This is a genomic window from Emticicia sp. SJ17W-69 (assembly GCF_051209875.1).
In the GTDB taxonomy this organism is placed as follows: domain Bacteria; phylum Bacteroidota; class Bacteroidia; order Cytophagales; family Spirosomataceae; genus Emticicia.
In genome coordinates, this window is record NZ_JBNTQY010000001.1 from 4,920,514 (window position 1) to 4,978,184 (window position 57,671).

Annotated in this window: 47 protein-coding genes and 1 tRNA gene (2 of these 48 only partly in view); 14 read left to right on the forward strand and 34 right to left on the reverse strand. The window is 34.5% G+C overall.

Annotated elements, in window-relative coordinates:
- The 3 genes from gldM to ACQUQZ_RS20160 form a co-directional block, all read left to right on the forward strand.
- On the forward strand, positions 1–1,359 hold the 3' portion of the coding sequence (gene gldM / locus ACQUQZ_RS20150; RefSeq protein ID WP_435356887.1) for a gliding motility protein GldM. It extends 234 nt beyond the left edge of the window; 1,359 of the gene's 1,593 nt are visible here — the last part of the coding sequence; its start codon lies beyond the left edge, outside the window; it ends in the stop codon at positions 1,357–1,359.
- Between the two features lie 23 nt (positions 1,360–1,382).
- A complete protein-coding gene (gldN, locus tag ACQUQZ_RS20155; RefSeq protein ID WP_435356888.1) occupies positions 1,383–2,261 on the forward strand; it encodes a gliding motility protein GldN in 879 nt (292 codons plus the stop codon).
- 441 nt (positions 2,262–2,702) lie between these two features.
- Complete coding sequence (locus ACQUQZ_RS20160; protein ID WP_435356889.1) at positions 2,703–3,062, forward strand: hypothetical protein; 360 nt, start codon at positions 2,703–2,705, stop codon at positions 3,060–3,062.
- Positions 3,063–3,214: 152 nt separating this feature from the next.
- Here ACQUQZ_RS20160 and glyA read toward each other — a convergent pair whose 3' ends face one another.
- The 6 genes from glyA to ACQUQZ_RS20190 form a co-directional block, all read right to left on the reverse strand.
- Positions 3,215–4,507, reverse strand: coding sequence for a serine hydroxymethyltransferase (gene glyA, locus ACQUQZ_RS20165; protein ID WP_435356890.1), 1,293 nt, complete (start codon positions 4,505–4,507; stop codon positions 3,215–3,217).
- Between the two features lie 171 nt (positions 4,508–4,678).
- A complete protein-coding gene (locus tag ACQUQZ_RS20170; protein WP_435356891.1) occupies positions 4,679–5,968 on the reverse strand; it encodes a hypothetical protein in 1,290 nt (429 codons plus the stop codon).
- A 185-nt stretch (positions 5,969–6,153) separates the two neighbouring features.
- The gene (locus ACQUQZ_RS20175) at positions 6,154–6,654 is read right to left on the reverse strand and encodes a hypothetical protein (RefSeq protein WP_435356892.1); all 501 of its coding nucleotides are present in this window, start codon (positions 6,652–6,654) and stop codon (positions 6,154–6,156) included.
- Between the two features lie 36 nt (positions 6,655–6,690).
- A complete protein-coding gene (locus ACQUQZ_RS20180; protein ID WP_435356893.1) occupies positions 6,691–7,437 on the reverse strand; it encodes a CDP-alcohol phosphatidyltransferase family protein in 747 nt (248 codons plus the stop codon).
- An 80-nt stretch (positions 7,438–7,517) separates the two neighbouring features.
- Positions 7,518–8,153 (reverse strand): MBL fold metallo-hydrolase, encoded by a 636-nt coding sequence (locus tag ACQUQZ_RS20185; RefSeq protein ID WP_435356894.1) that lies wholly within the window; start codon positions 8,151–8,153, stop codon positions 7,518–7,520.
- A gap of 85 nt (positions 8,154–8,238) precedes the next feature.
- Positions 8,239–8,928 (reverse strand): SAM-dependent methyltransferase, encoded by a 690-nt coding sequence (locus ACQUQZ_RS20190; RefSeq protein ID WP_435356895.1) that lies wholly within the window; start codon positions 8,926–8,928, stop codon positions 8,239–8,241.
- 170 nt (positions 8,929–9,098) lie between these two features.
- Here ACQUQZ_RS20190 and selD point away from each other — a divergent pair, with 170 nt between their 5' ends.
- Both selD and ACQUQZ_RS20200 read left to right on the forward strand, forming a co-directional pair.
- Positions 9,099–10,130, forward strand: a complete 1,032-nt coding sequence (gene selD / locus ACQUQZ_RS20195; RefSeq protein WP_435356896.1) for a selenide, water dikinase SelD — start codon at positions 9,099–9,101, stop codon at positions 10,128–10,130.
- Positions 10,131–10,386: 256 nt separating this feature from the next.
- Entirely contained in the window at positions 10,387–11,667 is a 1,281-nt protein-coding gene (locus ACQUQZ_RS20200; RefSeq protein ID WP_435356897.1) for a DoxX family protein, read from the forward strand.
- Between the two features lie 7 nt (positions 11,668–11,674).
- Here ACQUQZ_RS20200 and ACQUQZ_RS20205 read toward each other — a convergent pair whose 3' ends face one another.
- Positions 11,675–12,037, reverse strand: a complete 363-nt coding sequence (locus ACQUQZ_RS20205; protein ID WP_435356898.1) for a DUF779 domain-containing protein — start codon at positions 12,035–12,037, stop codon at positions 11,675–11,677.
- A gap of 101 nt (positions 12,038–12,138) precedes the next feature.
- Positions 12,139–13,662 (reverse strand): acetaldehyde dehydrogenase ExaC, encoded by a 1,524-nt coding sequence (gene exaC / locus ACQUQZ_RS20210; RefSeq protein ID WP_435356899.1) that lies wholly within the window; start codon positions 13,660–13,662, stop codon positions 12,139–12,141.
- A gap of 282 nt (positions 13,663–13,944) precedes the next feature.
- On the opposite strand from exaC, the gene ACQUQZ_RS20215 reads away from it, so the two are divergent.
- Positions 13,945–14,880: an AraC family transcriptional regulator gene (locus ACQUQZ_RS20215; RefSeq protein WP_435356900.1), complete on the forward strand. Its 936-nt coding sequence runs from the start codon at positions 13,945–13,947 to the stop codon at positions 14,878–14,880.
- A gap of 273 nt (positions 14,881–15,153) precedes the next feature.
- Here the strand turns inward: ACQUQZ_RS20215 and ACQUQZ_RS20220 are convergent, their stop codons facing one another.
- Complete coding sequence (locus ACQUQZ_RS20220) at positions 15,154–15,636, reverse strand: hypothetical protein (RefSeq protein ID WP_435356901.1); 483 nt, start codon at positions 15,634–15,636, stop codon at positions 15,154–15,156.
- 336 nt (positions 15,637–15,972) lie between these two features.
- Here ACQUQZ_RS20220 and ACQUQZ_RS20225 point away from each other — a divergent pair, with 336 nt between their 5' ends.
- Entirely contained in the window at positions 15,973–16,950 is a 978-nt protein-coding gene (locus ACQUQZ_RS20225) for a DUF4382 domain-containing protein (protein WP_435356902.1), read from the forward strand.
- Between the two features lie 117 nt (positions 16,951–17,067).
- On the opposite strand, the gene ACQUQZ_RS20230 is transcribed toward ACQUQZ_RS20225, so the two are convergent.
- From ACQUQZ_RS20230 to ACQUQZ_RS20240, 3 genes are all read right to left on the reverse strand, one after another.
- A complete protein-coding gene (locus tag ACQUQZ_RS20230; RefSeq protein WP_435356904.1) occupies positions 17,068–18,609 on the reverse strand; it encodes an alpha/beta hydrolase family protein in 1,542 nt (513 codons plus the stop codon).
- 141 nt (positions 18,610–18,750) lie between these two features.
- Positions 18,751–19,104: a zinc ribbon domain-containing protein YjdM gene (locus ACQUQZ_RS20235; protein ID WP_435356905.1), complete on the reverse strand. Its 354-nt coding sequence runs from the start codon at positions 19,102–19,104 to the stop codon at positions 18,751–18,753.
- 147 nt (positions 19,105–19,251) lie between these two features.
- On the reverse strand, positions 19,252–20,214 hold the full coding sequence (locus tag ACQUQZ_RS20240; RefSeq protein ID WP_435356906.1) for an alpha/beta hydrolase: 963 nt from the start codon (positions 20,212–20,214) through the stop codon (positions 19,252–19,254).
- 305 nt (positions 20,215–20,519) lie between these two features.
- Between ACQUQZ_RS20240 and ACQUQZ_RS20245 the strand changes: the two genes are divergently transcribed.
- The gene (locus ACQUQZ_RS20245; protein WP_435356907.1) at positions 20,520–20,984 is read left to right on the forward strand and encodes a hypothetical protein; all 465 of its coding nucleotides are present in this window, start codon (positions 20,520–20,522) and stop codon (positions 20,982–20,984) included.
- Between the two features lie 83 nt (positions 20,985–21,067).
- Here the strand turns inward: ACQUQZ_RS20245 and ACQUQZ_RS20250 are convergent, their stop codons facing one another.
- From ACQUQZ_RS20250 to ACQUQZ_RS20315, 14 genes are all read right to left on the reverse strand, one after another.
- A complete protein-coding gene (locus ACQUQZ_RS20250; RefSeq protein ID WP_435356908.1) occupies positions 21,068–22,216 on the reverse strand; it encodes an endo-1,4-beta-xylanase in 1,149 nt (382 codons plus the stop codon).
- Positions 22,217–22,393: 177 nt separating this feature from the next.
- Positions 22,394–22,924 carry a VOC family protein gene (locus tag ACQUQZ_RS20255; RefSeq protein ID WP_435356909.1) on the reverse strand — a complete coding sequence of 177 codons (531 nt, stop codon included), beginning with the start codon at positions 22,922–22,924 and terminating at the stop codon, positions 22,394–22,396.
- Between the two features lie 883 nt (positions 22,925–23,807).
- Positions 23,808–24,356, reverse strand: a complete 549-nt coding sequence (locus tag ACQUQZ_RS20260; RefSeq protein WP_435356910.1) for a hypothetical protein — start codon at positions 24,354–24,356, stop codon at positions 23,808–23,810.
- A 5-nt stretch (positions 24,357–24,361) separates the two neighbouring features.
- The gene (locus ACQUQZ_RS20265) at positions 24,362–25,708 is read right to left on the reverse strand and encodes a SprB repeat-containing protein (RefSeq protein ID WP_435356911.1); all 1,347 of its coding nucleotides are present in this window, start codon (positions 25,706–25,708) and stop codon (positions 24,362–24,364) included.
- 424 nt (positions 25,709–26,132) lie between these two features.
- Complete coding sequence (locus tag ACQUQZ_RS20270) at positions 26,133–27,578, reverse strand: hypothetical protein (protein WP_435356912.1); 1,446 nt, start codon at positions 27,576–27,578, stop codon at positions 26,133–26,135.
- A gap of 734 nt (positions 27,579–28,312) precedes the next feature.
- A complete protein-coding gene (locus ACQUQZ_RS20275) occupies positions 28,313–28,714 on the reverse strand; it encodes a hypothetical protein (RefSeq protein ID WP_435356913.1) in 402 nt (133 codons plus the stop codon).
- Between the two features lie 216 nt (positions 28,715–28,930).
- On the reverse strand, positions 28,931–29,629 hold the full coding sequence (locus ACQUQZ_RS20280; RefSeq protein WP_435356914.1) for a hypothetical protein: 699 nt from the start codon (positions 29,627–29,629) through the stop codon (positions 28,931–28,933).
- A 5-nt stretch (positions 29,630–29,634) separates the two neighbouring features.
- Positions 29,635–30,384 carry a hypothetical protein gene (locus ACQUQZ_RS20285; protein WP_435356915.1) on the reverse strand — a complete coding sequence of 250 codons (750 nt, stop codon included), beginning with the start codon at positions 30,382–30,384 and terminating at the stop codon, positions 29,635–29,637.
- 169 nt (positions 30,385–30,553) lie between these two features.
- Positions 30,554–30,985, reverse strand: a complete 432-nt coding sequence (locus tag ACQUQZ_RS20290; RefSeq protein ID WP_435356916.1) for a hypothetical protein — start codon at positions 30,983–30,985, stop codon at positions 30,554–30,556.
- Positions 30,985–38,190, reverse strand: coding sequence for a fibronectin type III domain-containing protein (locus ACQUQZ_RS20295; protein ID WP_435356917.1), 7,206 nt, complete (start codon positions 38,188–38,190; stop codon positions 30,985–30,987). The genes ACQUQZ_RS20290 and ACQUQZ_RS20295 overlap by 1 nt, the downstream gene beginning before the upstream one ends.
- Before the next feature lie 269 nt (positions 38,191–38,459).
- Positions 38,460–41,837 carry an efflux RND transporter permease subunit gene (locus ACQUQZ_RS20300; RefSeq protein WP_435357668.1) on the reverse strand — a complete coding sequence of 1,126 codons (3,378 nt, stop codon included), beginning with the start codon at positions 41,835–41,837 and terminating at the stop codon, positions 38,460–38,462.
- 166 nt (positions 41,838–42,003) lie between these two features.
- Positions 42,004–43,134, reverse strand: a complete 1,131-nt coding sequence (locus ACQUQZ_RS20305; RefSeq protein WP_435356918.1) for an efflux RND transporter periplasmic adaptor subunit — start codon at positions 43,132–43,134, stop codon at positions 42,004–42,006.
- A gap of 110 nt (positions 43,135–43,244) precedes the next feature.
- Complete coding sequence (locus tag ACQUQZ_RS20310) at positions 43,245–44,585, reverse strand: TolC family protein (protein WP_435356919.1); 1,341 nt, start codon at positions 44,583–44,585, stop codon at positions 43,245–43,247.
- A gap of 53 nt (positions 44,586–44,638) precedes the next feature.
- Complete coding sequence (locus ACQUQZ_RS20315; RefSeq protein WP_435356920.1) at positions 44,639–45,250, reverse strand: TetR/AcrR family transcriptional regulator; 612 nt, start codon at positions 45,248–45,250, stop codon at positions 44,639–44,641.
- A 462-nt stretch (positions 45,251–45,712) separates the two neighbouring features.
- Here ACQUQZ_RS20315 and ACQUQZ_RS20320 point away from each other — a divergent pair, with 462 nt between their 5' ends.
- Positions 45,713–46,765, forward strand: coding sequence for a quinone-dependent dihydroorotate dehydrogenase (locus tag ACQUQZ_RS20320; protein WP_435356921.1), 1,053 nt, complete (start codon positions 45,713–45,715; stop codon positions 46,763–46,765).
- Between the two features lie 163 nt (positions 46,766–46,928).
- A complete protein-coding gene (locus tag ACQUQZ_RS20325) occupies positions 46,929–47,459 on the forward strand; it encodes a YceI family protein (RefSeq protein WP_435356922.1) in 531 nt (176 codons plus the stop codon).
- 70 nt (positions 47,460–47,529) lie between these two features.
- Here ACQUQZ_RS20325 and ACQUQZ_RS20330 read toward each other — a convergent pair whose 3' ends face one another.
- Positions 47,530–48,318 (reverse strand): SDR family oxidoreductase, encoded by a 789-nt coding sequence (locus tag ACQUQZ_RS20330; RefSeq protein ID WP_435356923.1) that lies wholly within the window; start codon positions 48,316–48,318, stop codon positions 47,530–47,532.
- A 115-nt stretch (positions 48,319–48,433) separates the two neighbouring features.
- On the opposite strand from ACQUQZ_RS20330, the gene ACQUQZ_RS20335 reads away from it, so the two are divergent.
- Entirely contained in the window at positions 48,434–49,354 is a 921-nt protein-coding gene (locus tag ACQUQZ_RS20335) for a glycosyltransferase family 2 protein (RefSeq protein WP_435356924.1), read from the forward strand.
- Positions 49,354–50,055, forward strand: coding sequence for a GNAT family N-acetyltransferase (locus ACQUQZ_RS20340; RefSeq protein ID WP_435356925.1), 702 nt, complete (start codon positions 49,354–49,356; stop codon positions 50,053–50,055). Before ACQUQZ_RS20335 ends, ACQUQZ_RS20340 begins: the two co-directional genes overlap by 1 nt.
- Before the next feature lie 54 nt (positions 50,056–50,109).
- On the opposite strand, the gene nusG is transcribed toward ACQUQZ_RS20340, so the two are convergent.
- From nusG to ACQUQZ_RS20375, 7 genes are all read right to left on the reverse strand, one after another.
- Positions 50,110–50,664, reverse strand: coding sequence for a transcription termination/antitermination protein NusG (gene nusG / locus ACQUQZ_RS20345; RefSeq protein WP_435356926.1), 555 nt, complete (start codon positions 50,662–50,664; stop codon positions 50,110–50,112).
- 19 nt (positions 50,665–50,683) lie between these two features.
- Positions 50,684–50,866 (reverse strand): preprotein translocase subunit SecE, encoded by a 183-nt coding sequence (gene secE, locus ACQUQZ_RS20350; RefSeq protein ID WP_188765738.1) that lies wholly within the window; start codon positions 50,864–50,866, stop codon positions 50,684–50,686.
- 21 nt (positions 50,867–50,887) lie between these two features.
- Positions 50,888–50,958 (reverse strand) — tRNA-Trp (locus tag ACQUQZ_RS20355).
- 204 nt (positions 50,959–51,162) lie between these two features.
- Complete coding sequence (gene tyrS, locus ACQUQZ_RS20360; RefSeq protein WP_435356927.1) at positions 51,163–52,482, reverse strand: tyrosine--tRNA ligase; 1,320 nt, start codon at positions 52,480–52,482, stop codon at positions 51,163–51,165.
- A 149-nt stretch (positions 52,483–52,631) separates the two neighbouring features.
- Positions 52,632–53,297 carry a porin family protein gene (locus tag ACQUQZ_RS20365; protein WP_435356928.1) on the reverse strand — a complete coding sequence of 222 codons (666 nt, stop codon included), beginning with the start codon at positions 53,295–53,297 and terminating at the stop codon, positions 52,632–52,634.
- A 111-nt stretch (positions 53,298–53,408) separates the two neighbouring features.
- On the reverse strand, positions 53,409–54,620 hold the full coding sequence (locus tag ACQUQZ_RS20370; RefSeq protein WP_435356930.1) for an S-adenosylmethionine:tRNA ribosyltransferase-isomerase: 1,212 nt from the start codon (positions 54,618–54,620) through the stop codon (positions 53,409–53,411).
- Between the two features lie 36 nt (positions 54,621–54,656).
- Positions 54,657–55,166 carry a hypothetical protein gene (locus tag ACQUQZ_RS20375; protein ID WP_435356931.1) on the reverse strand — a complete coding sequence of 170 codons (510 nt, stop codon included), beginning with the start codon at positions 55,164–55,166 and terminating at the stop codon, positions 54,657–54,659.
- Positions 55,167–55,400: 234 nt separating this feature from the next.
- Here ACQUQZ_RS20375 and ACQUQZ_RS20380 point away from each other — a divergent pair, with 234 nt between their 5' ends.
- Positions 55,401–56,579: a hypothetical protein gene (locus tag ACQUQZ_RS20380; RefSeq protein WP_435356932.1), complete on the forward strand. Its 1,179-nt coding sequence runs from the start codon at positions 55,401–55,403 to the stop codon at positions 56,577–56,579.
- Positions 56,563–57,671, forward strand: the 5' portion of a protein-coding gene (locus tag ACQUQZ_RS20385) for a hypothetical protein (protein ID WP_435356933.1). It continues 1,333 nt past the right edge of the window; the window shows 1,109 of its 2,442 coding nt (coding positions 1–1,109); the start codon lies at positions 56,563–56,565; the stop codon falls past the right edge of the window. Before ACQUQZ_RS20380 ends, ACQUQZ_RS20385 begins: the two co-directional genes overlap by 17 nt.

Sequence of the window (57,671 nt, forward strand, 5' to 3'; positions counted from 1 at the left end):
CAAGCGGCTGAAGTAAGAAAAATTACTGCTGAAATGGATAATTATATTGCTGGTTTGAAGCAAGAAATTGTCAATGCGGGTGGTGGACTTGATGCTGAAACTGGTGGCGTAAAAAACCCATCTGAAGAAGAAAAAGTTGCAGTATTGATGGTAGGCTCGGCCAATAATGGCAAAGGCTATGAATTGAAGAAAAAATTAAATGATTTTGCCGTTCAATTACAGAAATTTGCTGCTCCAAATACCAAATTCCCAGAATTAGCTGTTGACGCATCTCAAGATCCTGCATTGGCAAAAACTGATGATATTACACGTAATAAAGACTTCTCGGAGTTATATTTTGCACAAACACCAGTCCCTGCCGCACTGGCAGTTTTAAGTCAAAAACAATCAGAAGTGCGTCGTTTAGAGGGTGATGTTTTAGATTATTTAGCAAGCCAAGTAGGTATCAAAGAAATTAAATTTGATGAGATTTTTGCTGTTGTTATTCCTGACTCACGCTCAGTTGTAGCTGGACAAAAATACCATGCAGAAGTAGCCATTGGAGCCTACTCAAAATCTATTACTCCTCGAATCAGCATCAACGGTTCTGCTTTACCAGTAAAAGATGGTAAAGGAATTTACGAAATTACTGCTTCGGGTGGTGAATTTGACAAAAATGGCCAATTGAAGCGTTCATACAAAGCGGTAGTTGCTTACCCTTCTCCTGATGGAAGTATGAAATCAGTTGAAAAAGAAGAAGTTTATACTGTCTTGAAGCCTTCAGTACAAATTGAAACAGCTTCAATGCCAGCTTTATACTTTAAATGTGCCAACCGTTTGGTAACTTATTCACCTGGTTTGGGTGGTTTGTATAGCCCATCATTTAGTGGTACAGGTGCTGAATTTATTCCTGGGGGAAGCGGAAAAGTAACGATTGTACCAAATTCAGCCAAAGCATCAATGAACGTTGTAAATGCAGGAATTACTTTACAAACATTCAATTTCCCAGTTCGTCGTGTACCTAAACCAACCATCAAAATGTTTGGAAATGGCTCTCCAATTGATGAAAGAAGAGGTGCTTCTGCGAATGGTTTAAGAACATTAAGAGCTGGTGCAATCGCTGATGAATCATTTAAGGCTACAAACCCTGAAGATGCTCAATTCCGTGTAGCTGAGTTTGAAGTAAACTTGGCTCGTGGTTCAAGAAAAGTAGGTGGTGGAAGCTATAATGGCGATGCAAATATTTCAAACCTCGCACAACAAGCACAAGCGGGCGACCGTTATGTAATTATAATAAAAAGAGTAGAACGTAAGAACTTTAAGGGAGAAGTAGAATCAGTTGATGTTGGTGATTTGATTTTTACAATTCCGTTGAATTAATACTTTAAATAATTGTCAGAATTATGAAGAAATTACAAGGCATGGCTTTTGGTATCTCATTGATAATCAGCCAGTTTGCAGTAGGTCAAGAGAAATCAAATAACTATTTGAATCCGCTATCGCTTCGCCCAATACATGAAGAAAATGTCATGTATAAAACAACACTATGGCGAAGAATTGACTTGAAAGAAAAGCAAAATCAACCGCTTTTTGCCAAAGGGGCTGAAATCACAAAGCATTTGATTGACGCTGTAAAAGCTGGCTTAATTGTAGCCTATGCTAATGACTCCTTGACACAACAGTTGACTTTAGACCAATTCAATGAACGCCTTTTGATGAAAATGGAAGGTGGTGGATTATCACAAGAAGAAAAAGCTGCAGGCTTTTCGACTGGTGGTGATGATGGTTGGGGAGGTGATAATGGTGGTGCAAAAACTACCGCTGGAACTGCTGCACCAACCGCTACTGAAACAATGGCTGCTGATGGTGTCGAGATATTTGCTTCACAACTGACAACTTTAGAGTTGAAAGAAGACTGGGTTTTTGATAAACAACGTTCACGTCAATATTTTGATATTTTGACAATGACATTAATTGTGCCAGCTGACCAAACACAACTTGGTTTTGACCGTCCAATTGCTACATTTAAGTACAAAGAATTAGAGCGTTATTTCCGTAGCAACCCTAAGTGTATTTGGTATAATGCTGCTAACGTAGCTCAACATAAAAACTTAGCTGACGCTTTCGAGTTACGTCTATTCCACGGAAAAATTATCAAGAAATCGAATGCTTTAGACAAATTCTTGGATGATATTTACAAATCGCCACGTGAAGGTATGTTGAAGTCTGAACAATTAGAGCATGAATTGATGGAGTTTGAACACAACTTGTGGGAGTATTAAGATATGAATAATTGATACGGGGTAGCCCGAGCGATGTAAAATTGATAATTGAATTTTACTTTTATCTAAAAATAAGAAAGAGAAGTCGTAAGGCTTCTCTTTTTTTGTTTTCAAATTCTCTAAAAGTCGGCAAATTTTCTTGAAGTGAGAAATAATGAATAGCTTAATTTCAGTTCATCCATTAAAAATGGCACTTCACTCCAGTATTAACACACTTTAACTTTTTTTAACTGAAAATATCTGACAGAAAGTGCAACTTTGTATCATCATTTTGCATCTTATTAGTAATACAATTTATTTCAACCGCTTATCACAATTATTTGCCATTTATCCAAATATTTAAAAATAAAAGGTACTATGTATTGCATAATACTAAAGAAAACACATATCTTTGTATTGTCAATCAGAAAAATGATTAACACACCGCAAAACAACGACATCATGAAAAAGCTATTATTACTTCTTACAATTACATTGTTTAGCCTAAGTTCAATGGCAATGGGTTTTCCACAAAGCACCTATAGTCAGCAACGTGCTTTGAATAAAAGCTCGAAAAAAATTGAAATCAAAACATCACTACAAAAACTAGAAGTAGGTATCAAAGATACATTAGCAAACTTAAAAGAGGAAGAAGAAAGTACACAAAAATCATTCGTTGAAATGGTTGTAAATTATGTTGTACATTTTTTCGCAGAAAAAGTATTTGAACAAAAAACTGTTAGCTTTAAATGCTTTGAAAAGCACGAATTAGCTTCTTTAGCTATAAAAAAAGATTTTGAGTATTATTATTTAGTTGGATAAAAAAGAGTCGGAAACGACAAAGTTTTATAAATTTATATACGGTTTAGTTAGGGTTTAGACAAAAGGCGTGGTTCGATGAACCACGCCTTTCTTATTTTGAAGTGTGGCACGACTTGATTAAATCACTAGTCGTGCCACCTTTATTTTAAAACTTACAATTGAAACAAAGGATATTGCTTCATCCAAGAGTTAATTTCTGTTTTCACATTTGCGATAGTTGTAGCATTATCATAGTTCATCAACACATCATCAATCAAATCAACAATTCTAACCATATCCGCTTCAACCAAACCACGAGTGGTCATGGCAGCAGTTCCAACACGCATACCTGAGGTAGTCATGGCCGATTTATCATCGAAAGGAACCATATTCTTATTTACTGTAATATCTGCCTGAATCAATGAATTTTCAGCGATTTTACCAGTTAAGTTTTTAGGACGTAAATCAATCAACATCAAGTGATTATCAGTTCCTCCAGAAATAACTTTATAGCCACGATTCATGAATTCTTGAGCCATTACTTTGGCATTTTTCTGAACCTGCACTTGATAATTATAAAAATTATCAGTTAAAGCTTCTCCAAAAGCAATTGCCTTTGCAGCAATGATATGCTCCAACGGGCCACCCTGTGTTCCTGGGAAAACTCCAGAATCAAGCAAAGAAGACATCATTCTTACTTCGCCTTTAGGAGTAGTGATACCGAAAGGATTTGGAAAATCATTACGAAGCATAATTACACCACCACGAGTTCCACGGAGCGTTTTATGGGTAGTTGTAGTAACGATGTGGCAATGATCAAATGGATCATTTAAAAGCCCTTTTGCTACCAAACCTGCTGGGTGAGAAATATCAGCTAAAAGCAATGCCCCAATTGAGTCAGCAATTTGACGAAGGCGAGCATAATCCCAATCACGAGAATAAGCAGATGCTCCACAAATAATCAATTTTGGACGCTCTTTGTGAGCAGTTTCTTCAACTTTATTCCAATCAATTAAACCAGTTTCTTGCTCAACACCATAGAAGAATGGTTGGAAGTATTTTCCAGAAATATTTACAGGAGAACCATGCGAAAGGTGTCCACCATGCGAAAGATTAAATCCTAAAATTTTATCACCAGGCTGAAGGCAAGCCAAAAATACAGCCATATTTGCCTGAGCTCCTGAGTGTGGCTGTACGTTTGCCCAAGAAAGATTGAACAAAGTCTTTAGGCGGTCGATAGCGATTTGCTCAATTTGGTCAACAACTTCACAACCGCCATAATAACGTTTGCCAGGAAGACCTTCGGCGTATTTATTTGTCAAAACACTACCTGCCGCTTCCATCACCTGAGGTGATACGAAGTTTTCAGAGGCAATCAATTCGATGCCGTGTAATTGGCGATTGTTTTCTTTCGTGATTAAATCAAAAATTTGAGTGTCACGAATGATGGAAGTTTCTACAGACATTTTCAGTTATCAGTTATCAGTAAACAGTTATCATTGTTTTACTTAGCTGTTTACTTTATCAATTAGAAATAAAAAACAAAATTAACTGATAATTAGTAGAAGATGAATTTTTAGCAGAATAATATTTGGTTGACTTCGAATGATTAGCTATTTTCTTGATAAATTACTATTTTATCTAATTATTACACTTTCTTTTAACATTTTTTCAAGAACATCGCAGCTTGAAATATAGGATAATTCTTTTTGATATGTACCACCATTGATCATAAATGGCGTGGGATAAGCTTTGAAAAACGCTTTTTTGTAAGCATCTGCCAGTTTTTCTAAACCGATGTCTTGTCGTTTATTATTAATTTCAGCTTCGCTGTAATCGGTGAGTTTTTCTTTTTTCCAGAATTTTTTATTTTGAATTCCTTCTGCTTTAGCACAATTTAGATTTGAATCTAACTGAAGTTGTAAAACTTGTACTTTCCCCATTGTATAAGCGATTGGAAATGTTTCAAAAGATTTCGTAATATTATTGAATCTTGAAAAAGCGACATTAGAGATTTGTTGGGGGGCTAATTTCCCATCTCTTATTGCTTGAATCATATTAGATAAAAAGTCTTTGTTATTACTAAACGACGGGTTTTCCAAAAGGCTAATCATGAGGCTTTTATTGAACATCAAATCATTGAAACTCTGTGAAGCAATACTAAATCTGCCAAATCTTGGTGAAATGACTTTATATTCATATCCAGATAAGCCAATCATATTTTCGTCAGGGAAATTATAATTGTCTATTAATTTACTAAGGTTTTGTGAAACTAAATTTAGAGCATCCGTATATTTTTTATCATTCATTTTTCTTAGACTATCTTGCTGTATTTTTAAGTTTTGAGGCAAGTTTCCAAAAAAATATAAACTATCTCCTACATTGGTTTCTCTGATAATCGTATCTTTTTTACTAATAATGATTTCCTTCGCTTTTACATTTTTACGAAAATAGTCTCTTAATTCTTCGGTGAGAGGAGTACGAAAATTTTTCATTGAAAGGGCATATAATTTATTCAAACTATCTCTCAACTCCCAATTAATATTCGGTTTTACCAACCTCATTTGTTTCTCAAATTCAGGCCATCGCTTACAAGTATCAGCCACATAATGAAAAAAAACATCTTTCCGTAAACTATCAGAAGGATAGCCCTTTTCAACAATCTTTTCCAAATACTCGAATGTTAAAGGCAATTTTCCAATCATTGACGCACAAATTGCAGCATTATAATAATCTTTTGCAAAAGGTTTTTTCACATTGGCAAACGCTTCTTTGTAATAATCAAGTGCATCATAGTAATTGGTATCAACAATTGCCAATTCAGCTTCATTAATAATTGGATGATAAATACGAGTAAAGTCACCTTGAGCAAAGCCCCCTACCCTCCACAAAAAAGATAAGATAAGAAAAAGGATTAGTTTTTTCATAATTTAATTGATGTGGGGCGAACATTCTGTTCGCCGTTAAAGAGAAGTAACAACGCAAATAGGGGCAATAAAGATAATTTAACAAACAACGCTTCACTCTCCTCAGATATTTTACTAAAAATAGAAAAACCCACTCAATGATAAGCAGGTTTTAACTAATATTAACAAAGCTTTAACAAGTCGTGTTATGAAAGAAATTTGAGATTGGCAGCGTAAAGTCCCGTAAAAATAGCAGAGGCAATAAATGACATGATACCAACTGACCAACCGATTTGCCCACCAAAAATAATAATTGGTGCTAAAATTCCAACAGCATTACCTGCAATATAGACCCAAAAACCTTTTTTACGAAGTCCCCACATCCAAATTGCTCCTAAAATCAATAGAAGACTTGAAATGAGGCTCATTCCTCCCGAAACCACAAGATTACGCTCTTCAAAAAGTTTGGCTGTTTCTGCTTGAGACTCTTCTATCTTTTCAAGGTCTTTCTCAGACATATACTTAGAAAACATATCTGTGATCATTTCGTTGGCCTGTTCTTTGTTTGCAATTACTTTTTCAGGCGTAAAGGTATTTGGAATAGCACCGTAAAATTTATAGGCATTCCAAACCAAAGTAAGAATACATAAAATCGTTAAGAAGGTAGGACGAACCGAACCTTGATTTTCTTCAAATGGGTTTTGCATTGTTTTATTATTTTTTGTCGAATGCTACTTCAGTTATTATGATTTTTTTGTTTGAAAATTACTAATTATTGATAAAATGATATACAAAAATATGATTAACGGTATAGCAACAAATTGTATAAACACCAGTAAAATTACGGAAAGAATTAGAAATATGTATTTGATCTTATTGTCTGACCAAGAAAAATTCTTGAATTTTAGTGCAAACAAGGGAATTTCAGAAATAAGTAAATAGCTCATCACGAGCGTATATGCAATTAAGACTGTAGAATTAAGAATCAAGAATTTATATTCAGGATTAAATTCTAAAATCAAAGGAAAAGCAGCCACTACAAACGCATTGGCTGGCGTAGGAACGCCAATAAATGAATCAGATTGTCGAGTATCAATATTAAATTTAGCTAATCGCAAACATGAGAATAATGCTAAAGCAAAAGCTGAATAGGCCAAAAGTGGTAAATCAGCGTGCGAAAGTAGGTTTGAAGGTATCAAATCAGATAAAATGCTATCTTTCATTGTCGAAATTTGAATCAATTTAGCCAGTATAAAGGAAGGTAAAACACCAAAAGTTACCATATCAGCAAGCGAATCAAGTTGTTTCCCAATTTCAGAATGTTGTTTGAGTAATCTTGCAACAAATCCATCTAAAAAATCAAGAATTCCAGCAATAAAAATCAGATAGGATGCCCAAAGTAGGTTTCCTTGAAACACAAAAACGATTGCCAAACACCCACAAAGTAGGTTGGCGAGGGTCATTATATTAGGGATAGTAAATAGTTTCATTTTCCGTTTAAAAATTGGTTAATAACTTGTGTAGAGAAGTATGAAAGTACAAAATCTTCAGAACAATTTAGACAATTGCTCTACAAAAATGGGTTTGTTTTTCGTTCATATCCAATTGTTGTTGGGTCACCATGTCCCGCATATACTTTATACTCATCAGCAAGCGTTAAAAATTGTGTTTCAATGCTATGAATCAATGCTTCATGGCTACAAAATGGAAAATCTGTTCGCCCGACGCTACCTTTGAAAAGCACATCGCCTCCAATAACAAATTTTTGAGCATGATTCACAAAAGCCAAATGCCCAGGAGCATGACCTGGCACAAATCTAATTTCGAGTTCTGAATTCCCAAAAAATATTTTGTCATTTTCGTCAATAAATTCATCCGCTTCTACAGGCTCGTATCCTTTTATTCCCCAAAGCATACAACGTTTTTCGACATCAGCTAAAATCGGAATCTCATTTTTGTGCATCAACATTTTTACCCCAAATTTCCGTTTCACAAAAGCACAACCAAAAACATGGTCAAGATGAGCGTGTGTTTGCAATAAATACTTGACTACTAATCTATTATCTAAAATAAAGTCAGCTAATTCTTCTTTTTCGTATTGTGCCAAACAGCCTGGGTCGATAATAACAGCTTCGTGGGTTTCGTCCCACAAAATATAGGTATTTTCGGCAATTGGCGAGAATGTAAAGGAATGTATGTTTATCATTTTTATTAGTCGATAGTCCACAGACAGCGGTCGATAGATTTTAAGAAGTTTAATTTTACTATCCTCTTTCATCAATTGACACATTTCACAAAAGTAAGAAAATAGTGGGTTTTTTATGTAAATCTGGCTTAGATTTTCGCCATTCTTTAATTGGCAATGTTTTGATAAATTCATCTTCGGCCGTTACATTACAGGCAACACAAAGCAAAGTGTCTGAATTCAAATTTTGTAAGACATCGTCTAATAATTGATTATTACGAAAAGGCGTTTCCATAAAAATCTGTGTTTGATGCTTCTTCTTTGCAATTTGCTCTAAACTTTGTAAAGATTTGATTCTCAGTTGTTTATCTATTGGCAAATAGCCATTAAAGGTAAAACTTTGACCGTTAAAACCCGAAGCCATCAAGGCCATCAAAATAGAACTAGGGCCAACCAATGGTACAACTTTCAGACCTAATTGATGAGCAAATCCAACGGCAATCGCTCCTGGGTCTGCAATTCCTGGACAACCCGCTTCGCTAATGATTCCTGCATCAGTTTTAAGTTTTTTGAGTTGAGAGAGCGTTTGTTCGGGTGGTGTATCTTTGTTTAATTCATAAAAAGTAATTTCGTCAATTACTTTATTGAGTTTCAGGCTACTAATAAAACGGCGAGCTGTGCGGAGTTCCTCCACAAAAAACACATTTAGATTGCCCACAACATCTTTAATTTGTGGTGACAAAACAGTTTCTTGTGTATCAGGAGCGAGTATCGTAGGTATTAGAAAAATAGTCATATTGTATTTTATTCAATTCTAAAGAACAAGATGTTCCGTTTTTATGGCTTGATTATTTAAAATTTACTAAAAACGGAATGATAAATTCATATCATTTAAAAAGTAGTTTTCTCAAAACCATTCTACAATATTATGTAATTTTACAGCGGTTTAAAAATCATTATCAAGATATGTCAGAAATAAAGCTTACGCAATTTAGTCACGGGTCAGGATGTGGATGCAAGATTTCACCCAAAGTTTTAGACCAAATTCTTCACACAAATGTCGTGCAAAGTGCATTCCCTAACCTCTTGGTTGGAAACAAAGACAAAGACGATGCAGCAGTTTTTGACTTAGGTAATGGTGAAGCCATTATCAGCACAACTGATTTTTTCATGCCGATTGTTGATGATGCCTTTGATTTTGGACGAATTGCTTCGACCAATGCTCTCAGCGATATTTATGCGATGGGCGGCGAACCAATGATGGCAATTGCAATTTTGGGTTGGCCAATTGATACCATTCCTGCGGAAATTGCTCAACAAGTCTTAGATGGAAGTAGAGCTACCTGTGCAGCAGCTAATATTCCATTGGCAGGTGGGCATAGCATTGATAGCCCAGAACCATTTTTTGGGTTGGCTGTTACAGGTAAGGTAAAAATTGAGCATTTGAAACAAAACTCTACGGCTACTGAAGGATGTTTATTATATCTCACAAAACCGCTTGGCGTAGGTCTGTTAGCGACTGCTCAAAAAATGGGAATATCGAATCCAGAATATTTACAAGTGGCTATCAAGCAGATGGCTACATTAAATAAAGTCGGGGCTGAATTAGGAAAAATGCCAACCGTAAAAGCGATAACTGACGTAACAGGTTTTGGACTTTTAGGTCATTTGATTGAAATGTGCGAAGGGAGCCATTTAAGTGCTGAAATTACCTACGAACAAGTACCAAAAATGCCCGAAGCAAATGATTATCTCTACCCGTTTTGTGCTCCAAAAGGGTGTAATACAAACTGGGAAAGTTATGGACATAAGGTTTCTCCAATTACCGCCACGCAAAGGATTTTATTAGCTGACCCACAAACAAGCGGTGGCTTACTGATTGCGGTTGAACCAGCAGGAAAAGAAGCATTGGAAGCGATTTTAGCCGAACATGATATTATTGCTGAATCTTTTGGAAAAATGATTTTGAAAGATGAGAAAATGGTTTTTGTAAAATAAAAAATCAAGAAAGTTAATCTCTTATCAAGTCTCGAACTACTCCATTTTTTGCAGAAAGCAATTTACCCTCTGGCTCAACAGTCAAATGAAATTGATAAAAAATATTATCATTGACCAAACATAAAGCTATTGATAAAACCAAAGGAGGTAAGCATACAGATTGAGCAGATTATTAATGATTTCCTTGAAATATTTCCCGAAAAACACTATTTTCGGGAAATATTGTTTTGAATCAACTTTCAATCATCAAACTTTTATGCAAAGTAATATCAAATGGTCATCCTCGCACAAAATCATTTTTTATTTTTGTTTCTTGTTTTTTGGACTCAATATCTTCCCATTTCCTCTTACTTTCTTGCCCTTTTTTAATTTTATTTATAATCTACTTGACGAATGGTTCTGGAATCCAATCATTCAATTTTTTGGACGTACTATTTTTGATATAAAAGAAATAACCTCACGTCCAAATGGTAGCGGAGATACTACGTGGAATTGGGTGCAACAATTTGCAATTTTGATTATTTCGTTTCTTGGGTCAATTATTTGGTTTATTGTTGCGAAAACTCGAAATAATCATGCAAAACTAAGTTATTGGTTTCTCGTCCTTTTACGTTATTATTTAGGATATACGATGCTAATTTATGGCGTAGTAAAGGTTTTTCCTACCCAATTTGGAAATTTAACTACGTATCGGCTGTATGAAAGGCTGGGAGAAATGAGCCCAATGGGGCTTTTATGGACGTTTATGGCTTATTCGGAAGGTTATCAATTTTTTGGTGGTATGTGCGAAATTATTGCGGGTTCCTTATTATTTTTCCGAAGAACAACTACATTAGGAGCTTTAATCAGCATTGGTGTCTTAGCAAATATTTTTGCCTTAAATGTATTTTATGATGTACCAGTAAAAATTTACTCATTTTGGCTCATGCTCATTGGCATTTATTTAGCTTCTGACGACTTCAAGCGAATATGGAATTTCTTTGTGATGAATAAACCAACGCAAGCAAAAGACATTTCAGCTTTTTCGGAGAAAAAATGGTATAAAATAAGTACCATTTCATTGAAGGTATTAATTCTTGCTGGTACTTTCGGGGCAATGTTTTATGATGAATGGCAAAATTCTAAATACATAGATGCACCTAAAACTGCCATTTACGGGCCGTATAAAGTTGATACATTTGAAAGAAATAACATTAATTCTGAAAGTGACACATTACGATGGCAAGAGGTTTTTATAGATAGAAGGGGTACTTATGACATGGTTTCGGTATCTAATGAATCGGGATTGCGAAAAAGGTTAAATTTTAGGAATGACAAGAAAAATAAAATATTGTTCTTGACTGATTATACCGCCGACCCTACCGATACAACCAAATATGCTTTCACTTATATACAACCCGATTCCTCTTCATTATTTTTGAAAGGCAAATTTAAAAAGGATTCGGTGAAAGTTTCAATGAAGAAAATGAATCGAAAAGATTTTCTGTTAAATTCACGAGGCTTTCATTGGATCAATGAATTTCCTTTTAATAAGTAAAAAACCATCAAATATCACCTAATTGCTCCGATTCTTCTTTCGTAAAAAGTCTTGATTTGATAACAAATCTTACACCAAGAGGTATTTCGAGTGAAAAACTTGCTCCTCTACCCTTGACCACATCTAAGGTAAGGTGCGTATGTTTCCAATATTCAAATTGGTCTCTCGACATATAAAAATCGCAGTCGTGGATCCTGCCGAGCTTTACATCCATTTCGTTGAGCATCAATTCACCTTCCTGAAAACACATAGGTGATGAGCCATCACAACAACCACCACTTTGATGAAAAAACAAAGTACCGTTTTCTCCTCTCAATTGGTCAATAATTTGCTCCGCTTCGGGCGTTACTGAAACACGTTGAACTTCCATGATAAATTTTTAAATTGGTTAACAAAAAACATGAGAGAGTCCATAAAACTCTCTCATTTGTTGATAAAACGTAGCTTGAAAACACTTAACACTTAGTTTTCTCAGAAGAAACCTAATTTATTTTTATCATAAGAAATCAACATATTTTTCGTTTGGCGGTAGTGACCCAACATCATTTTGTGGTTTTCACGGCCAATACCCGATTTTTTATATCCTCCAAACGGTGCGTGTGCAGGATAATCGTGGTAGCAATTGACCCAAACTCTACCTGCTTGTATCGCTCTTGCTGCTTTATATGCTTGGTGCATATCACGGGTCCAAACACCAGCTCCTAAGCCATAAAGTGTGTCGTTTGCAATTGCTATTGCCTCAGCTTCATCTTTGAAAGTTGTTACACAAACCACAGGCCCAAAAATTTCCTCTTGGAAAATACGCATTTTATTATTTCCCTTGAAAATTGTTGGTTTGATATAATATCCACCCTCCAAACCTTCGTTGTAAGCTGCTCCCCCACCTGTCAATACTTCTGCACCTTCTTCTTTTCCAATTTCAATATAATTCAAAATTTTCTCATATTGGTCGTTTGATGCTTGGGCTCCCATCATGGTGGTTGGGTCAAGTGGATGGCCTAATTTAATAGCTTCTACACGCTCAACTACACGCTCAATGAAAGCATCATAAATAGATTCATCAACTAAAATTCTTGATGGACAAGTACAAACTTCACCTTGATTAAGGGCAAACATAGTAGCTCCTTCGAGAGCTTTGTCAAAAAACTCATCATCAGCATCCATGATACTTTTAAAGAAAATATTTGGTGATTTTCCACCAAGCTCAAGCGTTACTGGAATGATATTTTTAGAAGCATATTGCATAATGAGCTGACCAGTAGTGGTTTCGCCTGTAAATGCAATTTTATTAATACGTGGACTCGAAGCCAAAGGCTTTCCTGCCTCAATCCCAAAACCATTCACAATATTCAAAACACCATTTGGCAATAAATCTTGAATCAATTCGGCCAAAACTAATATACCCACAGGCGTTTGTTCGGCAGGCTTTAGCACAATACAGTTTCCTGCTGCTAAAGCTGGAGCAATTTTCCAAGCAGCCATCAAAATTGGGAAATTCCAAGGAATGATTTGCCCAACAACACCCAATGGTTCATGAATCACCAACGAAAGTGTATTGGCATTATGCTCAGAAGCAGATCCCTCTTCGGCACGAATAACACCAGCAAAATAACGGAAATGGTCAACTGCTAAAGGCATATCAGCAGCCATTGTTTCACGAATTGCCTTGCCATTATCCCAAGTTTCGACACGTGCTAATAAACTCAAATTTTGCTCTAAACGATCAGCAATTTTCAATAATATATTGCTACGCTCAGTTGCCGACGAATTATTCCATGCTGGAGCTGCCGCCCAAGCTGCATCTAAGGCCAATTCTATATCTTCTTCGGTTGAACGAGCAACTTTTGTAAAAACTTGACCATCAACTGGAGAAACGGTTTCAAAATATTTTCCTCTTACTGGAGCAACCCATTGGCCGCCAATAAAATTATCGTAATGTGCTTTAAAGCTTGGTTGTTCAACCAGATTGCTGACTTTGGTGATAACAGATGACATAGTAGATAGATATTTTTAGGTTGTAAAATTATAGTACAAATAAATCTTACAATAATTATATTCAATGTCATTATTCTACTGTCCTATTTCATTTTTCTGCTTTGTAATTGTACTTTCCTACTCGTAATTGTACTTTTCTATCATTTTTATTAAAAAAATAGATTTATATAGTACAATTTTTTGAGGAAATAATAATATTAGGTAGGTTTGTTAAGTAGTCCACGGTCGATAGTCAGCAGTCCACAGCAAAATTATAAATCACCATCTTAAATCTTGGTAGATATGATTAACCTTAATCCTTCTCATAGCGAAAATAGGAAGTTGGTAAGTTTGGTAGAGAATCGAACAATTCATACTTTAAACAATGCCGAACTTAATATTTTTGAGACGCATCAACAAGCCTCTCAGGTTTTGTTACGATTCAGTGAGCCTGTTTTGGCAAGTATGATAAAAGGTAAAAAAGTAATGCACTTAGAAAATACTCGTTCGTTTGGCTTTTTACCTGGCGAATCGGTGATTTTACCTTCCAACGAATTGATGTGCATTGATTTTCCCGAAGCGACAGAACTTACTCCTACACAATGTCTAGCTTTAGCTTTTTCTGAGGCAAAATTGAGTGAAACCGTTGAAATGCTCAATAACAGAGGCACCAAGCAAAATGGCAAAGAGTGGAGCATGACCGACTATAATTATCATTTCACTAATGATGTTGCCATCAATCAGATTCTCCAAAGGCTGATTTTTATTTTTGCAGAAAAACATCCATCAAAAGATATTTTTGCTGATTTATTGATTCAAGAATTAATCATTCGTATTCTGCAAACTGAGTCGAAGAGCCTTTATTTGAAAAAAGCCTTGAATGACTCGAATAATGATCGAATTTCGTTTGTCATTAAATACATTCAAGATAATATTACCGAAGATTTGTCGATTGAACTTTTAAGTGAAAAAGCTTACATGAGTGAATCTAATTTTTATCGAACTTTCAAACATGAATTAGGTTCATCACCCAACGATTTCATCATCGAAGAGCGTTTGAAAGTTGCCGAAAGTTTGCTCAGAAATCCAAAAATAAGCATCAAAGAAGCTTATTTGGCGTCAGGATTCAACAGTTTTTCATATTTCTGTCGTATTTTCAAAAAGAAAAAGAACCTTTCTCCAACTGAATTTAAAGAAAAATCAAGTTTCCTGAATTTGGAAAAAAGAGGTGGTAAATAATAATTGCTCGACCAAGTCGAGCAATTGAGGTAGCCTGATTGCTATATAATTGACTTTACAAAACCTTCTGGCTTTGCAATATATTCATCCTTTTTTTGGATTGAATTATGCCATTTTTACATGAATTTTTGATGTTTTTTTGGAATTAGTCTAAAGCTTAATTTTAGTTATACCATTACGAAAACACTTACATCATATCTTTATAAATAAATATTCTTCCAAAAAATCAAAAACAAATTTTCACATGCCCTAGGTATGTAAATCATAAAAAAACTACTTAATCGCCAAGCGAGCTGTTAGAGCGATATCGTCGAGCCAAAGCCCTGTGTAGCCTATAATATTAAAAGCAGGTTTCCAATCTATGCTTAAATTTAGTGGGATTTCTTTGAAGGTATGTTCAAGACCTAAGATGCCATCAGCACCAAGTATAGTATTGTTATTATTGTTATCAAACCAAGGATTGCCGTAGCGGTTGCCATTGCCCCAATAGCCTACGTGTCCGCCTACACCATAGTACCAACGCCAAGTATTGACTTTAAAAGCCGTTTGATGAACTTCATATAAACCTGTAAGATTGATACCTCGCCAACGAGAATATAGAATACCCTCAAATGCTTTCGAGCGGCTCATGTTATACTTTATACTAAGCCCATAGCCATAGTTGAGGCGAAGACCAACGCCTAATTTGTATTGAGCTTGAGCAGAACCAATCGCAAGAAAAATGATAATTGTAATGAAGATTGTTGTTTTTTTCATGGTATTTTTTAGTTTGTGAATAATTATTAAATCTTAGAAAAATCTAATTAAATGAATATAATCATTAATTTTTCTTGAATTTGTGCAAAATAGTTGTTTTGCACAAATTCAAGAAAAAAAGCTACAATCAAATAATCGGTTCAGTAGTGCCGTTTTATAGATATATGTTTTCACACAAAAACGATATTCCAATAGAGATATTGTAAGCTTTTATTCCAAATTTTTCATATTTATATGAAATAAATGCTAACAATTTTTTGTTGAAAAATCAAAACTTACAAATATTTCATGGGGTAGTTTTTTGTGAAATTTATTAAACTAAAAAACAAAAAAACCATGAAAAACTTAAAATTAGCTTTGGCTACAACAATGCTTTTTGCAGGAATTAGCTGCGGAAAGCTCAACGACTCAGTAACACCTGCTTCTCAGCAAGACCCAAATGCTCCAAAAGGAGATGTCCGTATTGGTATTACAGATGCTCCCATTGATGACAGTAATGTGAGTGCTGCCTTTGTAACTATTACAGAAGTAAGATTAGATGGAAAAATCTATGATGCTTTTAAAGGGCCGAAAACGGTCAATTTGCTTCAACTACAAAATGGGAACTCCCTCACGCTCGGCGAAGGTAAATTTCAAACTGGCTCTTTCAGTAAACTAACATTGGTTTTAGATTATGAAAAAGACCAAAACAGCAATGCTCCAGGCTGTTATGTACAGAAAACTGATGGTTCAAAAGAAGCTTTGGTGATTTCGGGAAATGCCAGACAAGAAATCGAGATTACAGCCAAAAAATTTGATGTAACGCAAAGTGGTGTCACAGATTTGATGATTGATTTTGATTTACGGAAAGCAATTAAAGAGAAAAATGACAATAACAAAAAAAGCTTTGCATTTGTAACTTATGGAGAACTGCAATCGTCTATTCGTTTAGTCAATAAAAACGCTACTGGCGAAATCGTAGGTAAAATAGATAATTATAATGCAGCAACCAATGGCCAAGTGATTGTGTATATTTATAAAAAAGGCGATTTTAATCAAAGCAGTGAAGTGAAAGGGCAAGGCGACAGTAATGTAACATTCAAAAATGCCGTAACGAGTGCCAAAGTCGATGCTGGAGGTAATTTTAAAGTAGCGTTTTTGGAAGAAGGTGATTATGAAGTACACTGTGCCTCAAATAAAAATGCAAGTGGAGCAATCATTGATTTTAGTAGTTTGCTGAGTTTGAATAGCAATCTTAATTTGGGAAGTATCGCTGTAAAATCTAATGCACAAGTCAATCTTTCACTCACAATCAAAGGTTTAATAGGTTTATAAAACTCCTGTGACATTCAGTAAAAAGCTGTCTTGTAGCGAGACAGCTTTTTTTATTTCATTTTCAAAGAACAAACACAAGCCTTTAAACTCGTATTTGTTCTTTTATCACTGAATAATTTACTGTTTTTTATACTCTAAAACTCTATTTGCCCAAGGAATAAAATGTTTGAAATTGGGTGCGTCAGTATGTCCACCATCGTGCTGTCTCCAAGCCAAATGTCCATCAAGCATTTCAGTATTGACAGGTGGCATTTTTTCGGTCATATAATCATTACTTACACCAATATCTTTTACTCCCAAGAGTTTAAAAACACTCCCTGCTGCTACGGTTGCCATATAACTACCTTGTTGGTCAAGCCATTTGGCATCACCTTTTTCTGGGATTCCATAACTAATAAAGGTTGGTCTTGGAGCACATAAAGCAATTAAATCATGCGAATCAACAGGTAAATCGCAGCCAGTCTTTTTGCCAAAACTTGCTTCAGAAGCTCCATATTTCATATAATTGCCTGCCATCCAATAATATTCTCCACCCGTTAGGCTCTCAACTGCCTCTCCAAATATTCTACGATGAAGAGTTGTACCACCTTTACCTGATGAGCCAATCAAACCAGTCGCAAATCGTGGTTCGAGAGCAAGTGTCACCAAAGCAGCTTTGCCATAGCGAGAAACACCCTCGATACCTACCTTTTTGGCATCAATAGTAGGGTCGGTTTCCAAGTAATCAAGACCACGAGCTGCTCCCCAAGCCCATGCACGTAATGCTCCCCAATCATCTGACTTACGAGGCTGTCCTTTATTCACTAAGCCAATGATTCCTCTCGTAATTCCAGCTCCATTATCGGCTTGGATACTTGCAGGGTCGATGGTGGCATAGCCCCAGCCTGCAGCCAATAATTGTTCGGTAGGTGGAAGGTCGCCTGCGGGTGGTGGAGCGAAAAAGTTAAATCCGGGTAAACGAGTAATAGGTTGGTAAGCAGGATATTGGTCGAAAATAGCTTTCAATGATGGGTCATTTTTTATCATCATTTCTTTGAAAGCATTGTTGATTTTTTCCATGTGTTCGGGCGAAGGCTGAGCAGGCGATGGAAACGAAGGACGGCCAAACATCATCAGTACTGGCACAGGCCCTTTTACATTGCTTGGCACCACCACCATCATATTGATATCGACATTTATCAAAGGATATTCACTATTATCAACATGCCCGATTACTTGCTTTGCAATCACAGGGATACGTCCCACAAATTCTTTGTCCGTAATCTTTACTGTCCATTTGACACTCGGAATATTTTTAGGTAAGCGTCCGTACACTTCCCTTTCGATGTCTTCAATCAATTCGAGGCGACGTTTACTCAGCCAAGCCTCTGGAGTTGTTACTTTTGTGCCGTTTTTTAGTGTAAGTAAGTCAGGTAATTGAGGGCATGGATTGGCTAATGACTCATCATAATTGGCATGATCAGGGGCTGATTCATTGCCACTGGGGCCAGGTCTCAGGGTTTTTATTCCTAAAACTTGCATCATGTGGTCATGGTCTTGTTGGTCAGTGAAAGTGACCAATTTAGGGTATTTACTACTGTCTATTTTTACGGTTTGGCCTATTACTATGCCAACTGTACTTAGAAAAAAGCAAAGTGCAAGCGTATTTTTTAGTTTCATTTTTTAAGGTTGAATAGAATATAAAGATAGTATATTTTTATGAGTTGATTGTTGTGGATTTGTTTTTTTGGAGAGAAAATAAAAAAGCTCGATAGTTGACTATTTCTATCGAGCTTTTCCAATAATTTTGGGGTAAATAGTTTAGGCTTTTCTTACGAATTCTGACTTCAAACCCATTGAGCCAAAACCATCAATTTTACAATCAATATTATGCCCATCATTCCCGTCTGTTAATCGAATATTTTTTACTTTCGTACCTGATTTGATAGATTTTGGAGCTCCTTTCACAGGCAAATCTTTGATTACAACTACGGTATCGCCATCTTTTAGTTCATTCCCATTAGAATCCAATACTTTTGAGCCAGTATCACTGCTATCTTCTGCTTCTACCTCTTCAGGATTCCATTCATAAAAACATTCTGGACAAATCAATAAACCATCACTCGGATAAGTATATTCACATTTACATTTTGGACACGGAGGAAATTCAGACATTTTAATTTTAATTTTATTTACGTTTGACGATTTTTGATTATGGCAAGAGATACCTTCTTATACTTTGTCGCAAAAGTAAACAAAACATTTTAGAAAATAGGAAATCTACAGATACAAGTTCGGAGAATACATATATTGTTAAGTATGTCAATGATATGTTTTATCTAACCAAACAACTACTTGTTGCCAACTTTCAAGAGGGATTTTAGCGTGCGTTGTATTTTTCATTATCAAAAACTCCTTTTTATTGCCAGGAATTAAGTTATAGAAATCCTTTACTTTATCTATTTCAAATAATTCATCTTTATCTCCAATACCCACCAACACAGGGATATTTAGGCTTGCTGGAAGTCTGAGTTTTTTAACATCCAACATGGTTAAAAATCGAAGTGTATATCTAAAATTGAATAAAGGGTCTTTCGTGACAGTCATGCCTTCTCTATAATATTCAACAGCTTGAAAAGAAGGACGGAAAACAGAACTTGCAAAAATTTTAGCTGTTTGAAAAAATGTTGGGGGTTTTGATAAGCCTTTTCTTCCTTCATAAGCACCTGAGAGTAGTACTAATCCTGCAATTTCATCAGGAACGGCATTTGCTGCACATATCGCAGAAGCAACGCCCAAGCTATGCCCTAAAACAACCACTTTTGTAAAACCAAGGCCTTTGATATATTTGACTGATTCGGCTAAATCTTCAATCCATCTTTCTTTGCCTGGACTATCGCCACGATTTCCTCCCGATAAGCCATGCCCTCGATAATCTATGCCAAAAGTGGTATATCCACCTGCTGATATTGGCTTCCCCGCCATGTCATAAGGGCCACTATAAGCAGTAATGCCATGAAAAATCAAAACGGCAATGTCTTTTTTTGCTGGATTAATGCTGTCAGGATTCCATCTTCGTAGAAAAAGTGTTTCGCCATCACTTGTAGTAATGAGGTGATGAGGTGCTGTATATTTTTGTCTCAAATTAGCTGCTTCTTCTGGCGAAACACCCACATGGTGTGTTCTTGATTCGGTTGGAAGGTACGCTAAAATCAATCCTACAATAGAAATTATCGCAACGAAGGCTATAATAACGTACAAGATTTTTTTTAATATTTTCTTCATAGTTAGGTTTTTTTATGCAATATCATTACAATCTCAACTTAAACCAAACAATCAAAAATATATTTATCATTCGACAATATTCGCAATTATTAAACTCAAATCGTGCATGACAAAAGCTATTGATATCATATAAATTACTGATATACAACAAGATACAAGCTTTATAGAGAGCAAAGGTTTAGCTAATTTGTACATGAGTAAAGGAATCATTTATCTGTGTTTTTTTTGCATTCTTAAAAAGCATTAGTCTCATGTGATTGTGATGACTGACCTATTATTCAACCTAACAAAGCTCCACCCCTCATTTGAACCATTACCTTCTTCAAATCACTTCTGTCACTCATGTAATTGCCTCTGTCACTCATGGAATTGCTTCTGTCACCCATGTAATTGCCTCTGTCACTCATGGAATCGCTTCTGTCACTCGTGGAATTACCTCTGTCACTCGTGGAATTACCTCTGTCACTCGTGGAATTGCTTCCGTCACTCGTGGAATTGCTTCTGTCACTCGTGGAATTGCTTCCGTCACTCGTGGAATTACCTCTGTCACTCGTGGAATCGCTTCTGTCACTCGTGGAATTGCTTCTGTCACTCGTGGAATTGCTTCCGTCACTCGTGGAATTACCTCTGTCACTCGTGGAATTACCTCTGTCACTCGTGGAATTACTTCTGTCACTCGTGGAATTACTTCCGTCACTTGTGAAATTACTTCCGTCACTTGTGAAATTACCTCTGTCATTCGTGGAATCGCATGTCTTGTCCTAAAATAACTTTACAAAAAAATCCCCAAACTTATGAAAGAATGGGGATTTTTTAATTTTCGCCAATGCTAAAGCAGCAGTAATCTAAATTTTCATGGCTTCTTCAATTTCTCTGGCAAACTCAACACAGCATCAAAGGCGGGTTTAGGTTGCTTGTTTCTATCCCAAAGCAAAGGGTAATTGGTTCGATTAGGTATCGGATAACCATTTTTCCAAGACATACCATCATGGATTCCCCACATGGTTACTCTGTCTATTTTATCACGTTTTTTATAAAAAATCTCGAATAATTGAGCGTATCTATTGGCCAATTGGTTTTGAATTTCAGTGGGTAAACCTTTGCTATACGGGTCAAGAAACTCCTTAAACTCTTCATTTTGAAATTGTTTTTCACTCATCCCTTGTCCAATTACTTGTCCTTCTTTAGTCAACGGTAGCACGTCAACATCCAGTTCTGTAATCATCACTTTTACACCCAGAGCGGCATAGGCTTCTATTGCAGCTTCGATATACTCAGTTTTTGGATAGTTCAGTCCCCAATGCCCTTGTATTCCGATTCCATCAATTTTAATACCTTCTTTTTGGAGCATTTTTACCATTCTCACGATTCCATCTCGTTTGGTTGGTCGCCAAGCATTAAAATCATTGTAATATAGTTCGGTATTAGGAGAAAATTCGGCAGCATATTTAAAAGCTAACTTTACCAATTCATCACCACTACCAACGCCTTTCACCCACGTTGTTGGTCGATAATTTCCGTCATCATCAATCACTTCATTGACCACATCCCAAGCATTGACTTTGCCATCGTATCTTCCTGCAATGGTTTTGATATGCTCACGCAAACGTTCAACAACTTCTTCTTTGTTTTTGGGCTTGCCGTCTTCATTCTGAAAAAACCATGCGGGTGTTTGATTGTGCCAAACAAGCGTATGAGCAATGATAAACATATTATTTTTTTTACCAAACTCAACAAACGCATCGGCTGGTGCGTAATTGAACACATTAGGCTTAGGATTAATGCGTTCGGCTTTCATTGAGTTTTCAATCGTAATAGAATTGAACTGTTTCACGACAATCTCTTGCGAGGCTTTGTCTTGACCCGAAACGATGCCATCATTTACCGCAACTCCCATTTTGAAAGCATCTTTGTAGGCTTCTTTGAGTGTTGTTTGTGAAAAACAATAATTCGATAATAGCACTAAAAAAGAATAGCGAAGTGTTTGAGAGATAGTAATCATTTGTTTAAGGTTGAATTTTAGTTTAAATAAACAAAAAAATCCCCAAACTCTTACGAGAATGGGGATTTTTTGTAGAGAAAAAAACTTTATGCGATAGCCTCAGCCTCTATTTTTGGATGAATATTTCGTTCCCTCAGCACGGGACTCTGAGGGAACGAAAATTTTATAAACACACTGTTAGCGGTTCGTGCTATTGTTTGCAGGCATTGCTTCTATAACGTGTATTTCGTTTCCATCAGGGTCTTTTATCTCGATAGTTTTCGCACCGTAGGGCATTCTTTCAATAATCGGCTGCTTGTATTTGCCTGATTTGTAATCGCTGCTCACTTCCATAAGCCTCTTCAAAAAAGCATCCATAGAAATTACCATAAAACCTAAGTGTACAAAACCTACATGTCCTGGTTCTGAAGGTACGTCACTGATAACTTTAGTGGTGTCGTTGACCCACTGTGATAAATGGAGTTCAATACCCTCACCAACTCTCAACCATTTTACAATGTATTGAGGGCTTGGAGGAAAGGGATACGGTATGGTGTCTAACTGAAAGACTTTGGTGTAAAAAGCTACACTACTTTCCAAGTTCTGCACATCCAATAGAGTATGGTTATACCAGGAAGCATGTTTTTGTGCAAATCCAGAAAATGTCGTTAAGAAAAGAAGTAGAAAGGTAATGTGTTTTATCATTGATTTACGTTTTAATTGTTCCATGAACGAAGCGAGGGAATTGCATGACCGCTAACTCTCAAATATACGAAAGTTTTGTCGTACTTTTTGTGTTGTTTATCACTTATCGAATACAAAATTGTATTTTATAGGTCGTGCTTTTTATATTGTTAATAAAACCACCGTTTTCTTTACTCAAAAAAAGCTCATCGAAATTGAGCCTTTTTTGGTGCTTTTTAAGTAAATAAACTTGGTAAATAAATCATCCGTTCCCTCAGAGTCTCCGTTTTTCACTGGACTTTGAGGGCATTGGTCTGTCCAACTCAGACATCTTGACAATGGGTTAAAACTACCTGCTATTTCTCTTCATTCAAATAATCAAATCTTGCTGATGTTGGTCTTGCATTAATCGAGCAGTGTTCCGCTTATCGACTGTTGTTCTTTAATTTTTTTCTTCTATTTACTGCTTTGGTTTGCCAAGTCCCTTGCCCTCAGAGTCCCCTACGTGCCTTCGGGAGACTCTGAGGGAACTTTGACAACTGAAGATACACTTGAATTAACATCTGTAATTTCCATATAAAGATGTACTCCTTTTATATTAGCATTGTTTGCGGAAGTATAAGCATCATTTATATAACCAATCATATTGCCATACTATTCGTTCCCTCAGAGTCTCCGTTTTTCACGGGACTCTGAGGCATTGGTCTATATTTTTGGATGAATATTTTAATCTCCTTTTTCGCATAAACCCTCGCCGTCCCCTACGTGCCTTCGGGAGACTCTGAGGGAACTAGAAAGAAGTACCTTCAATATCTTTTACCAAACCATCAATGGCAGTTTTACATTTGCCTTTATCTGTTGCAATCTCCAAAATCATGGCATCGGAAATTGGTGACAAATATTCTCTTGCAAATACTTATCACCCACTTTACTTTCTTGAACGATGGTCTAATAACATTAAAGAATTTAAGCGAACAGTATAAGTAACATAGTTTGCATCTTTATATTTCTCATCATCGAAGCATTTCACATCTGGTATAAAACTCAATTCATTTTTTAGGCGTTTTTCTAACTCTTCTAATTCTTCTATTTTGACGATAGATTTTAATGATAGCATGAATTTTATTTCTATAATTTTACCACGAGGAAGAAAATAAAAATTAATAAAAATGTTATCATTTATTTTGCTCATTTCTTTTACCCTATTTTCTGATAAAACCTCATTTCCGATTTTTACTATTTTCTCTTTATTAATCAAATAATTAGGTAATGACGATGGTATTTCATTAATATTACCAATAAAATATTTTTGTTTTTCTTTATAAAGATTGTTATTTATATTCCAAATAAATTTTGTGGAAGCTAATGTTTTAACAAAATATCTATTAGTTTTCCCTTTAACTTCTATAAAAGTTGTATCTTGGGAATACAAGCAAAAATCACTTAATAGTAGAAAAACAAGAAATTTAATTTTCATTTTTTTTATTGTTTACAGGTTGATGACTTAATAAGACTAAAATAAGCATTTGGCAACAAGTTCTCATCAGTTGGATAATTATATGCAGGAATAGATTTCTTAAAATCTTCTAAAAAATAGAAGTATTTGTCTTTTATTTTATCCCAAGAATTAGGATGATTATCATTATCAGTTAAATTTAACATCCAATTGAAATATTTGTCCATTTCTTCTTGTGAATTTCTAATCACCAGTTGACCTCCTCCTCCATTCATTGCTAAAATATCAAGCATGAAAAAAGTTTCAAATTCAATATTAGAGCGTCCTTTTCCTCCATTTTTTCTATATTGGTCAATACCACCTACATAAAAAGAATTTTGATACGCATGAAATAATTCATGTATTAAAGTTGTTTCTTCAAGTGCATCAACACTTTGAAAACTTAAATCATTACTCGTAGGGTCATAACCCCCTGATGCTTTTGTACCAGCAATATTATTAGATATTTTAAAATTAAGTTTAACTCCCTTTGTTATTAAACCTCGATATAAAGCATTACCAAAACAAGTTTCTAATATATTACTGAATCGATGTTCTAATTTTTCCTTCTCTTCACAATTTAATGAAATAGTATTAGTGATTTCCTTTAATTTAAGACTTAAATCATTCTTCTCATTGGCAAGTATATTAACATTTTTAGCACTATTACACCCTTGATTATCCTCAACTTCAAAGATATTTGTACCATATAAATTTATAAAAGTATTAGAAGATTGTTCGCTTCCTTTATTTACAGAATATTTGTATGGTGGTGTACCTCCTGATACGCTAACTATGATTGTATTTGTTGGCTGTTTGCTACAATTAGAAATAGAAACATTAACATTTATAGTAATTGTAAGATTTTGTATTATTGTAATTACAGTTTTACCACTATTTCCTTGTTTGTCTTTTACTAATACAGTATATGTTTCTGGTTTTAAATTCTTGAAAACATTAGAAACTTGCCAAGTTGTACTTGTACTAAGTTTATACTCATAAGTTCCTGCTCCCCCTGTGGCACTAACGCTTATCTCTCCATCATTATTTTTGCAAGTAGGTTGCTTTGTGTTCGCCGTTACTGCTAAATTAGTAATGTTATCAATCAAATTAGGGTCAGTAGCCAAAGTATTAAAATCTTCCTTCAAAGAAGTACCTTCAATATCTTTTACCAAACCATCAATGGCAGTTTTACATTGCGAACCACCTGTGGAAATCTCCAAAATAATTTCATCGGAAATTGATGGTAGGCTTATACCTTCAAAAATAGGGTTTTGAAGAATTGTGTTTTTTATAATTTCTACTTTTTCATTGGTTATTGGGGCTTTAATCACCAATTTACCATTATCATAAGTCAGGATTCATAGTTTTTGTGTCTTAATCGTTTTACAAAAGGTATTTGATATAAAACAATAAAAACTATCAAAATTAGAGAAGTAGTGATTACCACTAAAAGTGTGTGTTTAAAAAAATAAGTTAAATATACCCTCCTATATGGAATAATGTAGAAACAAATAGAATAGATGGCAATTGAAAAGAAATGGGTTTTAGCTTTTTTAATGAATACCAAATTTGATATAAAATAAATTATGAATAATAGTATCCAAAGTAAAACAGCAAGTACATCTTGATAAACCCCAAGAAACATTTCTTTTCCCCAAGAAAATACATTTTCTAATAAAATTTTTTCTACCGTTAAAAACATTAAAGGTATTGATAGTGTTTCAAGAACCACTATCATTATCAAAGCTATTCTTTTCATTTAAATATAATAAAATATGATTTCCCGACTTTTTTTGGTCTGACACAAATATCTTTTTGATAATATGTTTTTGCATACGAAATAGCTAAGTCAGTAGCAATTTTTGTTTCAGCCTCATAATCATAATTCCTAAATATCATTGCCGCAACTGGATGCATTATTGATGTATGAAAAATTGGTATTTCAACATAGTTATGATTATTGAATCTTGCTATTTCAAAATCTATGATTCCTTTCATAGATTTTTTATTTTTTACAGCAAAATCTGTCATTTGTTTAAATACAGGCAAGTCCAGTTCTCCCTTTAAGTTAAATTTTATCTTTAGCAAAGTTGCCAAATTTTGGACATACGTAAGATACCATTCTGGCCTTAAAAAAATTTGGTCAGGCCATAAACCATCAACAGTACCATGTTCAGATGTTTCAATTAAGAGGTTTCTCTCTCCATACATCCTAAATTTACCCTCAGGTGTAAAATTTTGTCCATACAAATACTTTAAAAGTTGAGGATAAGTCATTGGTTGTTTATTTTCATTTGCAATTATCCTCTCTTGAAGAACTGGGTTATAAAAAAAACTATTGCCATAAACTCTTACACACATATTAATATATCTTATCCAAGGTTCAATTTTATTCTTAATTAGTTGTCCACCTTGATTCTTCCACATTAGAATAACCTTACTAATCTCCTCTGCATTTGGGTCTTTAATGTCTAACAATTCTATATCTTTCAGTTGGGAAGGGTTAATTGACAGTTGGGAAGGGTTAATTGATGAAAGTTTTGTATGTGCATAGGTATCTCCAAATCTATGCAATTTTTCTCCTAATTCTTTTATATTATTATTCTCGGTTGTCATAAAATCGACAGCCGTAATCATTTCTTCAACACCATGAAACCCGCCTGTTAATGAGTGAATATTTACTTGGTCTAATGGGTTTTTCCAAGTATCATCTACTATAAATTCATAATTTTTTTTGTTTATATCTGTGTCTGGGTCTTCCGCAGCTATTGCTAATTGCATCGCTTTGTCTTTTTCCATTCCCAATTGTAAAGCTACCAAATAAACAGTAGAAAAGTGTCCATCTGTTTCCCAGATTGGTTGTATTTTTACTTCTTTACAAGCATCTATATTCTCCACAACCTCATCAATCAAATTAGGGTCAGTGGCCAAAGTATTAAAATCCTCCTTCAAAGAAGTACCTTCTATATCTTTTATCAAACCATCAATGGCTGCTGAGCATGATTTTTTATCACTTGATGTGATTTTGATTATTATTTCATCGGTAATTGATGGTAAGCTTATTCCTTCAAATATTGGTTGTTGTAAAATGCTATTTTTGATTATTTCTACCTTTTCAGCATTTATAGGTTCTTCAATAATCCACTTATTATCACAAATCAAGTTTTTGAGAATATCGCCTACGGCTTTTTGGGTGGTCATAAAGCCACTGTTTGAAAACAAATCTTAATTTTGAGTGTTTTTGGCTTGAATTTTATCTATTTCTTTGAAAAAAGTATTTCTCGAAAATTAATAGTAAAAAAACAATCATCATTAATATCAACCATAAAAAAACAAAATAGAAGAAATAAGAAGGTGAATACCGTATTTTTACAAACAATATGAAAATAATCATTGCATAAATAAATGTACATATTCGATTATATCGAAGTTTATCAAATATTGTATTTTTAAGAATTAAAAATAAGAGAGTTAAACTCATTAGAATTTTTAATGAGTTATAATCATAGCCTGTACCTTTAAACGTAAGCCCTAACGCATTACTTAATGCATTAATGGTAATTGAAGAAAAAAATAGTGTAAAAACTGCTTCAATTATGGTTATTATCAAATATAAAAGTCTTCTATAAATAATGTTCATAAGTTTTAGTCAATTAAAATTAAATATGATTTACTTGTTTTTACTTCCTTTTTAGGTAATTTATCATAAAATTCAAAAGCATAGGCTTCAGCCCAATCTTTAGCACTTAAAGCAACTGCTTCGTAGTCTGTATTATCTAAATCTAATAAAATTCTATCATGAGGTCTTTGAAATATAGGAATTTCTAAAACAGGTTGATTTAATTTTCTCTTTATTTCGTACGCTATTCGTTCCCTCAGAGTCTCCGTTTTTCACGGGACTCTGAGGCATTGGTCTATATTTTTGGATGAATATTTTAATCTCCTTTTTCGCATAAACCCTCGCCGTCCCCTACGTGCCTTCGGGAGACTCTGAGGGAACTAAATTCTTTAATGCCCAGTTCTGTTAGATATTTATCTTTTTGTAAAATACCCTTAAAAGCGTTTATACAGCCTACATAATGTTTTGCAATACTTTTTTTATTGATATGTTGCACTAATTTTTCTATTTGTTTGGCAAGTTCAACATTATCATTTTTTATACATGCTTGTATTGCTTTGGCAAATGAAGAACCGAATGTTTCCAAAAAATTATCTTCAAATTTTGAGTAATCTTTAATTAATATACTACTGTCACTTAAAGTAGCATAGCAAAATCCATAATGCGTTGTGAAAATATGAGAAGAAGTATAATTTCCTTTCTCATACTTATAATGCACATAACTTAATATACTTGCACTGTTACGTATCTAACATTTTTCCAAGTATTTAACAAGCTCACATCGTCCTCAAAAGCCGTTTTTAAAATATTATTTCCCGCTAAATCTGCTTCTAAAGAAGGCAATAAATCATCTGCTAAATTATCAACTTCACCAAGTACATGCGTTGCAAGTTTTTGTATATTTGGATAATTGGCATAATGAGAGGCTGTTTTTCTATCCTAAATTCTTTTTAACAATCACCTCCTTTGATGTGTATTTTTCCAGCTCCAAATCAAAACCATATAGTTGATAGTCAATTTTTAATTCTTTATAATCAGGGTTGCTTTCATAGAAATCTATAATTGCTTTTCTTACAATTGCTATGTTTTCTTCTTTGTATTTGTTGTAAAACCATTCGGCTCCAAAATTCCAATCGAAAGAAATGAATAGTTGAGATTTTCCACTTCTATTATCTATAAAAAGTAATAAATCTGATGCCCGATATTCATTTTCTATAATTTCTCCATCAATACCTTGATAAATTAAACTAATTCCGATTGAAAAAATTTCTTCTACTTCATACTCACTCAGGTTAAAAATCAATGATAATTTTGTTTCATCATATCTCTTTAATAAGGTATATACTGCTTCAATACCAATCTCTTTTGTTCTATTAAAACTTTCCCCATCAAATAATGGAGGACAAATCATCTCTAATTCATGAAATCTAATAAACTTAAATGATGATGCAAATTGTTCAAAAGCACTTTTTAAGTCTTCAAAAAACGAATTTTGAGGACTATACTCTTCGTATTCAGCAACAAGTACTTGAAAACTGAACAAATAATATTGTTTGGTAAATGGATACCATTTGGTATCAAATTCTCTTTGAGAATTAAATATGTTTTCTATAAATCTTCCCTCTCTTATCATTTTTTTTATTTTATTAATGTTAAATCTAAATCTACCCAACCTGTATTTGTTTTTACTGTTATCGTTGAGATTGTGCCATTATTTATTATTTTCACATTAGATGAAGGAGCTGACGTTCTCCATTTAGATACAACTGAAGATACACTTGAATTAACATCTGTAATTTCCATATAAAGATGTACTCCTTTTATATTAGCATTGTTTGCGGAAGTATAAGCATCATTTATATAACCAATCATATTGCCATACGAATTCGTTTTCAATTGAACAAATTCATTATTGAAAGCTAAAACTCCATCAATTGCCGCTTGTTTAGTGCTTACAGGTGTGTAGGCTTTAGTATTGTTTCTATTACAAATTTCTTCTAAAAAAGCCAATTCATTTGGAGAGCCTTTAATAATGTCTTCTGCCGTAACAGATGGGTCAGCATAAATAAGTTTACTTCCATAATAAATACCATCGGCATTTTTTAGAAAATCAATTGTTTTAAAATCTGAATAACCTATTTTTTGTAACTGATTTTTTAATATTGTTAAATTTGCAAGCGTCGTCTGTTTACTTGTTTGCCATAAATATAGTAAATCTAAATCTCCTTCAAGTGCTTGTTTTAAAGTTGATTTGCCTAAATCCGCTTCTAAACTACTTAAAATTGCATCATCCCATAATAATCCATCTAACTCATCTAAAACATGGGTAGCTAACTTTTGTATGTTTGGATATTTAGCATAACGAGAAGCAGTAGTTGTTGCCTTCAACCATTTGTCGCCATTGGTATCTTCAACAAATTCGATGGTACCCGTTTTGAAACTACTTCCTTTATCAATAAAATGAACATTGGTTACCTCATCAACCTTTGTTATTGCCCCTGTTCCTGTAAACCAACGCTCAAAATACTAATCCCCAAATTTGGAATACTGTCCAACCTTAAGGATTCATAATTTCTTTTAAACTCTTTAAAACACCTATATAATATTTTTCATAAGTTTCATTTTCTTCCATCCAGTTTTCATCATAAAAAGATTCGGGCTTTAAGTCACACCAAGAACCTTTTAAACTTTCTCTTATATATTCAATAAACTTTCTTTTGTTAATACTTTCCATCTTTTTTAATGTTAAATCAATCATTTTTATCGCATAATCCAACCTGCTATTTTCTTTATCAATTAATTCTTCATCGAAAAAAAATTTTCCATGAGCTATATGGAAATTACTATTTAAATCATCTAATGCTTCATAAAACCATTCTGGGTGTTTATATTCCTTCAAATACAATTCCATGAATTTCTGTACCTTAGATACAATTTGGTTATTTTCTATGTAATATTTTTTATTAAAAAAAACTGGTTCTGCTCCCATTATTTTGTAATATTTATAAGTTTGTTTGTTCCAAATTTATTTGTAATATAATCAATCGTTTCAGCATATAAAGTAGGTTCTAATCGTTTCATATTAGTAAGATTTAAAACAACATAATCAGGCTTTAAAAAATGTATATCTAACGATTCAAAGAATTTTCTTTTTTGTGAAGGTTTTCTTGCAAATTCACTAATAGCCATTTCAGCAATTCCACCACCCGTTTCATCAAAAGTTTTTCCTCTGTATTGTCCACTTAAAGAAATCCAATCACCTTTTGTTGTATTGTCTATGGCTTTATATCGTTCAAAGTATCCATATCGTTCTTCTATTTCAAAACCTGCTTCCCCTTCTATTATAGACTCTTCTCCTTTATCAAGGTCTTTACCAAGTTGTTTTATTCTTTCTATTGGATTTGTTTTTCTTGTATTAATTATTTTTCCAACTTTTTTAACTAATTCAGCATTAGGTTCTTTAATAAGTTTCCAAATATCTACTAAATCAACATCACTTTCAAAAGCTATTTTCAATGCACTATTACCTGTTAAATCAGCTTCTAAAGTAGGCAATAAATCATCTGCTAAATTATCAACTTCATCTAATACATGAGTTGCAAGTTTTTGTATATTTGGGTAATTAGCATATCTTGAAATAACACCCGAAGGTTTAAACCATTTCTTACCACTTGCATCTTCAATTACATCAATAGTACCCGTTTGAAAACTTCCAACTTTATTGATATAATGAACATTGCTTAGTTCATCAACTTTTGTAGTTATGCCTCCAACACTTGTAAACCAACGATTTGTTGTATAAACACCTTCTTTATTAACAATAAATAAATCTGTTGCTTCGCCTTCAGCAATTACTTTAATCTCTGTTGATGTTTGCTCAATTATTCGTAAAGGTATATTTTTTGGCAGTTTGGGTAAGTTTCTTAGGGTATTTACCCCAACCTCAGCAGCATTTGCTCCTCCTGCGGTGGCAAAAATACTCCCTACTTCAAACAATCTTTTGCCAATGGCATAGTTTTGTAAATCGTTTAAAGTGCCAACATTATCCAAATCTTTGGCAAACGTTTCTACATATTTGTCAATGTTATCGGGCAGGTTTTCAAAAGTCTTAGCCCAAGTGTCCCAATTTAATACAATGTCTGCAAATTGGGGTAGCTTTTGTTTAAAATTTACATATTCATCGCACGCCGCAATATCTTCGGCTAATGTTTCTATTTGTTCATTTTTCCATTGCTCTACAACAAAATTGATTATATCTGCATCATAATTCAGTTTTCTTATTTCATTTTCGAGTTTGTCTATTTTTTTAATGTTACCCCAAAGTTCATCTTCACAAGTAATACCCAAAAGGTATTCTCTTAATAAATCATCTATATTATTGAATGGTTTTGTGAATTTACCAAAGCCTACACCTGTTCGATAAGTTTCATCAATTAACCCTGCCAATTGTGCAAAATTAGGATTTCCTACTCCATGCCAGAAGCATTCGGGTACAATGCCTTCTTCATAAGCCTTAAATTCTGTATCAGTACATTTATGCAAAGCCTTCCAATAAGTAGCAAAAGGCTCTAAAAAATCAGATTGTAAGGTAGGTATTGTAGTTTCAACAAGAGTTTGATAGGATTCAACTTTATAGGTAGTCGCACTTGGCAATAACCAAGCACCTTTACTATCAAGCACACCTTTAGGATATTCTCCTTTTTCATTTGGCGTAATAGTTGCCAAAATATCTTTGTCATAAAAACCAATAAATCCTTTTGAGCCTGCATAATATAATGGTGCATATTGCTTGCCATTTATTTGGTAATAATCACCTACTTTTTCAACATCAATATAAAAAGTAACAGAATATTGACCGATTTTATAAGTTTTAGCAGTGGTATTGATGTCAGGGTTTGATAAAGAAATGGCAAAATTATTTTGAATATTCTCAACAACCTCATCAATCAAATTAGGGTCAATAGCCAAAGTATTAAAATCCTCCTTCAAAGAATTACCTTCTATATCTTTTATCAAACCATCAATAGCTGTTTTGCATTTATCTTTATCTGATGCGATTTCCAAAATCATGGCATCAGAAATTGGTGGTAGGCTTATACCTTTTTCTTGAAAAATAGGATTTTCAAGAATTGTATTTTTTATAATTTCTACTTTTTCGTTGGTTATTGGGGCTTCCATTACCAATTTGTTATTATCACAAATCAGGTTTTTGAGAATATCACCTACGGCTTTTTGGGTGGTCATAAAGCCACAGTTGGCATTTTCTGAGGCTTCATTTACTATGTTATCTTGTTGGGTATTACTTAGTTCAGTGGTTTGGAGGGTTGATACTCTGTCATTTTTTAGAATTTTATTCAATTCTATGATATATTCTAAATTAAAAGTAATGGAGACTTTAGTAGTACATTTCAAGGGTTTTCCATTGTTTGTTGTCATGCTACATTCCGAAGTATAAGTAGCTGGCGATTTGCTCGGAAAGGCAATCGTTATCATACTTTTATCCCCAATCTTTTTTCCTTCACTATCATACCAAGTCACTATATTACTTGGGCAATTACTTGAAGCTAATCTCACTTGAACTTCATTGCTACTTGTAAGTATTCCTGCAAAAAGTGCTTTTTCTTTGGGTGTATAGGTCGGTTCTGAACCAGTTACACCAGAGGCAACTGATAGCTTATAAGTATATGTATCTTCTTTAAAAAAATCTGAACACTTGGTCTCATCTGTTATGATAGGTTTTGTTTCTGGTCGGTAAATGATTACTTCTTTATCGCAAAATGGCTGGGTTGATACATTTCCATTCAAATGACAAGTGATTTGATAAGCAACGCTTCCTGAGTTGTTATCCTCTATTTTCATGGTCGAAATATTAATATCGCCATGCCCACCCTTTGAATTTTTCCACGAAAGTGTGCCTAAATCACAACCACTTATCTTGATGCTTGCCAATCCATCTTGTACATTGGGAGGGTTATTATGTCCATCATCAACCAAAGCATTAAAGTCACAAGGATTAGGCACATAAATCTCAAACTTTTTGGTACTTGCTTCTGCACCACTGATTAAACATTTAGCTTTGAAATCAATACTTCGATAAGTACCATTAATCAAAATTGTATTATTTGTTACTTTATTAAAACCCAAAGCTTGACCATTGAGTGAGTAATATTGATAATAATACTCAACAGTACCACTTTGACAGTTGTCATTATAACAACCCCATGATTGTAAACTTACCGTTTTTCCAGCAAGGATATTATTAAAAAAAAGTTCATTATAGGATTTATCAGATAAACCAACAAATAATTTTGGCGGATTACGCCTAAGTGTTACCTCACTTGTGACAGTATGACCATCAAACTGACAAGTGGCTTTATAAGTTATTTCTTTGACTGTTGGCGTAACAATTCCAGTTAGAGGAATCTCTGGTTCCCACGTAACAATTCCTGTATTTGTCTCGGTTACTCCACACCATTTACTACTTAATTGTATTTTATCATCACAATCAAAATTAGTTTTACTGGCTGTTGCGACGAAAGGTGTGCAAATTACTTCTGGAATGATGTTATCTTGTACCTCTTTAATAACTGGATTATAGGGAATATTGAATGGGCATTCTCTCCTATTGTTATCTCCACTGCCATAAACAAATGCAATACCTTCAAAAACAGCAGGTTTTGAAGGTATTGAAAAATACTTTATATGATTTACTCCGCTATTAGAATTGCTTAGTGTTCCATCAGACCATTTAATACTTGAACAATTTGCATTGGCTTCATTATTATACCATTTTGAAACAATTTTAATCTTACCATCTTCTATTGATAAAGTGTGTGGATTGCTGCCCGCATATTCCCCACAAAGAACGTTAGGTCTTGTTATTGTCAACTCTTCCGTTTCACATTTTTGCCCAAATCTTGTGCATGACGCTTTAATTTTTGCCTCTCTACTCCGCTTGATGTTTGAGATAAGAAATTGATTTGGTTTTATCTCTTTGCCATTTATTTGACCTTCTTTAGAAAAATCCCAATCTACAATTCCATTTTCACAACCCAACAGCGTTATCATTTTTGAACCCGATGGAGTTCCCCAAACATTTTCATCTGCATCATTGTCATTTTCAAGCAGTTTTATTTGACAATTAATATTAATAGTAGGTAGTTGAAAAGCACACGTATTGCCTTCTGTATTTTTACAATAAACCGAATAAGTTTGTGGTTTTGAGGGAACATTTAACCAAATTTTATTGGTATTTACCGTAGTCAATTTTTCATCTTTCCAAATAACATCACTGCTACAACCTTTTACAATTAATCCTACTTCTTCGCTCTGTGTAATGTCATAAGTGGTAGCTCTTGCCACAACATCAGAACATTTTTTTTCAACTGTTATTTTTACTTTATCATTACAAACTTTTGTTTCTCCATTCTTAAATTCTACAGTACAACTTAACTCATAAGTAGTTGTTTCATTGGGTGTTACATTGATGCTTCTTTGGTTAGTTAAAGTCACATTTCCCCAACTAATATTATCAATACATGAGGAAGATGCAGAAAGCGTTATGGTTGAACCTTCGATAATTCTTGTAGTTGTGATTTCAATCAATCCATGACATAAGCTACTTGTAAAATCTCCTTTGGCTGGGTCGCTTTCAGTATTATTACCCACAGCAACAATGCTATACTCGTAATTTTCATCAGGCACTAAATCCTTTAAGGTTACGGTATTAGATTTAGGAAAAACAATGCTTATAATACCTTTTTTATCTTTATAAACTACCTTATAGCTATCATGTAATTTGTTTTTATCCCACGTTAAAGTCAAAGTATTGTCATTTACTTTTACTTGCTTTACATTTTCGGGTATTGGTAGCTTATTTTGTAAAGTTGTGAATGTCCCGTTGTTATAATTGTCCACCAGCTTCTCGTCTACATACCCTTCAATCTTAAATCTATATACACTATTTTCTTGTAGATTTTTAAGTAATAAACGATTTGAATTAGTTGTTTCTATCAACTCACCACCATCGGCAGTTTTGTAGCTTATTACATATTTCGTAAAATGAGGGTCGCCTTGCCAGGTGATAGTGGCATCATTATAACTAATATTCGATGCTAAAACATTTTGTATTTTTGGTAGTTTAGGCTTTTGTTCTTCCTGCAATACTTTGATTTTCTCAATAATAGCATCTATCTTTTCCTTCAAATTAGGGATGATTGGGTAGCCATTCCCATTTTCAATAGTTTGCTTGTCGGCATTCAATTGAGTGATAATAGCTTTGATATCGTCCATTATTTCCGATATTTTTGGATTACTTTCTTCAGCAAATGTTTCGGCAAATTTCTCTTTCCAAGTGTTGATAGCTACTTCAATTCCTTTGGTATAAGTCAATAAATCTTGCTTTTCTTGTGGTGTAGCTGTTCCATTTATAGCTATTTCTTCGCCTTTTTGTTTGTATTTGAGCAAAGTAGCTTCCAAATCTCCATGAAATATTGTAGGGTCGGTCAACTTGATGATGTCGGCAATGGTTTTGATTTGTTCGTTTTGCAGTTCACCTTGACTAATATTTCGATTACGGAAATAACCAGCATCAGGAACTTCATAAACACAACCACCATGCGTACCTTCTTCTCCCTTTTTAATCTTTACTCCTGAAAACTCAACTGCCATAAAAGCTCCATCCAGGAAAGGAAGTTTCACTAAGCCTTTACCCGAAAAAGCATTTCCACCACCCACTTCTGTCACCAAAACAGCATAATCATAAATGCCCAATACATCACCAATAGCTAAAGAAGTCAAATCCTCACCTGTTGGAATTGGGATTTTTGGATGGTCAATGCTACATTCTTCATAAGAGCTGGTGTTATTAGCACATTTAGGTTTAATTATTTTTTCAAATATATCTGCTACACTCTTGGGTTTAATTGAAGTTCCATCGCTCAATAATTCAACTTTGATGCTATATGGGTCAAGAATAGCAGGGTGGAATGCCACCCAGTCTACTTCTTCAATTTTTTCATCAAAAATGGAATCGTCAATGATAAACTCAATTCTCTCAGAACTTGGTTCACCAATGACTGGATTGCTATTATCTAAAGCACCAAAGGCCTTGGTATTTGCTCCACAATTAGAGCTAGCTTTAAATTCATAAGTAGTTTTGTCTTTCAAGTTTGAAACAACAGTGCTTTTTCCTTCAACAGTTAAATTATTCCAAACATTACTTCGACTTTGTTTGTACCAAACTGTTGTTGATGTTTCATCATTTTGCTCCCAAGTAAGTTCCACTCTTCCTTTCTCAATTGGATTGATAATCAAACCTTCGGGAGCTAAACAAGGCTGTCCAAAACTAAAATTCACTACTTGACTTTTGCCTTCATTTTCATAATCATCAAAACCGTTAATATCTTCTTCTTGCACTTGAACTGCATATCTTTTACCTTTTTCTAATGGAATATTAGCTGCTCCATAATTGAAATATGGGGTAGTGGTAGTTATTTCAATGGGTTGAATGCCACTATTAGCTACCATATTTGGGTCTTCTCCAGTATTTAATGGATAAATACGGAGTTTAAAAGTTTTCCCTTGAGCTGCATTGAGTGAAGCGGTGCTTCGACTTGTCCAAGAAAATAAGATATTTTGAGGATTTGTAACAGGAAGAATAGCTCCATCTTGTGGAATATTGATGATGGGCGGATAATTTTTGAAAACATTCATCAAAGCCATTCCTGTATTGGAGACTTGTCGATCTCTATCAATTTCATAGGCTTCCACAGTCCAAGTATAAAGTCCTTCGGGTAATCTTCCACCTGCATAGAGGGTACTAATGTCAATGCCATCTACCGCCAAATTTGAAATATTAAAATATTCGGCCAAGTCTGCCGAAGTAAGCAAGGTTGCACTACCTGGATTCAAGTGTATGGTTTGACTTGGAATAAACCCATCAACGGTACGAATATCCACACCAACACCTGACAAACGGATTTTGAGATAAACATCGACCGAAGGCTTGGTCAAATCTTTGAGCAATAAATGCACCTTAAACATCTCGGTACTGGTACTAATTTCTGACCATTTCAAAGAGAAACTTGGCTTAACGATGGGTGTACACGTAACGGGATAGTTTTGGGCAAAAAGGAAATTGGATATTAGTAAAAATACCAATAGTAGCAAATGGTGTGAGATTCGTGTGTGCATAGTCTTGGGACTATTCTATTATTTCTATCGTTTTCAATAGAAATTCTTGTGTGTGATTAGCTGAAATTTATTTTTCTGCAACAAGATAAAAAAAAGTCCTTTTCCTTTAATAAAAAGGGGGATGAACAACGCACATTGTATGCAAATGACTTTTTTTGAGTATTGACCAAAATTTATTTTAGAAGTGTAAAATTTATGATTGTAATTATTATATATACAAAAAGCCCCAATCTTTAAAAGAATGGGGCTTTTTGTAAAGAGAAAATTGTTTATTCAACCACCTCAGCTTCTTCAACTACTTCAACAGTTTTGTTCTTGCGAAACCATTTGTCTCTTACACGCTCATTGATGTAGTACAAGCATGGTACAATCACCAATGTAAGCACTGTTGAGAAACTCAGACCAAAGATGATTGTCCAAGCCAAAATTCCCCAGAAAACTGCACTTTCTCCTCCGAAAAATAAGTGTGGATTCAGTTCTGTAAACAAGGTAACGAAATCTAAACTTACACCAAGAGCCAAAGGAACTAGTCCAAGAATGGCTGCTGATGCTGTCAATAAAACGGGCGTTAAACGCACCCCTCCTGCTTCAACAATGGCAGCTTTAAGTTCATAACCTCTACTACGTAATTCGTCAGTGAATTCAATTAACAAAATACCATTTTTCACCACAATACCTGCCAAAGCGATGATTCCAACACCTGACATCAAGATTGAGAATGTCATTCCGAAAGCCATAAAGCCTAAGAAAACACCGATAAATGATAATAAGATTGTAACAAAAATGATTACTGGCTTGATAACCGAGTTAAATTGCGTTGCCAAAATCAAATAAATTAATAAAACCGCTGCTACTAACGCTCCTGCCAAGAATGTTCCTGTTTCTTGCTGTGCTTCTTGCTCTCCTCCCATTTTCACAGTATAACCACTCGGTACATCCATTTGGTCAATTACTTTACTTTGTATTTCTGCCACAATTTCGTTGGCATTATAGCCATTCAAAACTTCAGAACCAAGTGTAATAATACGTTGTAGGTTTGTACGATTAATTTGGCTAAAAGTGGTTGAATAACTCACACTTGCCACCGAATTTAATGGTACTTGACGTAAAACACCACCCATATTCATATCACGATAAGTTATATTCAAACTTAACAGTTTTTCTATTTGATTTCTATCATCAGCCTTCAATCGTAATTGAATCGGGTATTCGTCTTTATCATCTCTAAACTTCGAGATTTCAGCACCAAATAAGGCTGTACGAATCGCCAAGGCAATTTGTGAAGTACTTATACCTTCACGTTGAGCTTTCACTTTATCAACATCAACAATGATTTCAGGTTTGTTTGTAATCAAATCTGACTTCAATTCTTCAATACCTTCAATTCGTGCTGCTGTAATTCTTTTGCGAACTTCTTTTTCGATGCTAATGAGTTGGTCAAAATCATCTCCTGCAATTTCAACCGAAATAGGTTTTCCAGTTGGCGGGCCGTTGTTTTCTCTTTGAACCGATATTTCACTACCTGGAATTCCTTGCAATTCTTTACGAACTTCTTCCAAAAGCTTGACAGAAGATATATCTCCACGCTCTTCTGCTTTCACAAAAGCAACGGTAATTTTAGATTTTTGAGGCGTTGCCGAACGGTCAGGATTGAAAGGATCTCCTGCATTTTTACCAACATTTGAGATCACAGAATTAATTGCTTTCTCTGCTTTATTTCGTTTAATTACTGCAAAAACCTTCTTTTCAAGCACTTTTGTTACAGAGTCTGTTAGACGTGCATCTGTACCTACTGGCATCACATTATAGACATAAATAAAGTCAGGGTCACCACTTGGGAAGAAAATAACTTTTGGTTTTACGATACCCAACAATACAAATGTCATGATTAATACACCAAACATACTCAAAACAGCATACACTGGGCGATAACCTACGATTACCCAAGAAATAAGATTACGATACGCTTGTTTGAAACGTGGTAAAGCACCATCTTGGAATGGCATAATGATTTTTGGTGTCAATACAAAATGATTGAATACATAGAGAATTGCCATCAAAACAATGAAATTACCTACACCAACATTAATAAAGTATGCTGGTACTGCAATAATCGCCATGATAATCAATGGTCGCTGAATACCACGGAAACTTGTATCTATGTCTTGCTCTTCATGACGTTTCATAAACGTAATCGCAAAAACTGGATTCATCACATAAGCCACAATCAATGAAGCAAAAAGTGTATAAATCAAAGTAATTGGCAAATACTTCATAAATTCTCCAACGATTCCAGGCCAAAATAATAGTGGAAAGAATGGAGCGATGGTTGTCAAAGTTCCTGACAATACAGGCAAGAATACTTCTGACGCAGCCAAAGCAACGGCTTCTTTTACACTCAAATTCTTGAATCTATTAAACAATCGGTGAGCATTTTCGATAACCACAATGGCATCATCCACCACAATCCCGAGACCTAACAAGAAGGCAAAAAGCACAATTGTATTCAATGTAAAACCTGAGAACCAAAGCGGAATAAAGGCAATCAAGGCAGAAAGTGGCACTGAAAGTCCAACAAAGATGGCATCACGCACACCCATAAAGAACATCAATACAATTACCACAAAAATAAATCCTAAGACTACGGTATTGACCAAATCAGCAATACTGCTTTTGACTCTTTCCGAAGTATCAGCCGTAACTCTCACTTCCAAACCTTGTGGAAAACGGTCTGAACGATATTTTTCTAATAATGCTTCAATTCTTTCTGAAACTGCAATCACGTTTGCTCCTGCACGCTTCACAACATTGAGCGTCACAACTGATTTTCCATCTAAACGAGCAAAATCTTGACGATCTTCACTGCTATCAATCACATCAGCTACATCACCTAATCGAACCGTTGCTCCTGTCGAACTACGAATTTGAATATTCCTCATTTGTTCAACAGTACTAAATTCACCTTTTACACGAATCGTACGTCGAACATTATCAACGTTCAATTCTCCACCTGAAATATTCACGTTTTCACCTTGAATTGTACTTTGAATATCATAAAATGTCAAACCTGCGGCCTGCATTTTATATAAATCAAGGTTAATCTGAATCTCACGCTTCAATGTACCAACAATATCAACTTTCGTAATTTCTGGGTATGACTCAATTTCATCTTGCAATTGCTCGGCATAATCTTTCAATTTTGCAAGGGGAAAATTTCCTACCAAGTTGATGTTCATAATCGGAAATTCTGAAAAGTTTACATCTTGTGCCGTAGGGCCACTATCGAGTTTTTGTGGTAAATCACGCTTGGCTTTATCAACGGCATCACGCACTTTTTGCAAAGCAGCTTCTACTTTTACATCAGGGTTGAATTCAATTAAAATAACCGAAACGTCTTGCAAAGCATTAGATTTGATACGTTTTACACCAGAAATCGTCTTCAATTGCTTTTCAATTGGCTTATTAATAACGTTCTCAATATCGGCAGGTGTTGTTCCAAAATAAATCGTTTGGACATAAATCTGTGGTACTTTAATATCAGGAAACTGTTCTTTTGGTAGGTTAAAATAAATACCCAAACCAGCCATAAATATCATTACTGTGAAGATATAAACAGTAGTTTGGTTATTGCCTAACCAACGAACCATATTGTAGATTGCCCCACTTCCATGAGGTATATCTTGATGTTGTAAATTATCTTTTTCCATAATCCAAAACCTTTCAAAGGGCTTTTATGATTGTTTAATGTTATATCAAATACTCCCCTCCTTATCGGGGCGACCGACGCTTCGGAGGGGTCGGGGGTGAGGTTTGTTAAAAATTAACCGCCTGCCCATCAACTAAATCTTGATAACCTTGCGTAATCAACATATCGCCAGTTTGCAAACCTGAAGTAATTTCGATGTCACCATTATAAGTGATACCTGTGGTAACTTTGCGACTGCGTGCTACTTTTTTTGCACCTTCTGTAACAGCTACATAAACGATGTCACCTAACTCCGTATGCTGAATATAGTTTTGATTAATAATAATTGCATTGGCTTTCGCTTGGTCATTGATATTCAAAACTGCAGTCATATTTGGCTTCAATTGACTGTCAATTTTTGGAATTGATGCCTCTACTGCAAATGTTCTTGAAGCTGTATTAACCGTTTGACTAACAAAAGTCAATTTAGCTGTTGTTTCTTTTCCTAAATCTGGGAATTTTACAACTACTACATCTCCTTGCTTAATTGTGCTTGCATAGGTATCAGCTACTTGAGCCACAACTTTAAGATTATCAGAATTAACCACACGTACAATTCCCAAACCTGGAGCGGCCATTTCACCAGCTTTCATACGTACTTCATCTACAAATCCACCTATTGGTGAAACAACAGTTGTCATTGCTGTTTGAGCTTTGAGTGTAGCAATACGTTTCTCTAAAGATTCGACTGTACTTTTTGCTTGAATGTATTGAATCTCAGTTCCAATTTTTTGATCCCAAAGAGATTTTTGTTTTTCATAGAAAACCTTGGCCGTTTCTAATTGTACATCAATTTCTTGAAGCGATTGTTTCAAAACTGCATTGTCAATCGTAGCGATGGTTTGTCCTTGTTTTACGTAATCGCCTTCTTTTACATAGAGCTTAGTAATCGCTCCACCCATTTGTGGCGAGACGAAAATATTATTTTTTGCATCAACTCGTCCTTGAATTTCAACAAAGTGTTTGAAGTTTTGTGAAGCAAGTGGCGAAACTGTTACGGTGACAACTTTCTCCACGTCTTTCTTTGGATCAAGAATATCTAATTCGGCTTGTAATTTTTTAATACTTGCCGTGATTGTTTTTTCTTCCGCTTGTAATTTGGCTAATTCAGCCCTTTTCTCTGAAAGTTTATCGCCACCACCTTTTGAGCAAGCAACTAAAACAACAAGTATTGATAATGTATAAAGTGAATTTTTCATATAAAATATAAATGAGTGAATGAGTGATTTATAAATGAGTGATTTAGTGAACTGAATGACTCACGTATAACGCTATAATTGATAACTGTTTACTGATAATTGTCACGGTTTTACTCTGCCAATAACTTACCTCTTGCTTTATCTAAATCAACTTTGGCAATAAGCAAATCGTAAAGTGCAGCAAAATAATTGGTTTGAGCTTCTTTCAACGAAGATTCAGCGTTGATAACTTCAATATTAGTACCTGCTCCAGCTTGATATTTTATTTTTGAAACCCTCACCACTTCCTGTGCTAAATCCATATTTGCTTTTTGAGATTTCAAACTTTCTAAGCCATTTTTTAAGCTAATAATGCCTTGTGCTGCTTGTAAATCAAACAATTCACGAAGATATAAAGCACTTTGGTCAATTTTTGTCAAATTAATCTGGTGTTGTTGAATCTGTATTTTTCGTAAACCACTATCATAAATTGGTATTTGCAAGCCTATATTCAATGCCGACGAACCAAACCAACGCTCTAAAGGGTTAAATCTTGGATTACTATGACCCGCACCGAGTGAACCCGAAAAGAAAACTTTTGGAAAAACCCCTTTTTGTGTTCGCTCCATATCTAAAGCTGCCAATTTTCGTTGGGTCATCAAGGTTGAGTATTCAATACGTCCACCAAAATCAACACTTTGATAATCAGGCAATTGCAAAGTATTTATGTCTGTTTCAGAAAGTTTATCTTTCAATACAATGGGTTCTTGCTGTTTTATTCCCATTTGGAATTTTAACAAACCATAACTCAATTCTATTAGGTTTTTAACTTTTTGTGTCTCAGTCACTAAATTATTGCGTTGTACTTGCAGACGGTCAACATCCAATTTTTCGATAAAACCTTTTTCGTTCATGATTTTCATCTCACGAAGAAGGGTATCCAAACGAGTGATATTTAAAGCCAAAATTTTGCTTCGCTCTTCGGCAACTAAAACCGAATAGTACGCTTTCATGACATTTTCAGCAACTGTCAATTTTGTGCTTGCGACAGTTCTTTGTGCCAATTCACGATAAACAGGAGCCGCCTTGATACCGACCAACCAAGTTGCATCATACAGCAATTGGTTAAGCCCGATGCCAGCTTGACCACCCCAAGGCACACCAAATTTGAACTTGGTAACCTCTCCTTCTGCGGCATTTGGGTTAAAGTTCTTAGCAGAAATCAATTGCGTTGGAATAATCACATTGGCAGTGTATTGAAACGAGCCAGTGATTTGTGGTAAACCAGCCGCTTTTACTTGCTTGATGGTATTTTCGGCAGAATAAATCTCTAATTCAGCATTTTTTACTGTTAAATGATTCTTTATACCATATTGAACTGCTTCTTTTAAGGAAAATGACTGCTGACTATAAGCAGTTATACTTAAAATTAGGAAAAGTAAGGGAGAAAAAGCCCGTAGTTTTATTTTCATACTTCTGTGTTGTTAAAATTAAGACTGTGGTATTAAAATGTGTGATGGTTTTTTTAGACTTGAGTCTTGTCGATATATTTTTGATAAATTTCCAAGCCTTTATCTGTTATAATTCCTCTTAAAAAATGGTCAATAAAAGTTTTGTGGACATCATACTGGTTAAACTTTTCTAGGGGAAAAACACTTTGGTCGAAAGCAAAATCAATTTCTTCCATTCGAAGCTTTGACAAAATATCTATATTGATTTCTCTTCTATAAAGTCCTTGTTCTACCCCTTCTTTCAAATTTCTTTTAGTGATTTCTAAAAAAACAGTTTGCTTATGTTGTTGAAACAATTGCCAAGTTTTAGGATAATACTTTTTTAAATCATAAATTACCACTGGATTTAAAGCGGCTGCATGGGTCTTGAGCATTTCAATTTCTCTACAAACTTCATCAATCGGATTGGCTGCTTTTTCGTAAATTTCTTCGCATTCCACTTGCTCACATATCATTCGCTGCGTAGCCACTTCATGCACAATACTATCTTTATCTTCAAAATGTAGGTAAATTGTTTTTTTTGAAATTCCGAGTTCGGAGGCGATTTCGTCCATTGTTACACTACGAATGCCAAATTTCATAAAAAGTTCTTCAGCAGCTTTGAGTATTCGTTCCCTTACTTCCATTTCCGTTCTTTAAGTAATTTGATTCTATCATATTTTTAGAGTTTTATAATGTTAGAAACTATGGAAACTTTTAAAAGGTTCAAAGTTTTTATAATTTTTTTTAGATATGCCTTTTGATAATACAAAAGTGATAAAATGAGTGATAAAATTAAAAATAATTCTGATGAAGTAAAGAAATTGAGGTATGAATGGGAAAAAGTGCCATTTGAAATCATTTTATGCAATTCCAACATTATTTTAAATCATTAAATACCAAATTCGTATATAGAAATAGTTTGATATTTTTTTGTACTTTTTTAATATACAAGATTTTATTCTAATCTTAAAAGTAAATTTTCAAGGAAAAGTTATCGTAAAATTGTATTTTTGTAAACCATTCTATTCGTTCTGCTTTGCTGCAATATTCCAACATTTATTAATTTTACAACAAACATAATCTGTCTTTTTAGACAAGCACTTTTGATGAGTTTTTATAAAAAATATATATTCCCGTTCCTCACTCGCTACGATGCCGAGAAGATTCACTATGTGGTAATGAATGTACTTAAAACTGCTTGTAGCATTCCATTTGTTCCAAGTATTCTAAGGCTGTTTTTTGAAAAAGAAGATACTCGTTTGGTGCGAAAAGTATTTGGGCTACGCTTCAAAAATCCCGTAGGTTTAGCGGCAGGTTTTGATAAAAATGGTGTATGGACTGATGAACTTGCCAATCTAGGCTTTGGCTTTATTGAAATCGGTACAGTTACACCAAAACCACAGTTGGGTAATGAAAAACCTCGCTTGTTTAGATTAAAACCTGACCAAGCTCTCATCAACCGCATGGGTTTCAATAATGAAGGCTCACTCGAAGCGGCCAATCAGCTACGGAAAAGAAAATCAAAAATTATTATCGGAGGAAATATCGGTAAAAACAAAACTACCGAAAACGATGACGCGGTTTATGATTATTTAAAAGCATTCAATGATCTTTATCCCTACGTCGATTACTTTGTAGTAAATGTTAGTTCGCCCAACACACCTGGCTTACGTGATTTACAAGAAAAGGAACCTTTGAAATATATCTTAAAAGTCTTGGAAAGAGACAATGGAAGAAAATCAAAGCCGAAGCCAATTCTTCTGAAAATTGCCCCTGATTTAACCAACGAACAATTGGATGACGTAATTGAAATCATCAAAGAAACTCGAACAGCGGGTGTAATTGCCACCAACACAACCATTAGTAGAGCAGGGTTAGAAACTGATAGTCAGACAGTTGCTCAAATCGGAGCAGGCGGTTTAAGTGGAAAACCTCTCACCAATCGCTCAACTGAAGTAATCCGATATTTGTCTGAAAAATCGAATAAAGCATTTCCAATCATTGGTGTAGGAGGAATCTATACAGCCCAAGACGCTATTGAAAAACTCAATGCAGGTGCATCTCTCGTACAAGTATATTCTGGATTTATTTATGAAGGTCCTACCATTGTAAAAGAAATTTGTAAAGGAATTTTAGAACAAACCAAAAAAGATAAATAGTTTACTATCAATATATTACAGCCAAAAAGTATCATTCATTAAACAGAGTGATACTTTTTTTTGTTATTAGTGAAACTTTTTAATATCGTTTTTTGTATTAAATGTATATACATATAATGTAAATACATTACTTAAAAATCTTAAAACTTTAAATAAAAAAACAATGGCTATCTGGACAATTGACCCAACGCACTCAGAAGTGCAATTCAAAGTAAAACATTTAATGATCTCTACTGTAACAGGTACTTTCGGTACTTATGAAGGTGGCATCGAAACAGCAAACGATGAAGATTTTGCTGGTGCAAGTGTAAATTTTTCGGCTGATATTAATAGTATTTCAACAGGACAAGAGCAAAGAGATGGACATTTAAAATCAGGTGATTTTTTTGATGCTGAAAAATTCCCAAAACTCACTTTTGCTTCTACTTCAATGGTGAAAAAAGATGAAGATTCTTATACTTTAGAGGGAAATTTAACAATCAAAGATGTAACAAAACCAGTTACATTAAAAGTTGAATTTGGTGGTATCATGGGTGATTTCTACGGAAACACAAAAGCTGGCTTTGATATTTCAGGAAAAATCAATCGTCAAGATTTTGGTCTTACTTGGAGTGCCGTTACTGAGGCTGGTGGTGTAGTAGTAAGTGATGAAGTGAAATTAGTATTTAATATTCAAGTGGCAAAACAAGCGTAATTTTTTAAGGTGAAAAACGCAAAAAGATCTTTGGTTAATACCAAAGATCTTTTTTTATTATAAGAAAGTCCTACAAACTGCTCGTCTTTCCTCCATCTACTGGAATACTTACACCATTGACAGAAGCTGCCGCTGGAGAACACAAAAAAGCAATAACAGCTGCCGTTTCTTGTGGCGTTGTAAATCTTCCAATTGGAATATCCTTTATTAATTCTTGCTCAACTTCTTCAATTGGCTTGTTGGTCAAGGTGGCACGCATTTCATTTACTTTTTGTAAACGTCCTGTAGTGGTATAGCCTGGCAAAACATTATTCGTAGTAATACCAAATTTACCCAATTCGTTGGCCATTGATTTTGCCCAACTGCCCATTGCTCCACGAATTGTATTAGATACTCCCAAACCTACAATTGGTTGCTTCATCCCAATTGATGTGATGTTAATAATTCTTCCAAATCCAGCTTCTTTCATACTTGGTGTCACTGATTGTGTCAATATTTGAGCAACCACGATGTGTTCATTAAATGCCTGAATAAACTGCTCTGGATTTGCATCAATTACTGGGCCGCCTGCAGGGCCGCCAGTATTATTTACTAAAATGTGTACTTTAGGGTATTTGGCCAAATACCTTTCTATTTTAGGCCTTACTTGATTGGTTTTTGCAAAATCAATTACTAAATAACGGTGTTTTTGGCTTTTTTTTCGAGGCAGTTCATCTAAAACCTCTTGAAGCTTTTCTTCGTTTCTTGCCAAAAGTGTTACATTTGCTCCTAAAAGAGCCAATTCTATTGCAGCAGCTTTACCAATTCCTTGTGTGCTGCCGCAAACCAATGCTGTTTTTCCTGTTAAATCGAGATTCATGGCTTTTGATTTTTTTTACAAAGTTACATTTTTATTAGACGATTTAAAAAAATCATCGTGTAATGATTTGGCATAATGCGTATAAGTAGCGAATATTGTAAGAAAAAACTTATTCATGTATCTATCCGTTGTTTCGCCAGTATATAGGGCAGAAGAAATTGTTGAACAATTAGTTTCCGAAATTCACCAAGCGGTTAGTAAAATAACCGATGCTTACGAAATTGTTTTAGTGGAAGATGGAAGCCCCGACCAATCATGGAAAGCAATCCAAACAGTATGTCAACAGGATAAAAAAGTAAAAGGGGTAAAACTCAGTCGAAACTTTGGCCAACACGCAGCCATCACTGCTGGTTTGGAAATTGCTCAGGGTGAATGGATAGTTGTGATGGACTGCGACCTTCAAGACCGCCCAGATGAAATTCCTCATCTACTTGCTAAAGCACAATCAGGTTATGAATTAGTTTTTGCTCAAAGGCAAGTTCGGCAAGATGGTTTTTTCAAAAAACTTTCTTCTAAATTATTTTATAAAGTTTTTAGCTATTTGACAGACACCGTGCAAGATAGTAGTGTTGCTAACTTTGGAATTTACCATCGAAAAGTAATTGATGCGGTTATAAGTTTAGGAGATAACATTCGTTTTTTTCCAACAATGACACAATGGGTAGGTTTTAAAAAAGCCTATTTACCTGTCAAGCATGATGAGCGAGTTTCAGGAAAAACATCTTATTCTTGGAAAAAACTCATTGAATTAGCTTTCAATAATATCATTTCGTTTTCTGACAAACCTCTTCGCCTCACCGTCCGTTTGGGCTTATTGATGTCTCTCTTTTCGGTTTTATTAGGTATGGGTTATTTGTATCTTTATTTTACTGACCAAATTAAACAATTAGGATTTGCGAGTATTATTATTTCCATCACTTTTTTTTCAGGATTGATTATTTTTATTTTGGGTATTATTGGCATTTATTTAGGCAAAACCTTCGAGCAAGTAAAAGAACGTCCTACACACATTATTGACCAAAAACTTAATTTTTGATGGTAGATTTAATTTGGGATAGTCAGTTTTTTGGTAAAAAAATTGGCAAAATAGCTGTTTTTGAAAAAAACGAAGGTTTTTTAGAAGCTAGCTTAGCAAGAGCTTATACTGAAAAATATGAACTGATTTACGTTTTTACCGAAAAAAACATTGAAGTTTCTGATGAAATTCTTCAAAAATTTCACGGAAAATTGGTTGATAGAAAAGTTACTTATACAGCAAAAATCGCTCAATTACAGACAAAAAACAGAAATCATATTGAAGAGTTTTTACAAGAAAAAGCTTCGCAAGAACTCTATGACTTAGCATATCTCAGTGGTAGTCATTCTAGATTTAAATTAGATAATGGTTTTGGTATTGAAAACTTCAAACGTCTTTATAGAGAATGGGTTAATAAATCGGTAAGTCATGCCATTGCTCGTAAGGTTTTTGTTTATTCTAACAAAAAAATAGGTGGAATGGTGACGCTAAATGTTAAAGAAGAAACTGCTACCATTGGACTTATTGCAGTTGATGAAACTTTACAAGGACAAGGCATTGGTGCATCATTGATTGATGCTTGTGTAGAATTTTGTAAAAATGAAAAAATACAAACGCTCGATGTTCCAACACAAATGGATAACCTGCAAGCTTGCAGATTTTATGAAAAGTATGGCTTTGAAATAAAAGAAATTAATAATATTTATCATTTTTGGCAATAAAAAAGCCTCTTTACTTAAAATAAAGAGGCTTTTTTAATATTTTTGAGTTAAATGTTACATTTTTTCAACCTGCATATACCCCAATTCAACTGGAGTACTACGGCCAAATATTTTCACACTTACACTTAGTTTTTTCTTATCTTCATTGATTTCTTCAACTGCTCCTTCAAAACCACTGAATGGACCATCAATTACTTTCACATTTTCACCTTTAGTGAATATCAATGATGATGAAATATTATCACCAATGATTACTTCGTCTTGAACACCTAAAATACGATTAATTTCTGACTGACGAAGTGGCTCTGGTGTCATGGAAGTACCATTGTTACGACCTAAGAAACCAATTACACCTGGCATACTTTTAATTAAGTGAAGTACTTCACCATTATTAAGGTCGGCATTGACAATGATATAGCCTGGAAAAAAGTTTTTTTCACGGACACGTTTCTTGCCATTGCGAACTTCGGTGATTTTTTCGGTAGGAATTAAAATTGTTGGTATTAATTCGTCTAATTTGCGTCGAGCTGCCTCGTTTTCGATATAGGTTTTAATCTTTTTTTCCTGACCAGAAACCGCTCGCACAACATACCAATTTATCTCGCTCATGGTAGCAAATTTAGGATTTTTAGATTGATTGGTAGAATAAACGAAGACCGTTTTCGATTAAAAAATCAATTACACCCACCACTAAGGCGAAAATAAGTGATGCTACCAATACAAGTGTTGCACTTGATTGTAGCTCGCTCCATTTGGGCCATGTTACCTCTTTGGTTACTTCCTCCCAAGAGTTTTTGAAAAATTCTTGCATAATTTCTTTTTTATAAAATTGCACGGGCACTAAGATTCGAACTCAGATCAAAGGTTTTGGAGACCCGTATGCTACCATTGCACCATGCCCGTTTTTTGTTCCAATTTTTATTTTGGACTGCAAAGATAAGTATATTTTTTTTGTTCACAAATTACTAAGACGAAAAATCTACCAAAAAAGAATTAGGAATTAAGAATTAGGAATTAAGAATCAGGGATTAATGTTTACAAATACTTGAAAATCAATTATTTACGACAAATACACACTATTCTTAATTCCTAATTCTTAATTCTTAATTAATTCAATATTTTTACAATATGATTCTTTTTGCCTTTTCCGACCAATAAATATTTTCCTTGAAGCAAGGTCAATTCGCTAATTGGCAGCTTTTCATCAGTAATTTTTACTTTATTGATGCTTACTGCATTGCCTTGCATCGCACGACGAGCTTCACCTTTTGAAGCATAAACTTCATTATTAGTGACCGTCGAAATCAAATCCAAAACATTTGGACATGAGCTCCATGCTTCTTGAGAAACTTCTGTTTGTGGCACACCATCAAAAATGCTGGTGAAGGTTTTTTCATCTAAACTTTGAAGCGTTTCGAGTGTACCTTTTCCAAACAATATTTCTGATGCTTTTACCGCCAAATCATACTGGTCTTCGCCATGCACACGAATCGTCACATCTTTTGCTAATGCTTTTTGGGCGAGTCTTAAATGCGGTGCTTCGGCGTGTTGACTTTCGATAGCTTCGATTTCCGTTTTTGATAAAAGTGTAAAAACTCTCAATAAACGAGGAGTATCGGCATCTGTTTGATTCAACCAAAATTGGTAAAACTGATAAGGCGAAGTAAAATCTGGGTCAAGCCAAACATTTCCCGACTCTGATTTACCAAATTTTGTACCATCTGACTTCGTAACTAAAGGAGTTGTAAGTGCATAGGCTTGGTAGGTTACATTTTCCTCGTCACTTTCACCAATCATTGCCGCCTCTTTTCTACGAATCAATTCAGTGCCAGTGGTGATATTTCCCCATTGGTCAGAACCTCCCATTTGTAGTCGAACATTTTTATTTTTGTACAACCAATAAAAATCGTAGCCTTGTAATAATTGGTACGAAAATTCGGTAAATGAAATACCTGTCGTCAAACGATTTTTTACTGAATCTTTCGACATCATGTAATTGACAGTCAAGTATTTACCTACTTCACGCAAGAACTCCAAAAAACCAATTTCTTTGAACCAATCATAATTATTGACGATTTCGGCCGAGTTTTCGCCACAGTCAAAATCCAAAAACTTGGCTAATTGCTTACGAATGCCATCTTGGTTTTCTCTCAAAATTTCTTCTGACAAAAACTGACGTTCGGCTGCTTTTCCCGAAGGGTCGCCCACCATTCCAGTAGCTCCGCCTACCAAAGCAAAAGGCTTATGACCTGCCAATTGGAAGTGCTTTAGCAACATTATCGTAGCTAAGTTACCAATATGCAGTGATTTTGCCGTTGGGTCGAAACCGATATACCCAGCGGTCATTTCTTTATTGAGTTGCTCTTCTGTGCCAGGCATGGCATCTTGCAACATTCCTCTCCAACGTAATTCTTTTATGAAATTCATATAATTAGTCAACGGTCAATAGACGATAGTCCACTGACATTTTCAGTGCTTTTATTTACAATTATGCCACGCTTTTATGGGGCGTGGCATGAAATATTTTGCAAAAATAATAATTACTCATTGACGATTTGAAAAATCGCTCCACAAAATTATTTTTTCTTCTTTTTATCTCCATGCTTTTTGTACCAGCGATAATAGTCACTAAAATTCATACTTGCTGAAACTTGGAGGGTGCGATTTTGGAAATTAAAAGGGACTACTGTTTTATCTGCCAGTGTATAAGTTTTGTTGGTTGTGTTGGTGAGGCCATGCACATAACGAATATTTAAGCTGAATAAATGAGCCGCATCAAGCATATCAATTCTAATGCCACCCATGATACTCAAATCTGTATTGACATCAGGGCCACGTTTGGTGCCAGTATTGAGCGAATAACCATATTCAGGCCCTGCTACCAAATGTACATTTTTCACTACTTCATAACCCAAAAGAAACGCTCCAGTAAGATACTGATAATTGTTTCTTAAGATGGTATTCCCAGTTTCAGTAAAGTTAGCAGAAGTTGACTTTAAAGTTCCACCTTTTGCTTGAAAATATAACTCAGGTTGTAGGCTAATCTTTTTAAGATTCCAACGATAAAATAAACCAATATTGATATTATTTTTAAGTTTGGGAATAATCGTTGAACGGTTGTTAATGATAGCAATTTTTGAATCACTGATGCCTACTTTGAAGCCATATTGTGTGTTAGGTCGAACTTGAGCAAAACTGATAATGCTTACTAAAACTAAGATTGTGGTTAATATTTTTTTCATTGAAAATCTATATAAATAATGCAAAATGGATAATGTTTAGTCAAAGATTTTACTTTGGGCGAAATAAAATTTCGTCCTACATTGTAATAGAACGAAAATTAAAACACAAAATTACGGAATCAGAAGCGAAGAATCACCATAACTTAGGAAACGAAAATTATTATTTAATGCATAATCATAAATTTTTTGCCAATTTTCACCCACCAAGGCCGCTACAAGCAAGATTAAGGTTGAGTCTGGTTGATGAAAATTTGTGATAATTCCTTTACAAATATTGAATTGATAACCTGGAAAAATGAAAATCTCGGTTTCGCCAATAATTTGAGAAAGATTTCTTTCGGTCATAAAATTTAGAATTGCCTTGAGCGATTCTTGGGCGGTAAATGTTTCCGCTCGGTTATAAGGAAATAATTTTTCAATAAAAAATTCCTCCTCTCCCATCAATAATTTTACCCCAAACCAGTACAAGCTTTCAAGCGAACGCATAGAAGTTGTGCCGACAGGAATAACAAAGTCGATATTTTGTAAAAGATTGATTATGAACGATTTATCAAATACAATTTGCTCACAGTGCATTTTATGCTCAACCACATTTTGTACTTTTATAGGCTGAAAAGTACCCGCTCCAACATGTAGCGTCACAAAATCATGCTTAATACCTTTCTTGGCTAAATCTTCAAAAACTTGTTCTGTAAAATGTAATCCTGCTGTCGGTGCTGCTACTGCTCCGTCTTTTTTTGAATAAACGGTTTGGTAGGTTTCGTAGTCTTTTTGTGCAGTTTCTCGCTTGAGATATGGTGGCAATGGAATTTGTCCAAAAAAGTTGACAATTTCAGCAAAAGTGAGCTTATCGTTATTCCATGAAAACTTTACATGATTTTTTTCATGGTCAATTAGCTCAGCAGTTAGCACCACCCCTTCTCCGATAGAAAACGGTGTTACGGTAGCAGTCACTTTTTCTTTGAAACGCTTTTTATTGCCAATCATACACGCCCAAGTACAACTTTCGGTAGTTTCCATTACCTGCGAAACAATATTGCTTGGTGCAATGGGATTTAGCAGAAAAACTTCAATGACCACACCATTTTGTTTCTGAAAAAACAAGCGTGCAGGTATGACCTTCGTATTGTTAAAAACCAAGAAGGTATTTTCTGGAAGATGACTTTTTAGCGTAAAAAACTTCTCTTCCGAAATAACTAAGTCTTTATAAATCAACAACTTTGAAGAATCACGTGGCTCTACAGGAAAACGAGCGATTCGTTCGTCAGGAAGTTGATAATTATATTTTTCTAAGTTTATTTCTACCATTTTTGGAGAATTCATCTTTTACAAGCATTGACAACTGGGAAAATTGTCGTTCTACTGTTCCGTTTTTTCAGGATTTGTATAAAGAATTTTGAAAGGCAAAAAGAAAATCAAAAACATCAATAACACCAAACCAGCAAGCAGTAACCAATTATAGTTTACATCTAATTTCTGACCATCAGTAGCATTAATACGCTTGAGTGCAACCAAAGAAAAGATAATAAAAGTGTTGACAACGGCAATAAAAGCATTGAACCAACCCTCAAGTAAAGCATTGAGCGACTCACGGTTTTTTGCCCAAATACTTGATGGATTCAGCTTAGCAAAATCTACTTTTTGGATTTGTGTTTTGAGCAAATTTAACAAAAAATTAAAACCGATAACCACACCACAAGCCACATAAAAGAAGGTTTGTTTATCAATAAAACCATCTGGATTTCCTTTTTCGTCATGATGCACTGCTGCATTGTCGGGCAAAGTAAAATAGCAGACAACTAAAGTAACAACTAATAGTGGCATTGATATTCTCCGCCAGAAATTAAAATAAACGTTTGAGATAGACATTGAGAATGTAGAATTAAGAATGTAGAATGTAGAATTAAACTTGTACACTTCTACGATTCATCTATTTATTAGTAATGGTTAACACATTTTTAAATGAAAGTGTTTTCTGGTGCAAAGTTAGGTTAGAGATTTGAGAGAATTAGAATTTTATTGAAAAAACTGTTTTTGGATGCATGATTTGTATCTTTGATGCGATATTATCATAGCTTTATTCATCTATATTTTCAAAACAAAATGCCTTTTTTTTCATTGCCGTCTGCTTTAGCTGACGGTAAAAAAAAGATAATTATCTTAAATAGCTTACAGTTTTGGCTAAACCCAACACATGTTAATTCTATTCATCCGTCAGCTAAAGCAGGCGACAATGAAGTTTATATTTCAAAAAAAAAACATTTATTCGTGCGATTATTCTTATTCTTTCTATCAATATTTCTGATTTCCTGCCAAAAAGAAACGCCACCAAAAGAGGTAACAAGAGGAATATATTATTGGAAATCTGTTTATAAATTGAGCTCCGAAGAGCTGCAAATGCTCGACTCTTGTCATATCAAAAAACTTTATATCAAAGCTTATGATTTAGATTGGGATTTTACTAAAAAACAAGCGATTCCTAAAGCAAGTCTTCATTTTGATCAAGCTTTGCCAAAAAATTTAGAGTTAGTACCAACTATCTTTATTACCAACCAAACACTAAAGCAAACAACTGACAATCAAATAGATACACTTGCCTATTTCATCAAGAAACATTTGATTATTGTTTGGAAAGGCATGCCTTTTTCTGAAATTCAATTTGATTGCGATTGGACTATTGCTACACAAAGAAAGTATTTTAAATTACTTACTTCACTACGAAAACATTTTCCAGAAAAGCAGTTATCGGCTACTATTCGTCTGCACCAAATCAAGTTTGCCCATAAGACAGGCATTCCGCCTGTTGATAGAGGTATGTTGATGTTTTATAATATGTCTGATTGGAAAAAACCGCAAATCCAAAATTCTATTTATGACCTTGATGCAGCCTCACAATATTTAGCCACTTTAGAACAATATCCAATGCCGCTTGATGTGGTATTTCCTATTTTCAGATGGTCGGTTTTCTATCGAAACAAACGTTTCTTAACTGTTATCAATAACCTTGACAGTCAAGCACTTAGTAGCAAAAATTTTCTACAAAAAAGTGACAATAGATATACCGTTTTGCTGGATACAACTGCCTTTGGGCTATCGTTGCGAAAAGGTGATTTAATTCGTGCGGAAGAAGTTAATTTTGATGAAATTTTGAAAGGTTCGAAAGCATTAAGTAAAAAAATATCGAACCAAAAACTTACCTTTGCTTTGTATCATTTAGACCCGAATACGCTATCTTTTTATGGCTACGAAAAACTCAATCAAATCTATGCTTCGTTTAAGTAATCGAACCAAATCAGTCATTATTTTACTACTCATCGCTTGTGGGCCTGAGCCATTTGATTATGATGAATTTAAGAGTTTTTTCTCGCCCGAAAGTGCAGCCAATGAAACAAAATTCCATCCATATAATTTCACTACTCAATTTACTTATGATACTGATATTTGGCAAGAAGAGCCTGTCATTGACCCAGCTCAGGCCGAAAATGTGAAAGCATGGGCAAGCTATGCAGGGGTTTCGGAGAAACTCGTCAGTGATGAACTATATATTGCTTATGGCGAAGAAGGACATGGCACTGGATTGAGTGATGCTTTGAAAAAGAAAGGAGAAACAGCCGCATTTGAGTATTTAGCATTATCGAAAGAAATCGAAGCGAATGATATTAGCAATTTTGATGATGCTGCCATTGATACCAATCAGCAAGTGGTAAAGCCTGATTATAGTGTTTTATTAAGCAATATTCAAGCACAATATGCCCAAACCAAAGATATTTTCTTGAAAGAGCGTTTAGCTTATCAAGCTGTGAAAGTAGCGGATATGTCAGGGAATCCTAAACAGAGCATTGATTTTTATAATAAATTGGTCAAACCGATTACTAAAAAAACTTTTATCAGCGACTGGGCTACTTCACGTATGGCGGGTGCTTGTATGCACGCTGGTGATTCTACTAAGGCGATGTATCATTTTTCACAGTTATTTGTCAATGCCCCTACTCGACAGTCTGCTGCTTATTTGAGTTTAAAAAACTTAGCCAAATTCCACGAAGAGGCATTGAATCTTTGTCAAAATGTCAATGAAAAAGCCAACGTTTATGCTGCTACAGCCATTTTGCCTTTCCAAGACGGCTTGCCAATGCTCGAAAAAATGCGAGATTTGGATGAAGAAAATCCTTTATTAGAATTTGTAATGGCACGTGAAATCAATAAAAATGAGAAATATTTTTTTACTGATCGCCAGGAATTAGAATATGCTTTTTGGGGAGTTGATTCTCTAAAAAAGAATAATTGGAAAGCAAATGCTTCTAATTATTTTGAAGAATTATTAGCTTTTTCACTCGAATCTTCTGAAAAAGAAGGTTTAAAAAACTCACCTTTTTG

What these genes read in the sequence shown, in the direction of transcription:
- gldN (WP_435356888.1), top strand. Translation starts at nt 1,383, where the DNA reads ATGAAGAAATTACAAGGCATGGCTTTTGGTATCTCATTGATAATCAGC.
- ACQUQZ_RS20160 (WP_435356889.1), top strand. Translation starts at nt 2,703, where the DNA reads ATGAAAAAGCTATTATTACTTCTTACAATTACATTGTTTAGCCTAAGT.
- glyA (WP_435356890.1), bottom strand. Translation starts at nt 4,507, where the DNA reads ATGTCTGTAGAAACTTCCATCATTCGTGACACTCAAATTTTTGATTTA.
- ACQUQZ_RS20170 (WP_435356891.1), bottom strand. Translation starts at nt 5,968, where the DNA reads ATGAAAAAACTAATCCTTTTTCTTATCTTATCTTTTTTGTGGAGGGTA.
- ACQUQZ_RS20175 (WP_435356892.1), bottom strand. Translation starts at nt 6,654, where the DNA reads ATGCAAAACCCATTTGAAGAAAATCAAGGTTCGGTTCGTCCTACCTTC.
- ACQUQZ_RS20180 (WP_435356893.1), bottom strand. Translation starts at nt 7,437, where the DNA reads ATGAAACTATTTACTATCCCTAATATAATGACCCTCGCCAACCTACTT.
- ACQUQZ_RS20185 (WP_435356894.1), bottom strand. Translation starts at nt 8,153, where the DNA reads ATGATAAACATACATTCCTTTACATTCTCGCCAATTGCCGAAAATACC.
- ACQUQZ_RS20190 (WP_435356895.1), bottom strand. Translation starts at nt 8,928, where the DNA reads ATGACTATTTTTCTAATACCTACGATACTCGCTCCTGATACACAAGAA.
- selD (WP_435356896.1), top strand. Translation starts at nt 9,099, where the DNA reads ATGTCAGAAATAAAGCTTACGCAATTTAGTCACGGGTCAGGATGTGGA.
- ACQUQZ_RS20200 (WP_435356897.1), top strand. Translation starts at nt 10,387, where the DNA reads ATGCAAAGTAATATCAAATGGTCATCCTCGCACAAAATCATTTTTTAT.
- ACQUQZ_RS20205 (WP_435356898.1), bottom strand. Translation starts at nt 12,037, where the DNA reads ATGGAAGTTCAACGTGTTTCAGTAACGCCCGAAGCGGAGCAAATTATT.
- exaC (WP_435356899.1), bottom strand. Translation starts at nt 13,662, where the DNA reads ATGTCATCTGTTATCACCAAAGTCAGCAATCTGGTTGAACAACCAAGC.
- ACQUQZ_RS20215 (WP_435356900.1), top strand. Translation starts at nt 13,945, where the DNA reads ATGATTAACCTTAATCCTTCTCATAGCGAAAATAGGAAGTTGGTAAGT.
- ACQUQZ_RS20220 (WP_435356901.1), bottom strand. Translation starts at nt 15,636, where the DNA reads ATGAAAAAAACAACAATCTTCATTACAATTATCATTTTTCTTGCGATT.
- ACQUQZ_RS20225 (WP_435356902.1), top strand. Translation starts at nt 15,973, where the DNA reads ATGAAAAACTTAAAATTAGCTTTGGCTACAACAATGCTTTTTGCAGGA.
- ACQUQZ_RS20230 (WP_435356904.1), bottom strand. Translation starts at nt 18,609, where the DNA reads ATGAAACTAAAAAATACGCTTGCACTTTGCTTTTTTCTAAGTACAGTT.
- ACQUQZ_RS20235 (WP_435356905.1), bottom strand. Translation starts at nt 19,104, where the DNA reads ATGTCTGAATTTCCTCCGTGTCCAAAATGTAAATGTGAATATACTTAT.
- ACQUQZ_RS20240 (WP_435356906.1), bottom strand. Translation starts at nt 20,214, where the DNA reads ATGAAGAAAATATTAAAAAAAATCTTGTACGTTATTATAGCCTTCGTT.
- ACQUQZ_RS20250 (WP_435356908.1), bottom strand. Translation starts at nt 22,216, where the DNA reads ATGATTACTATCTCTCAAACACTTCGCTATTCTTTTTTAGTGCTATTA.
- ACQUQZ_RS20255 (WP_435356909.1), bottom strand. Translation starts at nt 22,924, where the DNA reads ATGGAACAATTAAAACGTAAATCAATGATAAAACACATTACCTTTCTA.
- ACQUQZ_RS20260 (WP_435356910.1), bottom strand. Translation starts at nt 24,356, where the DNA reads ATGAAAATTAAATTTCTTGTTTTTCTACTATTAAGTGATTTTTGCTTG.
- ACQUQZ_RS20270 (WP_435356912.1), bottom strand. Translation starts at nt 27,578, where the DNA reads ATGACCACCCAAAAAGCCGTAGGCGATATTCTCAAAAACTTGATTTGT.
- ACQUQZ_RS20280 (WP_435356914.1), bottom strand. Translation starts at nt 29,629, where the DNA reads ATGATAAGAGAGGGAAGATTTATAGAAAACATATTTAATTCTCAAAGA.
- ACQUQZ_RS20290 (WP_435356916.1), bottom strand. Translation starts at nt 30,985, where the DNA reads ATGGGAGCAGAACCAGTTTTTTTTAATAAAAAATATTACATAGAAAAT.
- ACQUQZ_RS20295 (WP_435356917.1), bottom strand. Translation starts at nt 38,190, where the DNA reads ATGCACACACGAATCTCACACCATTTGCTACTATTGGTATTTTTACTA.
- ACQUQZ_RS20300 (WP_435357668.1), bottom strand. Translation starts at nt 41,837, where the DNA reads ATGGTTCGTTGGTTAGGCAATAACCAAACTACTGTTTATATCTTCACA.
- ACQUQZ_RS20305 (WP_435356918.1), bottom strand. Translation starts at nt 43,134, where the DNA reads ATGAAAAATTCACTTTATACATTATCAATACTTGTTGTTTTAGTTGCT.
- ACQUQZ_RS20310 (WP_435356919.1), bottom strand. Translation starts at nt 44,585, where the DNA reads ATGAAAATAAAACTACGGGCTTTTTCTCCCTTACTTTTCCTAATTTTA.
- ACQUQZ_RS20315 (WP_435356920.1), bottom strand. Translation starts at nt 45,250, where the DNA reads ATGGAAGTAAGGGAACGAATACTCAAAGCTGCTGAAGAACTTTTTATG.
- ACQUQZ_RS20320 (WP_435356921.1), top strand. Translation starts at nt 45,713, where the DNA reads ATGAGTTTTTATAAAAAATATATATTCCCGTTCCTCACTCGCTACGAT.
- ACQUQZ_RS20325 (WP_435356922.1), top strand. Translation starts at nt 46,929, where the DNA reads ATGGCTATCTGGACAATTGACCCAACGCACTCAGAAGTGCAATTCAAA.
- ACQUQZ_RS20330 (WP_435356923.1), bottom strand. Translation starts at nt 48,318, where the DNA reads ATGAATCTCGATTTAACAGGAAAAACAGCATTGGTTTGCGGCAGCACA.
- ACQUQZ_RS20335 (WP_435356924.1), top strand. Translation starts at nt 48,434, where the DNA reads ATGTATCTATCCGTTGTTTCGCCAGTATATAGGGCAGAAGAAATTGTT.
- ACQUQZ_RS20340 (WP_435356925.1), top strand. Translation starts at nt 49,354, where the DNA reads ATGGTAGATTTAATTTGGGATAGTCAGTTTTTTGGTAAAAAAATTGGC.
- nusG (WP_435356926.1), bottom strand. Translation starts at nt 50,664, where the DNA reads ATGAGCGAGATAAATTGGTATGTTGTGCGAGCGGTTTCTGGTCAGGAA.
- secE (WP_188765738.1), bottom strand. Translation starts at nt 50,866, where the DNA reads ATGCAAGAATTTTTCAAAAACTCTTGGGAGGAAGTAACCAAAGAGGTA.
- tyrS (WP_435356927.1), bottom strand. Translation starts at nt 52,482, where the DNA reads ATGAATTTCATAAAAGAATTACGTTGGAGAGGAATGTTGCAAGATGCC.
- ACQUQZ_RS20365 (WP_435356928.1), bottom strand. Translation starts at nt 53,297, where the DNA reads ATGAAAAAAATATTAACCACAATCTTAGTTTTAGTAAGCATTATCAGT.
- ACQUQZ_RS20370 (WP_435356930.1), bottom strand. Translation starts at nt 54,620, where the DNA reads ATGAATTCTCCAAAAATGGTAGAAATAAACTTAGAAAAATATAATTAT.
- ACQUQZ_RS20375 (WP_435356931.1), bottom strand. Translation starts at nt 55,166, where the DNA reads ATGTCTATCTCAAACGTTTATTTTAATTTCTGGCGGAGAATATCAATG.
- ACQUQZ_RS20380 (WP_435356932.1), top strand. Translation starts at nt 55,401, where the DNA reads ATGCCTTTTTTTTCATTGCCGTCTGCTTTAGCTGACGGTAAAAAAAAG.